Genomic DNA, 57450 nt, shown 5'->3' with positions numbered 1-57450 from the left:
GCGCGAGCTCGAAGTTGCGCCCAAGCTGCTCGCGGAGTTGAGCGGGGAACCGGTCCGGTCGTACGCGCCGCCGTTCGGCGCCTACGACCGGCGGGTGCTCAGCCGGCTCCGGCGTTCCGGCGCGATGCGGGTCTACACGAACGAAGGCGGCGCCGCGTCGAGCGACGGCTGGCTGCAGCCGCGGACCGAAGTCCGGCACGACGTCGATCAAGCGTGGCTCGACGGTGTCCTCGGTGAACGGGACGGCCTGTACCGCCGAGCGGGACGGTTCATGGCGCGGGTCGCCAGGCTTGCCCAGTTTTGACCGATTTTCTTTGCGTGGTGGGAAAACAACACCCCGTCAGCCCTTGAGTCCGATCGTTGACGGCAGCATCCTCCCTTGAGGTAAGGAAGTCTTACTGACCAAGGGGTGCGGTATGCGGAAATTGCTCCTGTTCCCGGTGATGGTGGTGGCCGCAGGACTGGCCCCCGCGGCGACGGCGGCGGCTTCACCGGCTCCGGCTTCTGTCGAGGCGGGTCCGACAGCGCAGCAGTTGCTCGCGAAGACCAACGGCTGCAAACAGATCTCGAACGGCAAATACAAGACCGACAGCGAAACCGGCCGCACCATCTCGGTCTGCGACGCGAACGGCGCCGTGTTCTGGAAGGCCGACATGGACATCGACTGCGATGGCCAGCCGACCGCGCGATGCAACGAGAACACCGACCCGTGGTTCTACCCCGACACCGCGTTCCCGCGCTCCGACGGCAAGGCGCTCATCGCCGACCAGACGCCGTACATCGTCGTGCCGAGCGTCAGCAGCACGTGGAACTTCGGGAACTCCGGCCTCAAGGGCGCCGGCTCGTGCGCGGTGATCTACAACAACAAGGTGCTCTACACCGTCATCGGCGACACCGGCCCGAACGACATCATCGGCGAAGCGTCCTACGCGACCGCGAAGTCGCTGGGCATCAACCCGGACCCGGCGAACGGCGGCGTCGACTCGGGCGTCACCTACATCTGCTTCAAGAACTCGAAGGTGTCGCCGATCGAAGACCACGGAAAGGCGACCTCCGTGGGGGAGGGTCTGGCGGCGAAGTTCGTGCAGAGCAACTGAAGGACTCGTGAGTGATTTGGGTCGTTCTAACGACCCAAATCACTCACGACCCCAGTTATCCACAACCGTCCCCTTTATCCACAGATTCTCTCCATGTTCCCCACGGCACTCCTTCGGCGGCGATCGTCGAAGGGTGCCTATTCACACCCGATGGTCTGAAGAGTCGATCCCGGCCGAACTTCGCCCCAGCTGGCCGGTCCTGCTGCAAGAGCAACACGGAATCGTCAGCAGGGCCCAACTTCGCGCCTACCGGCACACTCCGTCCGACGTGCGGGCCAATATCGACGCCGGCCGATGGCGGATCGTGCTTCCCGGTGTCATCGCCACGTTCACCGGCGAGTTGTCCCGGACCGCGAAACTCCACGCGGCGGTTCTCTACGGAGGTGGCCGCGCGATCCTGAGTCATCGCACCGCGGCGGAAGAATGGAATCTCGTCCCGGTTATCGAGGGGCCGATCGAAATCACGGTCCCCTACACCGGTTCGGCGGTCTCGCAACCACCGATGGTCCTCGTGCATCGCTCGCGCGCCCTGGACTACACGGCTGTCGAAACGCGGCCACCTCGGACGCGGACCACCGACACGATCGTCGACCTGGCCGTCTCCCAGCGGACCCCGAGGGAGGCCACGAACACGATCGTCGACCTGGTCAGCCGGAGCCGGGTGGAGGTTTCCGCGATGGACACCTGCGTCGCACTCCAGCCACCTTTTCGTTACCGGGCAGCCATTCTGCGGGGGCTGTACCTGGTGCGGAACGGGCTGATGTCGGCACTCGAGGTCGAATATCAGGAAGAGGTCGAGAAGGAGCACGGCTTGCCGGCCGGGGACAACCAGACACCGTTCGAAGTCGATGGCAAGACGCTTTGGGAAGACGTGACCTACGACTCTCAAGGAGCTCGGCTGACCGTTCGTCTCGACGGCCGCGCGACCCATGCGATGGCGAGTATCGCGTTCCGTGATCGCCGTCGGGACAACGCCGCCGAGCTGGCAGGCCGTGCCCGGCTCGTCTACGGCTGGCACGACGTCCGGACCTCACCGTGCGCTGTCGCCGCCGAGGTCAGGGAGGTCCTGGTACGCGAGGGCTGGGACCCGGCCGGAGGGCGGGAATCGACGTGTCCTCGGTGCAGACCTCGTGAGTGATTTGGGTCGTTCTAACGACCCAAATCACTCACGAGATTGTTACGCCTCGCGTGTAGCGTTTCGGGGCCTTCGAGCGATGCGTAATTCCCTTGCCGCACAGGCATTCCGCCAAAAGATGGCGAACGGTGGACGCCGGTAACGAACGGCGGGCTTCGGCCGACCAACGGGCAGCGGAAAGCGGCTGGAGGAAATCGTCATGAAGATCAGTGTCTTCGGGCTCGGTTACGTCGGTTGTGTGTCGGCGGCGTGCCTGGCGGGGCGTGGGCACGAGGTCGTCGGGGTGGACGTGAACCCGGTGAAGATCGACCTCATCTCCAGCGGCAAGGCGCCGGTGGTCGAGGAACGTATCGGTGAGCTCACCGCCGAGGTGGTCGCCGCGGGCAGGCTGAGAGCCACCACCGACGTGAGACAGGCGATCGCGGACAGCGATGTCTCCCTGATCTGCGTCGGTACCCCGTCGGCGCCGAACGGCAGCCTGTCGACGGCGTTCCTGGAGCGCGTGGCCGAGCAGATCGGCGAGGCGCTCAAGGACAAGACGAGCAGGCACACCGTCGTCTTCCGCAGCACGATGCTGCCGGGTACCTGTCTGGACCTGCTCGTCCCCATCCTCGAGAAGTCGTCCGGCCTCACCGCCGGTGTCGACTTCGGCGTCGCGGTGAACCCCGAGTTCCTGCGCGAGGGAAGCAGCGTCAAGGACTTCTTCGACCCGCCCAAGACCGTCATCGGCGAGCTCGACCCGGCCAGTGGTGACGTCGTCGCGGCGCTTTACGAGGGGCTTCCCGGCGAGGTCTTCCGGGTCGCGATCCCGGTGGCCGAGATGACGAAGTACGCCGACAACTCCTTCCACGGGCTCAAGATCGGCTTCGCGAACGAGCTGGGCGCGATCTGCCGTGCGCTGGGGCTCGACTCGCACCAGGTGATCGACGTCTTCCTCGCCGATCGCAAGCTCAACATCAGCCCCGCCTACCTCCGCCCCGGGTTCGCCTTCGGCGGCTCGTGCCTCCCCAAGGATCTGCGCGGCCTGGTCTACGCCGCGCATCGCGCGGACGTCGCCGTCCCGATCCTTTCGCATGTGCTGCCCTCCAACGAAGAGCACCTCCAGCGCGCGTTCGACCTCGTCGTGCGCACCGGTAAGCGCAAGGTCGGGCTGTTCGGCCTCTCCTTCAAACCCGGCACCGACGACCTCCGCGAGAGCCCGCTCGTCGAGCTGGCGGAGCGTCTCCTCGGCAAGGGTTACGACCTCCGCATCTACGACGCCAACGTCAGCCTTTCGCGGCTGATGGGCGCGAACCGCGAGTACATCGAGGGCAGGTTGCCGCATCTCGGGCAGCTGCTGGCCGGCTCCATCGGCGAGGTCCTGGACCACGCCGAGGTCTCCCTCATCGGCTGCAACGACCCGGACGTCCTCGCGGCGCTCCCGGCGGGCGGCGGCCACACCATCATCGATCTCGTCCGCGTACCCGATGCCGAAAAGCGCCGGGCTGAAGAGGGATATGTCGGTCTTGCCTGGTAAAGCTCTCATCCTCGTCGAGAACCTTTCCGTCCCCTTCGATCGCCGCGTCTGGCAGGAATGCCAGACGCTTCGCGACGCCGGCTGGGAAGTCCACGTCATCTGTCCACAAGGGACGAAACGGGACACCGAGGCCGAAGTCACCATCGACGGCGTCCACATCCTGCGATACCCGCTGAAGGCCGCCACCGGCGGTCCGGCCGGCTACGTCCAGGAGTACGGATCCGCGCTGTGGCACACGCTCCGGCTGGCCCGCAAGGTCGGCCAGAGCGGAAAGATCGACGTCGTGCACGCCTGCAACCCGCCGGACATGCTGTTCCTGGTCGCGTTGTACCTCAAGCGTCAGGGCGCGAAGTTCATCTTCGACCAGCACGACCTCTGCCCCGAGTTGTACCTCTCTCGCTTCAACCGCGGCGAGGACTTCCTGTACCGCGCGGTCTGCGCGCTGGAGCGCCGCACTTACAAGACCGCGGACGTCGTCATCGCCACCAACGAGAGTTACAAGGAAGTCGCGGTGAAGCGCGGCGGCAAGTCGCCGGACGACGTCTTCGTCGTGCGCAGCGCGCCGGTGGTCGAGCGGTTCCACCAGGTCCCGGCCGAGCCCGGGTTGAAGAAGGGCAAACCGCATCTGCTGGCGTATCTCGGCGTGATGGGTCCGCAGGACGGCGTCGATTACGCCCTGCGCGCGCTCGCGTCGCTGCGTGACGAGGTCGGCCGCACCGACTGGCATGCCGTGTTCATCGGTTCCGGTGATGCTTTCGACGCCATGGTCGCCTTGTCCAAGGAACTCGAGCTGGACGATCAGGTCGAGTTCACCGGCCGGATCTCCGACGAGGATCTCGTGCGGTACCTGTCCGCGGCCGACGTCTGCCTGTCGCCGGACCCGCTGAATCCGCTCAACGACGTGTCGACCATGAACAAGATCATGGAGTACATGGCGATGAGCCGTCCGATCGTCTCCTTCGAGCTGAGGGAGGCACGTGTTTCGGCCGGGGAGGCCGCGCTGTACGCCCCGGCGAACGACGAACCGGAGTTCGCGAAGCTGATCGCGCATCTGCTCGACTCGCCGGAACAGCGGGCCGAGATGGGCGAGCTGGGGCAGGCGCGCGTCGCCGGTCCGCTCTCTTGGGAGAACTCCCAGAAAGCCCTGCTCGCGGCCTATGCGGCCGCGTCCCGTTGATCGACTTCCCGGTCGCGTTTTGAACAAGACTCGGGCAATCCTGTAACCAACACCGCGATCAGTCCGACGGGGTTGGTGTTACGCCATTCGCGGCGGTGCGCACACGCACCGATGGGAGATCCCGGCTTTGACTGACGACACGGTGCGCCTGTCCATGATCGGACAGGTTCTGCGCGGGCGATGGCGGACCTTGCTGGTCCTCGCCGTCCTCGGTGCCCTGGTGGGTGCGGGATCGTCGTTGATCCTTTCGCCGGGTTACCGGACCACGTCCAGCGTCCTGCTCCAGGGGCCGCGCGAGGCGGACGAACTGCTCACCCAGGCCGAGGTGGCGACCAGTTCGGTCGTGCTCGACCGCGCGGCCGCCGTACTCGGCCGGGGCACCGGTCTCGACCTGCGCGACCGGGTTTCCACTTCGGTCGCGCAGGGCAACGTGATCACCATCGCCGCGACCGACGACTCCGCCGAACACGCCCAGCAGGTCGCGGATCAGGTCGCCCAGGAATTCGTGAAGTACTCGACGCAGATCCTCACCAGCTCCGGCGATTCCGCGGTCCAGCTGGCGAACGAGCGTCGCGAGACGCTACGCCAGCAGGTCGCGCAGACGAACCAGCGGATCAGCGAGCTGACCGAGAAGGTCTCCGACGGGACGACGACGGTCGAGACCGTCCAGCTGCGCACCGAACTGGCGGCGCTGCGCTCGTCGATCGAGCAGGCGATGTCCACCCTCAACGCCACCGACGCCGCGAGCGGTCTCGGCAGCATGGTCGTGATGGGTGCGGCGGAACGGCCGACTTCGGCGGCGTCGCCGACGCTGCCGCAGCTCGCCCTCGGCGGCGCGGCGTTGTTCTTCGTGTTCGGCCTTCTCGGTCACCTGTTCGCCGCGCGCACCGACCGGCGGCTGCGGGACGAGGAGGAGATCGGCGCGGCGGTCGGCGGACCCGTGCTGGCCACGGTCGACGTCGTCGACAAGCCGGATCCGGACGCACAGCGAAGCCTGCGGGGCAGGCTTCTCGGCGACGACAAGCCGTGGAACATCCATCGCGTGGACGTCTTCCCCGACGAGATCGACGGGGACGTCCACTACCGCCGGCTGGTGGCGAAGCTGCAGCAGCGGCGGTTGCTGGTGCTGGTGGCCGACGGCGATCACGCCGCGCGGACGGCCGCCGCCGAGATCGCCGAGCTGGCCGACCGGTGGTTCACCGTGGTCACGGTGGCCCCCGGGCGGCCGGTCGTGGAGGACACCGACGCCGACGGGGTACTCGTCGTGCTCGGGATGGGGACGCGTACCGCGTGGGAGCTGGTCGGCATCGCCGAAGCCTGCGCCGACGCCGGGCTCGCCGTGGAAGGGGTGGCGTTGATCCGCCCCGTCCGGCCGACCCGCAGCCGGGCGGCCAAGCCGTCCAAGCCCGCCGAGACCGATCGAGAAGCACTGGCAGGTACATCGTGACGACCGCCGAAAAAGAGAAGACCGAACCGCTCATCGACCTCCAGCGGCTCGTGGTCTCGGTCCGGCGACGTCGTCGCCTGTGGCTGGCGACCGCGCTGGCCGGGTTGATCGTCGGCGGGCTCGTCGCGACGTTCCTGCCTTCGCCGCCGACGGCCGTGGCGAAGATCCTGGTCGTCCACGCGGACGATTCGCCCAGTGACAGCGGCACGCTGATGGAAACCGACGTCGCCGTGGTGCAGACGACGAAGATCGCGGCCGACGCGCTCAAGAAACTGAACAGCACGCAGGCGCCGGAGGAGTTCCTCAAGGACTACACGGCGCTCGGGGTGACGAACAACGTCCTCGAGCTGACGGTCAAGGGCAAGGACGGCGCCGACGCCATCGCCCGTGCGCAGGCGATCTCCGACGCCTTCATCGCCGAGTACGTCGCGCGCACCCAGGCGGCCGCGGCCGCCGAGCAGAAGGCCCTGCTCGACCAGCGCAACCAGGCGCAGACCGAACTCACCACCATCCAGTCCGACATCGTCGCCGAAGAGGCGAAGCGGAACGCCAACCCCGCGCAGCTGGAGCGGCTGTACTCGCGCCGCGCGGAGCTGACGTCGAAGATCTCCGACTACGACGGGCGCGCGCAGGAAGCGGGTATCGGCACGCCCAAGGTCGGCGCGGGCACCCAGGTCATGGACACGCCGAGGATCCTGCCGCGTTCGCTGCTCAAGACCACCGGCACGGCCGCCGGCATCGGCCTGGTGCTGGGCTTGCTGCTCGGGCTCGTGCTGGCCGCCATCAGCAGTGTGGTGAAGGACCGGCCGGTGCTGCGCCGCGAGATCTCGCGGCATCTCGGCGCTTCGGTGATCGCCCAGCTGCCCAGACCGCCGCGGTGGTTGAGGAAGGCTCGCGCGCTCGAACAGCGCAAACGGGTCGCGACGACGTTGATCCGCACGATCCGCAAGGAAGACGGGACGGTCTCGCTGCTCGACCTCGGCGCCCGGACGACGACAGCCGCACTGGCCCTCGACATCGCCGCCGAACTCGGCGAAAAGGGCCCTGTCGCGCTCATCGACGAACTGCCGAAGGCGAACCTGCGTGCGCAGGTGGGCCAGGGCCCGGTCCGTGTGCTGGAGAAGGACGAGCCGGCGGTTCCCGGCGAGCGCCGCATCGGTGTCGGTTCGATCGAGCCGGGGACGGCCTGGACGAACCTCGAACACCTCGGCGCGGAGGCGATCCTCGTCCTGCGTGCCGGGCAGGCGAACACCGAATGGCTGCACACGGTCGCACGTCAGCTGGCCGAGCGGCGGATCCCGATCGTCGGGGTCGTGCTGGTGGACCCGGATCCGCGCGACCACACCGACGGCACTCTGTGGGACGGCCTGCACACCGCGTTGCGTGGCCGGGGCGTGGACGTGGAAGAACGCCGAGAACGCCAGGTCGTCGTGGTCGAACGCGCGCCGGAGCCGGTACGCGCCCCGATGCCCGTCCGGGCTCCGGAGCCGGTACGCCGTCCGCAGCCGAGGCTCGATCGCCAGCCGCATCCGAAGCCGGTCGGTCCGCCCCCGAAGCCGGTGGAGATGTTCCCGGACGACGAGCCCACCGTGCGGCGGCTCGCGGTGGCTCCGCCCGAGAAGCCGGGGCAGCAGAAGTCGGTCGAGCGGGTGCTCGAACCGGCCAAGGACAAGAAGGCCGCCCGGCGTCGTCCGCCGACGCCGTACAAGCGGCCCGAAGAGCACGAGAACAACGCCGATCAGCCGACAAAACGATTCGCGCCTGTTTCACCTGATAACGCCGAAGCCTTGTGAGGGACGGATGGCGGAGCAGAGGCGCAACTCGATGAAGGGACGACACGCGTGAACCCGCCCCGGCCGAAGGCCCCGCTACCGCGGTGGCAGGGCGCCTCTTCAGACATACGGGACGTGAACTGCCGGCCGGCGCCCTGCCGACGTCGGTCGCGGTCGCGGGTTCACTTTTAGAGTAAGGGAGCTCATCAGATGTGCGGCATCGCAGGGGCCTATTTCTGGCCGGACGGGGGACCGCTCACCGATCGGCTCACCAAAACCCTCGCCCACCGCGGACCGGACGGTTCGGGCCGGTACGACCACCGGGCCGGCGAGGGGGAAGTCCACTTAGGACACCGAAGGCTTTCGATCGTCGACCTGACCGAGACCGGCGCGCAGCCGATGGTCAAGGACGGCCTCGCGCTGACCTACAACGGCGAGCTGTACAACGCGCCGGAGCTGCGGAAGGAACTCGAAGCCACGGGTGTGCGGTTCCGGGGGACGTCCGACACCGAGGTCCTGCTGGAAGCCTGGCGCAAGTGGGGCACCGAAGGCCTGCACCGGCTGCGCGGCATGTTCGCGTTCGGTGTCTTCGACGAACGCTCCGGCGAACTGGTCCTGGTCCGGGATCAGCTGGGCATCAAACCGCTGTTCCTGGTGCGCCGGGGCAAGGGGGTCGCGTTCGCGTCGGAGCTGAAGGCGCTGGCCGCGGAACTCGGCGGGTCACTGACCGTCGACGACACCGCCCTCGTCGCTTCCCTGCTCTACTACTGGGTTCCGGACGGGCGCTGTGCGTTCTCCGAGGCCGAGAAGCTGCCGCCGGGCAGCTGGGCGCGGTTCCGGCCCAACGGTGACAGGGAGCGCGGCACCTTCTGGTCGCTGCGTCAGGTCGCCGAGGAAGGCGCCGCCTACGAGGGCGAGTTCGATCTCAACGCCGTCATCGAGGACTCCACGCGCAAGCACCTGATCTCGGACGTGCCGGTCGCGACCTTCCTCTCCGGCGGGCTCGACTCCAGCTACCTGACCGCGCTCGCCGCACGTGAGCAGCCGGGGATCTCCGCGTACACCATCGGTTTCCGCGCCGAGGACGCGAAGTTCGAGGCCATGCCGGACGACCTGATGTACGCGAAGAAGGTCGCCGCGAAGTTCGGTGTCGACCTGCACGAGATCGAGATCGCGCCGCAGGTGCTGGATCTGCTGCCGCGGATGACTTATCACCTCGACGAGCCGATCGGCGATCCGGCGGCGATCAACAGCTACCTGATCTGCACCGCCGCCCGCGAGGCCGGCGTCAAGGTGATGCTTTCGGGCATGGGCGCCGACGAGTTGTTCGCCGGATACCGCAAGCATCTCGCGAACATGATCGCCGTGCAGTACCAACGGGTTCCGGGACTGGTCCGCCGTCCGATCGAGTCCGTTGTGGACAGACTGCCGGTGGCGACGTCGAAGCGCGGATTCCGGTCGGTCCGCTTCGCCAAGCGATTCCTCTCGTTCGCGGAACTGCCGGAGGAGACCGCCTTCCGGCGCAGTTACACGATGTACGACCAGGCGGAGCTCGTCGGACTGCTGAACCCGGACCTCGCGGGCGCCGTCGACGACGTGATCACCGAGCACGCGGACACCTATCACGACAACACGCTGACCGACTTCGTGAACCGCATGTGCCTGGCCGATTCCCGGCTGTTCCTGCCGGGGCTCAACCTCGCCTACACCGACCGGTCCAGTATGGCCGCGTCCACCGAGGTGCGGACGCCGTTCGTCGACATCGAGGTCGTCAAGGCCGCGTTCCGGATCCCCGGCGACAAGAAGATCGTGAAACGCCAAGGGAAGATGGCGTTGAAGGAAGCGGCGTTGTCGATCCTCCCGGCCGAGATCGTGCACCGGCCGAAGGGTCTGTTCAGCGCACCGCTGCGGGCTTGGATGAGCCGCGACCTCGCGCCCCTGGTGCGCGAGGTGACGAACGAAGGCGAATTGGTGAAGGCCGGGTTCCTCCGTCGTGAGGCCCTGCAACGGCTCGTCGACGAAGACGCGTCCGGGCAGCAGGACCGGTCCAAGCACCTCTGGCACATCTTGACCCTCGAGTACTGGTATCGCGGTGCCATTTCGGCCCGAAGCGCTTAGGAGCGACGTGAAGCAGGTAGTGCAGAACTACAAGAGCGGGGAGCTGGCGCTCCTCGACGTCGAAGTCCCCGCGTGCAAACCGGGGGGTGTGCTGGTCCGCACCGCCTATTCGCTGATCTCCACCGGCACCGAGATGATGAAGGTGTCCGAGGCGAGCCTTTCCCTGGTGGGCAAGGCGAAGGCGCGGCCGGACCAGGTCGCGAAGGTGATGCAGAGCGTCGCGACCAACGGGCTCGGCGCCACCTACCGCAAAGCGATGAACAAGCTCGACTCCTACACGCCGCTGGGCTACTCGCTGTGTGGTGTCGTCGAAGAGGTCGGTGCCGGCATCCACGACGTCGCCGTCGGTGACTACGTGGCGTGCGCCGGAAACGAGCACGCGCTGCACGCGGAACTGAACTGGGTGCCCAAGAACCTGTACTCCAAGGTGCCCGACGGCGTCGACCCGCGGCACGCCGCCTTCGGCACGGTCGGTTCGATCGCGATGCAGGGTGTCCGTCAGGGCGAGCCGCAGATCGGCGACATCGCGCTGGTCATCGGGCTCGGCCTGATCGGTCAGCTGGTCGTGCAGCTGCTGGTCGCTTCCGGTGTCCGTGTGGTCGGTGTCGACCCGGACCCGACGCGATGCGCGCTGGCCGAGCAGCTCGGCGCGCTCAAATGCGGCGATCCGGGATCCGGTGTCATCGACACCGCGGTCGCGGAGATCAGCGCCGGCCACGGCGTCGACCAGGTCTACCTCGCGGCGGGTGGCAGCACGAACGAGCCGGTGGAGCTGGCCGCGAAGCTGGCCCGCGACCGCGGCCGGGTGATCGACATCGGCAAATGCTCGCTCAACCTGCCGTGGAACGCGTACTACGAAAAGGAACTCGACGTCCGGTTCTCCCGCTCGTACGGACCCGGCCGCTACGACCCGGAGTACGAACTCGAGGGCCGCGACTACCCGATCGGCCAGGTCCGGTGGACCGAGCGCCGTAACCTCGAATGCGTGGTCGACCTGATGGGCAGCGGCCGTCTCGACGTCGAGCCGCTGATCTCGCACGTCTCGGACTTCTCCGACGCCGTCGAGACGTACCGGAAGCTGAACGAGGGCGAGCTCAAGGCCGTCGCCGTGCTGTTCGAGTACGAGAAGCACGCGGCGGGCGCGGCCGAGCAGGCTGTCACCTCGGTCGCCGTGCCGAAGACCGCCACCGCCCGTGTGGCGCCGAAGCCCGGCGCCGTGCGGATCGGGTTCATCGGCGCGGGCAACTACGCGTCCTCGATGCTGCTGCCGCATTTGGCCGAGATGGAGAACGTCCACCTCACCGAGGTCGTCACCACCTCCGCGCTCTCGGGCGCGAACGCCAAGCGCAAGTTCGGCTTCGCCCGCGCCACCACCGATCTCGACACGATGCTCGGCGACTCGTCGATCGACGCGGTGTTCATCGTGACGCGGCACAGCTCGCACGCCGAGCTGACCCGGCGCGCGCTGCTCGCGGGCAAGGCCGTCTTCGTCGAGAAGCCGTTGGCGCTTTCGGAGAAGGAACTCGAGATCGTGCTCGGTGCGATCGAGGAGTCCGGCAACGACCGGCTGCAGGTCGGCTTCAACCGCCGGTTCGCCCCGCTGCTGAACGAATCGGTCGTCCACTTCGGGCCGAGGATCGGCCCGGCTTCGGTGCGGTACCTGGTCAACGCCGGTCAGCTCGACGCCAACAGCTGGTACAACCAGGCCGACAGCGAGGGTTCGCGCTTCGCGGGTGAGGGCGGGCACTTCATCGACACGGTGAGCTGGTTGCTCGGTTCCGACCCGGTCTCGGTGTACGCCACCGCGACGCCGGGCCACCAGGACCTGCAGATCCTGCTGCGTTACCCGGACGGCTCGACCGCGTCGATCGCCTACACCACCAGCGGTTCGGCGGCGTTCCCGAAGGAGACGATCGACGTCACCGCCGACGGCAAGGTGCTGAAGTTCGACGACTTCGCGCGCGCGTCGGTGTTCGGCCGCAAGAAGTGGGCCAGTTCCCGCATCCCCAAGGGCCGTGACAAGGGCCAGGCCGCCGAGCTCGAAGCTTTCGTCAACGCGCTGAAGACCGGCGTCGCGATGCCGGTCTCGGTCGACTCGCTCGTCTCGACGACGTTGGCCACGCTCGCGGTCAACCGCAGCCTGGAGACCGGTGTGCCGGTGCGGATCAACGCCAAGGAAGGAATCGGCTGATGGATCCGTCCTGGTACCTGCGAAGACTGTCGCGGATGGGGCCCGCCGAGATCGCGGGCCGGGTCACCGACGTCGTGCGCAAACGCCAGTGGCGCGGGGTCGCGGGGGACAAGGCGGCCTGGCTGCCGGACCGCGCCTTCGCGCGCGTCCCCGGTGAAGCCGTCCTCGCCACCGTCTCCAGTGACGCGTTGAAGGACCTGCTGGACAAAGCGGATCGGCTCATGGACGGGCACGCCGAATACTTCGGCGTCGAACGGGACGACCTCGTCGACCCGGACTGGTCGCGCGACCCGAAGACCGGGCGGCGCGCACCGTCCGATGTGTACTCCTTCGACATCCCGTACCGGAGCGAGGAGGCCGTCGGCGACATCAAGCAGATCTGGGAGCCGTCGCGGCATCAGCACCTCACCGTGCTGGCCGCCGCGTACGCCCTGACCGGCGACGACCGGTACGCCGAACGTGTCGCCGCGCACCTGAGGTCCTGGTGGACGGCCAATCCGCCGATGCGCGGGGTGCACTGGGTCAGCGGGATCGAACTCGGCATCCGGCTGCTGTCCTGGGTGTGGGTCCGGCGGCTGCTCGACGGCTGGGCGGAGGCGCCGGCGCTGTTCGAGGACAATCCGGTGGCACTCAACCAGATCTGGCACCATCAGCGCTGGCTGGCCGCGTTCCCCAGCCGGGGTTCGTCGGCCAACAACCACGTGATCGCCGAGGACGCCGGGCAGCTCGCCGCCGCCTGCGCGTTCGACTGGTTCCCGGAATCGGCCCAGTGGCGGGACGCCGCGCTGGCGTCGCTGGACAAGATGCTGGCGCACAACACCTTCGACTCCGGGATCAACCGCGAGCTCGCCACCGAATACCACGGGCTCGTCCTGGAACTCGGGCTCGCGGGTGCGCTGGAGGCGAAGGCCGCCGGCGTCGCCGTTCCCGAGTCGACGTGGCTCGTGCTGCTCCGGATGACCGACGCACTCGCGTCCATTGTGGACAACAGGCTGCGACCGCCGAGACAGGGCGACGCCGACGACGGCTTCGGTCTCATCGTCGACGGCGACGAGACCGGTCGCTGGGCTTCGCTGCTCAACACCGGGGAAGCCCTTTTCGGACGGTTGGACTGGTGGCCCGAGGTCCGGGAGGGCGACGTCCGGACGCCGCTGTTCTCCGCGCTGGCCAAGGACGTCCAGGTCGGTGCCGCGCGTCCGGTGCGACGGCGGGACGACTTCGCCGACGCCGGGACGACCATCCTGCGCGACGGCGACGTCTGGTGCCGCTGCGACGGCGGGCCGCACGGTTTCCTGTCCATCGCCGCGCACGCGCACGCCGACGCGCTCTCGGTCGAGGTCCGGCACGACGGCGTCGACATCCTCGCCGACCCCGGAACCTACTGCTACCACGGGGAACCGAAGTGGCGGTCGTACTTCCGGTCCACGGCCGGGCACAACACGCTCGAACTCGGCGGAACCGACCAGTCCGTCTCGGGTGGCCCGTTCCTGTGGACGAAACACGCGGTCACCAAGGTGATCGCCGCCGGAACGCCGACCCGCTGGAGCGCCGAGCACGACGGGTACGCACCGGCGATCCACCGGCGTTCGGTGGAACTGGACGGCGCTGAGCTGCGGATTCTCGACGAGGTCCGCGGCGGTGAGGCGCGTCCGTGCCGTCTCGCGTTCCACTTCGGGCCTGCCGTGGAGGTCACCGTCACCGGCGGGACCGCGAAGCTGTCCTGGACGGTCGACGGCCAGGAGCGCGGCGCCTCGATGGAGTTGCCCTCCCAGCTCAGGTGGTCGGCGCATCGCGGGGAGAGCACCCCGCCGCTCGGCTGGTACTCGGCCGGATTCGGCCGCCGCGAGCCCGCGTGGACGCTGCTCGGCACCGGCACCGCGTCGACCGAACTGGCCACCGTGCTCACCTTCGACCCTGAGGAACCCACGTTGTGACGGTCCGACCGCACCGCATCCGCCGAGTCGTCCTGCCGGTCCTGCTGGCCGCGACGGTTTTGGCCTCCTGCACCTCCGACCCCGGCGACGAGGCGGGGAAACCACCGGATCCGGCGCAGGCGCCGTCCGGGGCGGTGGCGCAGGTGTGCGACAAGCTGCCGCCGGGTCCGGCGGCGGCACCGGCGGGAGCGGTGACGGTGGATCCGGCGGTGCCGGGTGATCTCGTGGCGAAGACGAGGACGGGCGGACCGGGGACGACGTTCTGGCTGGCCCCGGGCACACACCGGCTCGGCGACGACCGGTTCGACCAGGTCCAGCCGAAGGCGGGCAACGTCTATCTCGGCGCGCCGGGCGCGATCCTCGACGGCCGGAAGATCAACCAGTACGCCTTCTCCGGCAGCGCCGCCGACGTCAAGATCCAGTACCTCACCGTGCGCGGCTTCGTGGCCCCGCGCGACGAAGGCGTGGTCAACCACGATTCGGCCCCGGGCTGGGTCATCGAGCACAACACCGTGCAGGAGAACGACGGCGCCGGCCTCATGGCGGGCGCGCGGCAGCAGGTCCGGGGGAACTGCCTGCGGAACAACGGGCAGTACGGCATGAACGCCTACGAGGGCGAGAACGGCATCACCGGACTCCTCGTCGAGGGCAACGAGATCACCGGGAACAACACCGGTGACTGGGAACGGAAGGTCGACGGCTGCGGCTGCACCGGCGGCGTCAAGTTCTGGTCCGTCGACGGCGCCGACATCCGCGGGAACTGGGTGCACGACAACCGCGGCGTCGGGCTCTGGGCCGACACGAACAACAACGACTTCCTGATCGAGGGCAACCTCGTCGAAGGCAACGACAGCACCGCGATCATGTACGAGACCAGCTACAACGCCGTCATCCGCGGCAACACCGTCCGCCGGAACAACGGGGTGGACGGCAAGAACTACATCGATCGCGGCGACAGCTTCCCGGTCGCGGCGATCTACATCTCCGAATCCGGCGGCGAGCCGAGGGTGAAGGCGCGGACGGACAAGGTCGAGATCGCCGGGAACGTGCTCGAGAACAACTGGAACGGGATCACCCTGTGGGAGAACTCCGACCGGTTCTGCAACAGTCCGGCCAACACGTCGTCCGGGGCCTGCACGCGGCTGGTGCCGTCGCACGAGACCTGCGCACGGCCCGCCATCGCGTCCGGCGCGCTGTACGACGACTGCCGGTGGAAGACGCAGCGCGTCGACATCCACCACAACCGGTTCGTCCTCGACCCCGCCGTCGCGGGCTGCGAGAACACCTGCGCGCGGATGGCCGTCCTGGCGAACTTCGGCACCTACCCGGACTGGTCGCCGTACAAGGGCGAGGTCGTCCAGCAGGCCATCACCTTCGACCAGGGCAACAGGTGGCACGACAACACCTATGCCGGACCATGGAACTTCATCGCCTTCGAACCGAGCCGGAGCCTGGGCATCGGCGAATGGCAGGGCGGCCCGTACAAACAGGACGCCGGATCCACCTACACCCGGCAAGGGGGAGGCTGACATGCGGTACGAAACCGTCCGAAAAGGACGCTTCCCGCATCTTCCGCGCGGGGAGCGTCCCTCACAGTCGCCGGACATGCCGAAGGCGGTCGCGCTCGTCTGGGCGCTGCTGATCCTCAACACGCTCGGCTCCACCGGCGCGACGACCGTCATCCCCATCCCGCGGTCGGTGATCCAGCTGGTCACCATGGGCTCGCTGGTGCTGGCGTTCTGCGTCGCGCTGGTGCTGAACGCACGGCTCCGGATCAGGCCGAGCGCGTACCTGCTGCTGCTCACCGTCCTGGTCGTGCTCAGCCTGATGGCGAGCCTGAACCTCGAAGTCGGCTACGGCGCACTGTTCCGCTGCTTCCGGTTCGGCCTGTTCGTCGCCACCCTCTGGCTCCTGACCCAGTGGTGGGACGGCGGGATCAGGCTCGTCCGGCACCACATCCGCACCTACTCCGTGGTGCTGGTGACGGTGGTGGTCGGGCTGGCGGCGTCACCAGGGATCGCGCTGGCCGAGGAGTACGGCGGCCGCCTCACCGGCACCATCTGGCCGCTCACCCCGCCGCAGGTCGGGCAGTACGCCGCCGTCGTCATCGGGCTCACCGTGCTGCTGTGGCTCGGCGGTGAACTAGACCGGCTGAACGCGCTGATCGTCATCGTCCCGTCGTTCGCGATCCTGCTGCTGACACATACCCGCACGGCGATGCTCGGCCTGATCGCCGGCGTCCTGATCGCCCTGCTCTCGCTGTGGATGTCCAGCGCGCGGGCACGGAAGGTGTTCGCCGTCGTCGGGCTCGCCGGCGCCGTCGTCGCGGTCGCCCTCGGCTCGCTGCTGCAGGCCTGGTTCCTGCGCGGCCAGAGCGAGGAGAACTTCTCCAGCCTCACCGGCCGGGCGAAGGTCTGGGACGCGCTGCTGTCCGACCCGCGCACCCTCGGCGAGTACCTGTTCGGCGTCGGGCTGACCAACAAGTCCTACATCGGCCTGCCCATCGACAACAGCTGGCTCGCGGTCTACCACGAACAGGGCTACGTCGGGATCGCCATCGTCGCGGCCTTCATGCTCGTGCTGATCGTCGTCGCCGCCCTGCGGCCGCCGTCACTGTCCAGGGCTTGCGCGATCTTCCTGATCACCTACTGCATTTCGGCGTCCTACACCGAAGCGGGACTCGGCGACGCGTCGCCGTACCTCCTGCACCTGGCCCTGGCGGCCTCACTGCTGGTGCGGTCGCCGTCCGAAACCGTCGTCGAGAAGAAGTTCATCCCGGCCAAGGAGCCTGCGTGAAGGTCCTCGTGGTCCACAACCGCTACCGGTCCGAACAACCGAGCGGTGAGAACAACGTCGTCGACCAGGAGGTCGCGCTACTCGCGGACGCCGGGCACGACGTCGGCCTGTTCGAACGACGCAGTGACGACATCTCCGCGATGTCGTTGCCGCGCAAGGCCGTCGTCCCGCTCCAGGTTCCGTGGAACCGGGCGGTACGCGCGGACCTCGTCCGGCGGCTGACCGAGGACCGGCCCGACGTCGTCCACATCCACAACACGTTCCCGCTGCTTTCGCCGTCGGTGCTGACGGCGTGCGCCGACGTCGGCGTGCCCGCCGTCGCGACCGTGCACAACTACACGCTGATCTGTCCGCCCGGCACGCTGTACCGCGACGGCCAGGTGTGCACCGACTGCGTCGGCCGGACGCCGGTGCCCGCGGTGCGGCACGGTTGTTACCGCGGTTCGAGCGTCGCGACCGTGCCGATGGCGGCGAGCCTGATGTTCAACCGGCGTCGCTGGTGGTCCGGGGTCTCGCGGTTCTTCTGCATCTCGCGTGCCCAGCGGGAAGTGCTGATCGCCGCCGGGATGCCCGCCGAACGAATGGCGGTGAAGTACAACTTCGTCACCGATCCGGGGATCAGGCGCACCGGCACCGGCGAGCACGTCCTGTTCCTCGGCCGGATCACCGCGGAGAAGGGGATCGGCCTGCTCATGCGGGCCTGGGACCGGCTCGCCGCGACCGGTGGACTGGGGATGCCGCTGGTGATCGCGGGGACCGGTCCGATGCAGGACGAGGTCGCCCGCTGGGCGGAAGGCCGCGACGACGTCCGCTACGAAGGCCTGCGGACCAAGGCGGAATGCGCCGAACTGGTCACCCGCGCGGCCGTCGCGGTGGCGCCGTCCGAATGGCTGGAGACGTTCGGGCTCGTGGTCGTCGAGGCGATGGCCGCCGGCGTGCCGACGATCGCCGCCGCGCACGGCGCCTTCCGCGAACTCGTCGAGGACGGCGTCACCGGGCTGCTGCACGAACCCGGCAACGAGGAGTCGCTCGCGCGGCGGCTGCGGGAGATCGTCGGCGACGTCGAACGGAACCGGGAACTGGGTAAGGCCGCACGACTGGTCTACGAACAGGAATTCACTCCGGAGGTCGGCCTCGATCGGTTGATCTCCGGGTACGAGGGAGCGATCCAGGCCGCGGAGCAGGTGGCCGCGGAGTGAAACCGGGCGTACTGGCGGCACCCCCGGCCCTGCCGCCGGTGCTGCGCCCCACCGCGTTCGTCCTCGCCGTCGCCGGTTTCCTCGGTGCCCTCGTGCTCCTGCTCATGTACGCGGGCACGTCCGAGGCGACCGGGATCGACGCCGTCCTGGTCGACGCGCTCGCCTGGTCCGACGACCCCTGGTGGACCATCGCGGTGGTGATCGACTTCGTCGGCGAGCCTCTCGGCTCGATCGTCGTCATGGTCCTGTTCCTCGGCGCGTGCTTGTACTTCCGGCGCCTGCGGACGGCGATCGCCGGGGTGGTGTCCGTGGTGCTCACGGTCGGCCTGACCAGCGGGCTGAAACCGCTGACCGGCCGGTTCATCCACGGCGAATTCCTGTCCTATCCCAGTGGGCACACCGGATTCGTGACCGCTTTGACGTTCACCGTCGCACTCGGTTTCTTCGGACGGCTGCGAGCCGCGTGGGCTTCGACACTGCTGGTCTTCGTGGTCGTGCTCGCCGGGGCCGCGATGGGCTGGGCGCAGGTAACAATGGGCGCGCATTACCCGACTGACACGCTAGGCGGCTTCGGCGTGGCACTCGCGGTGGTTCCGGTGGCGGCGCTGCTCACGGACAAATGGTCTTCCCGGCGGACTATTCCTTGAACACCGCGCAGCGAAAGGAACGGCTCTCCCATGCCCCTCATCGATCTTGCCAAGAAAGTCGCCGCCCGGGCGGAAGACCTCGGCCAGCGCGCGCTGGCGACGGTCGGCGCCAAACAGTCCGAATCCGCCATCTCGGCCGACTCACAGGGATACTGGAACGAGCCCGGCGAAAAGAGATGGAAGGACAATTCGCATTGGCGGGACGCCGGAACGTTCGACGGTAACGACCTCTGGTCGCAAATCGGGAAACAGCACCTCGACATGTTCGAGGGCGGCGCCCGGCTGGCCGGCTTCGACCGCCCGTGGAACCGCGTCATCGAATGGGGCTGCGGCGGCGGCGCGAACGCCATCCACTTCGCCCCGCGCGCCCAGGAATTCATCGGCGTCGACATCTCCGCCGAAACCCTGGCCGAATGCGGGAAACAGGTCGCGAACGTCTGCCAGACGGACTTCCAGGCCGTCGAGATCGACGTCGCGAATCCCGAGGCGGCGCTTTCGGCCGTGAAGGAACCCTGCGACGTCTACGTGAGCTTCTACGTTTTCGAGCTCATCCCGACGCCCGAGTACGGCGAGCGCCTGCTCCGCATCGCACGGGAGCTGCTCGTCCCCGGCGGGCTCGCGCTGATCCAGGTCAAGTACGACCCCGGCACCTGGCGGACCCGGTCCCGGCGCCGCTCCTACCGTTCGGGCCTCGCCGCGATGACCACCTACCGCGTCGACGCCTTCTGGCAGCTGGCCGAGCGGTGCGGCTTCACACCGAAGGCGATCCAGCTGGTGCCGAAGAACGAGCTGGACGAACGGTACGCGTACTTCTTCCTGCAGAAGGACTGAGCGGGCGGCGGTCGTGAGTGATTTGGGTCGTTCTAACGACACTTGCCACTCACGACCACCGCGCGACGCGGTCAGCAGCCGCCGACCCCGTTGAAGCTGCTGCAAGGGTCCTGCTTGTAGGGAGCCGCCTGCCAGGCCGCCACGTCCAGCGACCGCGAAGCGTCATGCGCCACGAACGACCAATGTCCGAGGTAGGTATTCGAGAACCACTCGTTGTCCTGCCCGAACGTCACCGAGTCGGACACGACGGAACCCCGGTACGGCGACCAGGCCGGATAGGTGCCGAAGTTCGACAGCACCGCCATCCGCCCGCAGAGCCCCGAACAATCCGGAGCGCTCCGGAAGGTGTTGTCGTGAATGTTGACCCGCTGCGTCTTCCACCGGCAATCGTCGTAGGCGGGCTGCTGGGTGATCGCGCCCTCGGAGCAGTCCGAAGGCGAGCGCACGACCCGCGTGCAGGTTCCGGTCGAGGTGTTCGCGGGGCTGTTGCAGAACCGGTCCGCGTTCTCCCACAGCGTCAGGCCGCCCCAGTTGTCCTCGAACACGTTCTCGTAGATCTCGATCATGTCGGTCCGTGCCAGGAGCCGCGGCTCGCCGCCGGACTCGCTCAGGTACACCGCCGCGACCGGGAAGTTGTTGCCCCGTGCGGCGAATTCGCTGCCCATCTTCAGGGTGTTGCGGCGGAAGATGTTGCTGCGGACGATGAGGTTGTAGCTGATCTCGTAGAACAGCGCTTCGGCCTCGTTGTCCTCGATCAGGTTGTCCTCGATGACGAAGTCGTTGTTGTTCGTGTCCGCCCAGAGTCCGGCGCCGTGGTTGTGGTGCACCCAGTTGCCCCGGATGTCCGCGCCGTCGACGGCCCAGAACTTCACCCCGCCACTGCAGCCGCAGCCGGGCTGCTTCTTCTCCCAGTCCTCGGTGTTGTTGCCGGCGATCTCGTTGCCCTCGATGACGAGCCCGGTGATGCCGTTGCCGGAGCGGTAGGCGTTGATCCCGTACTGCCCGTTGTTGCGCAGGCAGTTCCCGAGCACCTCCTGCCGCGGCCCGGCCATCATCGCCGCGCCCCGGTTCTCCTCGATGACGTTGCCCTCGATCACCCAGTGTTCGCCGGAATCGTGGTTCACCACACCTTGATCCTGCGGTGCGGCGAAGCCGCGGATCGTCAGCCCGCGGATCACGACGTCCTTGGCCAGCTGCGTGAACGCCGCCCGGTTGACGTCCCGGCCGTCCAGCACGGCGCCGGGTGCGCCGACGTAGGCGTTGCCGTCCTTCGGGATCACCTGGCTGTAGGGGTCGTCGGCGAGCGTATGCGTCCCGGAGCTGAGCCAGAACGTCGTCCCCGGCGGGTTTTCCGAGGTCTTGACCGAAAGGTGCTCGCCGGGATCGACGACGACGGCGTTGTCCGGCTTCGTGAAGTGCGCCGGCCCGGACGCGCAGACGGCCGGCGCCTCGGCCGCCGTTGCGATGGCGGTGAAGGAGCCGGCCGTCAAAATCACCGACAGCGTGAGCGCTGTCGTTCTTGCCCAAGTCATACGACTCAAGGTAAGTCACCGCGCAGCGCATGGGATGGACACGAACGTGTGCTACTCATGCGTACCTCCTGAAAACCGGCTTCACCGGACGGCCGCCCGTCCACGGCGATGGATCCTGGAGATCGAGCGCCTTCCGGTAGGTCGTGCAGGCCCGCGAGACGACGTCGATCGTCTTGTCGATGTCGGCTTCGGTGAGTCCGGCACTGACTACGAAGGACGGTCCGATCACCCCGCCACCGATCAGTTCCCGCATGAACAGCGTCCGATACGGCTGGGACGGCTCGAACTTCTCGTCCAGGGTGGCGAAGACGAGGTTGCTCGCTTTGCCGCGCACGAGGACGCGGTCCCCGACGCCCGCCCCCGCGGCGACCTCGCGGACTCCGGCGGCGAGCCGGTCGCCCAGCGCGTGCAGCCGTTCGGTGATTCCTTCCTCGACGTAGGTGTCGAAGACGGCGATGGACGCGGCGAGGCAATGCGTCTCGGCGCCGTGCGTGGTCGAGAGCAGGAAGACCCGCTCCCGCTCGTCGCGCAGGCCGCCGAGTTCCATGTACTCCCGCTTGCCGGCCAGCGCCGAGACCGCGAAGCCGTTGCCGAGAGCCTTGCCGAACGTCGAGAGATCCGGCGTGACGCCGTAGAGGCCCTGAGCCCCGGACTCCGACCACCGGAATCCGGTGATCATCTCGTCGAACACCAGCAGGCAGCCGTACCGGTCGCACAGTGCCCGCAGCCCGGCCAGGTAGCCCTCGGGCGGCTCCTGCTGGGTCGCCGCTTCCAGGATCAGGCAGGCGACCTCGTGGTTCCGCAGGATCTCTTCGGTGGCGGCGAGATCGCCGTACGGGAAGGAAATCGTCAGTTCGGTGGTCTCGTCCGGGATCCCGGCGGGCATCGGGGTGGTGCCGATGAACCAGTCGTCGGTGGAGAAGAACGCGTGGTCCCCGCAGATCGCGACGAGCGGGCGTCCGGTCGCGGCCCGGGCCAGGCGGACGGCGGCGGTGGTCGCGTCGGAGCCGTTCTTCGCGAACTTCACCATGTCCGCTGTGGGCACCGCGGCGAGGAACCGTTCCGCCGCTTCGGCTTCGATGATGGACGGCCGGACGAAGTTGGCGCCCTTGGCGATCTCGGTGCGGACGGCCTCCAGGACCCGCGGATGCGCGTGTCCGAGGCTGACCGCGCGAAGCCCCGAGCCGTATTCGATGTACTCGTTGCCGTCGACGTCCCACACGTGGCCGGCGAGGCCGCGGGCCATGACCGGTGAGAGGTCGTCGGGGTACTGGTCCTGGCCTTTGGCGTAGGTGTGCGCACCGCCGGGGATGGCCCGGTGCAGTCTTTCGTTCGCCTGGTCGGAAAGCGGCAAGGGGCGGCTCATCGGGATCACCTCGTGGTCGTCAGTGCGGCGGCTAGAGGAGGAGCGTGGGCGTCGCGTTCGGACACCGCGCTGATCGGGAGCGGCCAGTCGATGGCCAGTTCGGGATCGGCGTAGGAGATCGCGATGTCCTCGGCCGGATCGTGCGGCCGGTCGATGCGGTAGGAGATGTCGGCGGGATCGGTCAGCGCCTGGAAGCCGTGCGCGCAGCCCGCCGGGATGTACAGCGAGATCTGGGTTTCCCCGGAGAGTTCGAACGACTTCACGTTCCGGAAGGTCGGTGAATCCGGGCGGAGGTCCACGATGACGTCGAAGATCGCCCCGGACGAGCAGCGGACCAGTTTGGACTCGCCGTTCCCGCCGCGCAGGTGCATACCGCGCAGGACGCCCTTGCGGGACCGGGAGATGCTGTCCTGCGCGAACCCGCTGGGGTCGATACCCACCGAGGCGACGACTTCGCTGTCGAAGGTGCGGCTGAAGAACCCGCGTTCGTCGGCGAACGGCGTCGGCGTGAAGAGGTAGGCGCCGTCGATTTCGAGGACCGGTTCGGCCTTCATCGGTTCTCCTTCTGCGGCAGGTTGAACAGCTTCTCGTCGAGGACTTCGTTCTGCTTTTCCAGCAGCTTCCGTTTCGCCGCGCTGCGATCGCGCAGGCTCTGCCAGAACTCCTCGGGTTTCGCCTCGAGTTCGGTGAGCTGCCGGATGAGCAGATCGACGTCGACGGCGCGGGCGGACTGGCAGTACTCGGCGAGCCCCATGTCCGCCATGATGCTGTCCATCTTCTGCGAATAGCTGATCGAGATCGTCGGCTTCGCGAGCTTCAGCGAGCACAGGACGTTGTGATAGCGAGTCCCGACGACGGCGCCTAGCGACGCGATTTCCGTGATGAGGTCGCCCAGGGTCGGCAGTTTCGCGGCGGTCACCCGGTTCGGGTCCAGGCCCGGCCGGTACGAGCGCAGATCGGCGAAGATCTCCTCGACGACCGGGTCGTCGATCTCGTCGCCGGTGAGAAGCCGGACTTCGCGGCCTTCGTCGACCAACCAGCGGACGAACCGTTTCATCGCGTCCACATAGGACGAACGGATCTCCTCGGCGTTCCGCCGGTCGTCGTTGCCGCCGTGGTATTCCATGACGCCGACCCCGACGACGTTCGACGGCCGCCCGGCGGGGATCGGCAGTGCGAAGGCCAGGTCGGGGTAGAGGTCGTCCTTCGAGGTGTCGAGGCCCATTTCCGCCCACGCGTCCTTCGACAGCTGATCGCGGAACGACCGGTAGTGCGCGGAGCGGGCGGCGATCCGGTAGAGCCGCCGGGTGGTCCGCTGGCGGATGACGTTCGAGCCGACGTTCAGGAGCGCGACCTTGGTGCCGCCCAGTCTGCCCGCCACCCCGAGCAGGGCCATCGCGTACGGGAAACCCCAGGGGCGCAAGGGAAGGGTGGTTTCGAGGACGCCGGCGCCGGGGACGATCACGACGTCGCACCGCCGGGTCCAGGAAAGGATCTTGAGGGTGTCGGCGACCTTGCCGACGGCTTTCAGGAGGGCCGCGCGGATCCCGGTCGCGTCGCGGTTGCGCGAGTAGTACCAGAGGAGGGATTCCGCCGGGACGCCGTAGCGGGCCTCGACTTGCTCCGGGCCGGAGCAGAGGCATCTCAGCTCCGCGTCCGGGTGATGCTCCCGCACGTAGGCGAGTACGACTTCGAGTGAGCCGTCGTTGCCGATGTTCCCCGCGCCCAGAAGGCCGAAGAAACCGACTTGGGGGTGTCTTCGTTTTCTCGCTCCAGGGCGAGAGGTCACGACGTCCTCCTCTGCCGTCCAGGGACCACGGCGTCGATGTTCATCCTGTCTTCTTCGAGTTCGGGGACGCCGTCTTCGGCGCGGTCCTCGTTCCGGCCGTGGGAGCGGTCGGCCAGCCAGGACGCCAGGTGCCGGTAGCACTCCCGCCGGTCCGCCGAGGAGAGCGGCGCCCGGCGGATACCGCCGACGAACCCGCCGATGTACTCGCCGATCAGCCGCGGCATCGGGTTCCGGATCGGATCGGCGCGCTTCGGGTCGAGGTTCGAACAGCGCTTGCGGATGCTGGGGTTCGCCCGTTCCGCGCGGCCGGGGTGGTCGCGGCGGAAGTACTGCACCTCGGGGACCTGGTGGAACGGGCCGTGGAGGCTCAGTTCGGCGACGTACGTGCGGTCGGCGTGGTGATAGCTGTCGAGCTGCTTGACCCGGCGGAGGACGTCGGTGCGCATGACGCCGTAGAAGTCGTCGCCGCCGGTTTCGAACAGCAGGCTGCGGAACCGGGTGGGCGCGTGCGGGGAGTCCGTGGCCAGCGGGTAGTCCAGCTTGTGGGTCACCGCGCCGTGGTCGTCGATGATGGCCTGCCAGGTGTGCGCGACGATCATCCCCGGCCGCTCGTCGAGCGCCTCGACACACAGTTTCAGCAGGTCACGGCCGTAGAGGTCGTCATGCGACGCCCATTTGAACAGCTCGCCCTTCGCCTCGTCGAGGACCCGGTTGTGGTTCGGGGACGCGCCGACGTTCTTCGGCAGCCGCAGATACCGGATCCGGGAGTCCCGGTTCACGTAGTCGCGGCAGATCTCTTCGGTCCGGTCCGCCGAGGCGTTGTCCGAAATGATGAGCTCGAAGTCCTCGTAGCTCTGGCCGAGGAGGGCGTCGAGCGATTCGGCCAGGTACTCCTCGCCGTTGTAGACGGGCAGCCCGATGCTGAGCCGTGGAACCTGTGTCATGCCGTTCCCACCTCTTCGTCGTTCGTGCGCATCGCGGCCGGCTCCGGCACGGGCGGCCGGTACTCGCGATACGCGACACGGAGCTGGTACCACCACAGTGCGGCGCCCAGCCAGACCGAGAGCATCGAGCCCCACGCGGCACCTTCGGCGCCGTCGATGTAGGCGCCGATGATCCCGAAGATCACGTAGCCCGCGGAGGCGACGAGTTGCGCCCGCAGACTGCGTTTCGCGTTGCCGAGGGCACGCAGCCCGGCGGCCGCGCCCGCGGTGAAGCCCGCCGCGGTGACCGACAGGGTGACCGGCAGGATCAGCGGCTCCGCCGAATCCCAGACCGTGCCCATGATCCAGCGGCCGACGTCGTGCGGGACGAGGATCAGCAGTCCGAGTCCCCACAGCAGCGCGGCACCCGCCTGGCCGCCGCCGAGCAGCACGCAGAAATGCTTGAGCCGGTGCGGGGCGCGGTGCAGGACGCGGGCGCCCTCGGCCACGGTCGTCAGCGACAGCCCCATCAGCAGCGCGAGGAACGGCCCGAGCAGCTGTTCCGCGCCGCGGACCGCGCCGACCGCGCTGATCCCGGCGATCGCGCCGAGGCCGTACGCGCGCAGCTGGGACGAACCGGCGTTGCTGACGTTCTCGATCAGGTACCGCACGCTGAGGTCGCGCTGCTGCTTCAGCCAGCCCGTCATCTCCGAGATCCGCGGCACGATGCCGGTCTGGAACAGGCCGTAGACCGCCGCGACCGCGCCGGCGATGCCCCAGGCCAGGATGAACGCGACCACGGTGCCGATCTGCGCGGCGATGACCAGCGCCGGGATCAGCGCGACACCCCAGACACAGTCGTTGACGAACGCCTTCTTGCCGTCGCCCTTGGCGAACAGCGCGAACCGCCACGCGTCCTGCAGCAGCAGGCCGGGGAGCACGATGCCGAGCGCGATGAACACCTCGCCCAGCGGTTTGACCGCCACGACGCCGACAAGCGCGCTCACCAAGCCGGTCACCAGGCCGACGCCGACCGCGGTCCCGGCCGCGCTGGACACCGCCCGGCGCCAGGTTTCCTCCGGTACCGCGGAGAACCGCACCATCAGCGGGTCGGTGGCCATACCGCGCGAGATGTTGAGCACGACGCCGTAGGTCACCCAGGCGAGGCTGAACATGCCGAAGGCGAACGTGCCGAGCGAACGCGCGACGATCAGGCCGACCGCGAAGTTGGTCAAACTGGAAACGGCCTGGTCGCCGAGGCCCCAGCTGAGCCTGCCCGCCATGGCGCGCACCGCCCCGGAGGCCAGTGTCGCCCGATGTTTGCCGACTGCCACCCGCTTCACTCCTTCAAAAGTCCGGCGCCCTGCAGCGCGTGAGCGGCGGCGACGACGGAGTCGAAGGGGAGCCCGGATCGCTTGGTGACATCGAGGAGGCTGTGTTCCCCGTCGGAAAGGTTGAGCACCCAGAGCATCGCCATCTGGGCTTCCTTGGCGTCGCTGCGCCCACCCAGCGAGTCGTACAGCCCGCGCTTGCCGAGTTGCGGCTCGCCGTACGGGCTTTGGTTGACGTAGCTCCGGTTCCGGTCGAGGACGGAGAACGCCTCGCGCAAGGTCGCCAGGGTGTCCTCCATCGCCTCGGTGGACACGAAATCCAGATCGTCGGCCGAGGTGTGGTACTGCGGATAGCCGGCGTACGGCGTCCTGGTCAGCGAGCCGACGCCGAGGTTGTACCCCGGCGAGCAGAACTGCCGCTCGTCGTAGCCGTAGGGCGAGAAGTCGAGGAGCGTATGCGGCTTTTCGGTCAGGACGAACTCGAGCACCTTGTCGATCTCGGCGTCACCGCGACGGCTTCGCTTGTACGTCAAGGACCCCGGATCGCCCGCGCACGCCAGTACGACCCCGGCCTTGATCTTGCCGGCCCGTTCGGGGTTGCGCGCGAGCCAGGTGATCGCGCCGATCGTGCCCGGCATGAACAGGAACCGGTAGGTGTAGTGCGGCTTTTCGACGGCCAGGCGTTGCGCGAGCGCGGCGGCCACCGCGACCCCGGCGAGGTTGTCGTTCGCCAGCGAAGGATGGCAGATGTGGCAGGAGACGAGCACCTCGTCGGTGACCTCGCCCGGCACCACGTGCTCCGCGTAGGTGAGGTGCCCGTCGTCCAGAGTGGAATCGATGCGCACCTCGTACTCGCCGTCCGGCAAGGCGTCGAGGGTGTCCTGCGCCAGGCAGAAACCCCACGTCGGCGAGTAGTAGCTGGTCCGGTACGGCACCCAGGCGGGCCTGTCCGGCAGCGTGTGGAGATGTCCGCGCAGCTCCTCCAGCGACATCTTTTCCGACACCGGGACGCTGTAGCCGACCACGTGCAGGTTCGACTCCTGGAAGTCGATCACCCGTCGCCCGGACGCGTCCTTCACGTACGCGTCACGGATGTTCCACTCCTGCGGCACGGTCCAGTCCAGCACCTGGGTCCCGGTCGGCACCTCGTGGACGTCGAGCGGGATGTGCTCGCCGAGGATCTCCAGCGTGGCGCGGACGCCGTCGCCGGTGATGCTGCGGCAGAGCGGATACAGGCGCTCGACCAGCTTTCGCAGGTCGGCGCCGGTGTCCAGGGGTTGGTGCGTCATCACCGTCGCCGAAGGGTTTCGTCGATCTCGCCCGCGGCGGTCCGCGAGTTGAGCGTGGCCAGCCGGGTGTAGCGCTGCTTGAAGTCGCGCTCGGTCAGACCGTGCGTCCGGTAGGCGTAGATCAGCTCGAGCGCGCCGTCCTTGACCGACCAGTCGCAGTCGAAGCCCGGGATCGCGTCGCGGAAGCGGGAGAAGTCGACGCGGTAGGACCGCGGGTCGCCCGCGGACTCGCCGGTGATCCGCAGCGTCGCGCTGGGAGCGGCCTCGACGACCTGCTGGGCGATCTCGGCGACGGTCACGTTGTTGCGTTCGGTGCCGATGTTGAACGCCTTGTCGTGGACGGCTTCCTTCGGCGCGTCCAACGCGGCGGTGAAGGCACGCGCGATGTCCTTCGCGTGCACCAGCGGCCGCCACGGTGTCCCGTCCGAAAGGACCAGGATCTCGCCGGAGACGTGGGCGTGCGCGGTGAGGTTGTTGAGCACGATGTCCGAACGCAGCCGTGGCGAGAAGCCGAACGCGGTGGCGTTGCGCATGTAGACCGGGGTGAAGTCGTCGTCGGCGAGCGCGTGGAGGTCGTCCTCGACCCGCACCTTCGACTCGGCGTACGGCGTCACCGGACGCAGCGGCGCGTCCTCGTCGACCAGGCCGTCGCCACCCGAGGCGCCGTAGACCGAACACGTCGAGGCGTAGAGGTACCGCTTGACTCCGGCGTCCTTCGCCAGCTTCGCGAGCTTGACCGAAGCGTGGTGGTTGATGTCGTAGGTCAGCTGCGGCGCCAGCGAACCGAGCGGGTCGTTGGACAGCGCGGCGAGGTGGATCACCGCGTCCACCCCGGAGACATGCTCGGCGGTGACGTCACGGAGGTCGACGTCGTAACCCTTGGGGTCGTCGGGGACGGGGCCCAGTACGCAGGCTTCGAAGAGACCGGAGTCGAGGCCGATCACCTCGTGGCCGGCGGCGGCCAGTACCGGGGCCATCACCGTGCCCAGATAACCCTTGTGCCCGGTCAGCAGCACACGCATGGCTTTCAGCCTTTCGAGGAGAGATCGAGCGTGAGTTTCTTGAGGTCGAAGGCCTCCGCGTAGCGCTGCCCGCATTCGATACCGCGAATGCGGGCGAGGCCGAGGAAGGCTTCCCGGTCGTACCAAGGGCGGTGCCGCTGCGAGGCGTAATGCTCCTGCAGCAGGCGGACCTTCTCCTCGGCACGCTCGGGGGAGAGCGGGACGTACGCCGTCGGCTTGCCGAGGTCGCCGTCCCATTTGGCGATCTCGTACTCCAACTGCAGATGCGTGCGGAACACCGTCGGCACCAGCGTCGCCAGGCCGCGGTGATCCTGGTGCGCGTCCGCCGTACGCGGCGACAGGACGAGGTCCGGGTCGGTGCGGCGACGCAGCTCCTCCAGCCCGTTCTTGGCCTCTTCCCAATGCGAGGGGAACCGGCCGTCGGGCAGTTTGAGAACGGTGACCTCGACGTCGGCACCCGGGCAGAAGGCCGCGAGCGCGGCACGCTCCTCGGCCTCCCGTTCGGTGCCGCCGCCGGACAGGACGAGCGCGTCGACCCGGACACGCGGGTTGTCCGCGCAGATCGTCAGCAGTGTGCCGCCCGCCCCGATGGCGATGTCGTCACAATGCGCGCCGAGCGCGACGATCCGCTGGATCCCGCCGGTACCGAGTCCGATCACGCGATGCTCACCGGTGCGGGCTCGTGCTCCCACAGCGCCCACGGCTTGTTCCCGTGCGCGTAGGCGTCGTCCAGCTGGACGCGTTCCTTGACCGTGTCGGTCGGCTTCCAGAAACCGCGGTACGGGTACGCGAGCAGCCTGCCCTGCTTGGCGAGCTCGCCGCAGCCGTCGGCCACCAGGTCGCCGCCCTCGGGGATATGGTCGAAGACCTCCTGGCGCAGCACGAAATAGCCGCCGTTCTCCCACAGCGGCATCTCGCTCACCGGGGTCAGCGCGCCGATCAGGCCGTCCTCGCCCATCTCCACGCAGTGGAACGACGACTGCGGCGGCACGACCATCATCGAGGCGCCGGCGTCGGTGGCCGAGAAGCGTTCGATCATCTCCGGCAACGGGGCGTCGGTGAGGACGTCGGCGTAGTTCGCGAGGAACATCTCGTCGCCCTCGAGATACGGGCGCACCCGGCGCAGCCGCTCGCCGATGGCCGATTCCAGACCGGTCTGCACGAAGGAGATCGACCAGTCCGCGATATCCGTCGACAGCAGTTCCGCCTTGCCGTTGCGCAGGACGAAATCGTTGGAGGTGGTCTCCTGGTAATTGAGGAAGAACTCCTTGATGTGGTGCGCGCCGTACCCGAGGCACAGGATGAACTCGGTGTGGCCGAAATGCGCGTAGTAGCGCATCACGTGCCAGATCAGGGGTCTGGGGCCGACCATGGCCATCGGCTTGGGCACGTCGGACGCGTCACCGTTGCGCATCCGCATGCCGTAGCCGCCGCAGAACAGGACTACCTTCACGACTTCACCTCGACGATTTCCAGGTGCGGGATGGGAAAGACCAGTTTGCCGCCCCAATCGTCCACAAAGGACAATTGGGCGGTGAGTTCCTTCCGGAGGTTCCACGGAAGGACGAGCACGTAGTCGGGCCTGTCCGCCTCGATGCGTTCCGGCGGGAGGATGGGGATCCGGGTGCCGGGGGTGTACCGGCCGTGCTTGTACGGGTTGCGGTCGACGGTGTACCGCAGGACGTCCGGGCGGATGCCGCAGTGGTTCAGCAGCGTGTTGCCCTTGCCCGGGGCGCCGTAGCCGACGACGGTCTTGCCTTCGAGCGCCGCGTCGGTGAGGAACTTGTTCAGGTCGAGCCGGACCTTGGTGACCCGCTCCGAGAATTCGGTGTAGCCGGACATTTCGTGCAGTCCGGCGGCCTTCTCGGCGTCGAGGACCTCCATCATCCGCTGACTCGGCTCGCCGGCGACGGCGTCCGGGCGCGCCCACAGCCGGATGGACCCGCCGTGGGTGGGGAGGAGCTCGACGTCCACAACGGACAAACCGCCGCGCGAAAGCGCCCGGCGCGCGGATTCCACCGTGTAGTACTGGAAGTGCTCGTGATAGATCGTGTCGTACTGGTTCTCCTGGATCAGCGTCAGGAGATGCTGGACCTCGATGCTGACCCAGCCGTCGTCGGCGACCAGGGCGCGGAGCCCGTGCGTGAAGCCGATGATGTCCGGAATGTGCGCGTAAACGTTGTTCGCCACGACGAGGTCGGCGGGACCGTGTTCCTCGCGGACGTCGCGTCCGGTCTCAGGACTGAGGAAAGCGGTCTTCGTCGGCACCCCGGCGTCACGCGCGGCTTGGCCCACGTTCACCGAAGGTTCCACGCCCAGACAACGGATCTGCTGCGCCACAACGTGTTTGAGCAGATATCCGTCGTTGCTGGCGACCTCGACGACGAACGAGGACTCGTCGAGCCCCAGCCGTCCCACGGCGCCGTCGACGAACGTCTTGGCGTGTTCGACCCAGGAGGCGGAATACGACGAGAAGTACGCGTATTCGGTGAAAGTCTCTTCCGGGGTGATCAGCGGCGGGATCTGGGCGAGCCAGCATTCGGTGCAGACCTGCAGGTGCAGGGGGTAGGTCGGTTCCGGTTCCGCGAGCTGCTCGGCGGTCAGGAATCGCTCGCACGGCGGCGTCGCTCCGAGGTCGACGACGCTGGCGAGATGGGCCGAGCCGCAGAGTCGGCAGGTGGTCATCTAAAGGCTCCTAGGCTCGCGTCACGTATCCCAGACGTCGGCACCTCGGGTCGCCTCGTTACATGCCTTCCAGGCCTCTCACGCTTCCGTCTCACAACCGAAACCAACCGTCTCGGCCATCGGCGCAGACGTCTCGCCCATCCGGGCGCGGGCAATGCCGAACCGCCGGGGAGTGGCGCGTCTCCGGTGCCCCGGGCGTTGCGAAAGCCACTTTCGCAACCTTCAACGTTGCGAAAGTGGCTTTCGCAACGCCGGCCGGCACCCCAGGTGGGTCGTGAGCTGGAGGGACGACCGCGTGTGGTCACCTGAACGCGCCGCGGAGATCCGTGAAGGCCTCCTTCCCTACCTTGAGAGTAGGGAAGGAGGCCTTCACGGAAAGCGGCACCGCCGTCAGGACATCGTCAAGAAACCACCAGCGCGTAGTCCGCGTCGGTCGCCGAGGTCTCCGGGTGCCCGTCGGCGTTCACCTGGGTCGCGACGACCTCCACCGTCCAAGTACCCGCGGCCGGCTTTTCGAGGATCACGTTCTCCACGGTGTCGATGGTGTTCGGCGTCCCGCCCGCGGTCGAGAAGTTGCCCGCACGCAGGCCGTTGTTGCCGTAGTACACCGTCCCGTTCGGCGCGGTGACCTTCAGCGTCAGGTCGTTGACCCGGGTGACCGACGCGCTCGGCGAACCGGCCGGGTCGGTGTAGGCCAGCGTCGCCTTGAACTGCTTGGACCCGTTCACCGCGACCGTGTACTTCTTGGACTGTCCGGTGCCCAGCAGGTCGGTCTCGTTGACCAGGACCGGCAGTTTCCACCCGTTGGCCTTGGCCTGTTCATGCAGGTACCGCACGTTCGCGGTGCCCCAGCCCTGGTGCGTCCGGGTCATGTCGTGCGAGGTGCCGGTGAACGCGAACTGGTCGGCCCCGTTGATCAGCAGTGCCTTCGCGGTCGCGGCGTGCGGGCGGCTCGTGAAGACGTCGCGGCCCTTGCCGGGGGCGCCGTCGAAGACGCCGTCGGCCCACATCTGGAACAGCAGGCCGGCGTTTCCGCAGGTGATCGGGGTCGCGCCGCTCGTACCGCCGAACGACGTCGTGTACGAGGTGTCACTGGACGACGACGTCGTGTCGATCCGGTCGTAGTAGTTCGACAGCTCGGGTTTGATCCGGCCGTCGGCGGCCGGGCCGATGCTGGCGCCGCCGTTCCACTTGTCGTCGGTGCGGCCCAGCGTGTTGTAGTGGTACTGGCCGCCGACCGAAAGCACGTTCTTCGACCACGCCTGGGGTCGCGACTGCTGCGTCCCGGCGTTGCTCTGCGACTGGCAGATCAGCAGGTCGTGATCGAAGACGATCTTGTCGAGCTCGGCCGAAACCGAGTTGTACGCCGTCGTCAGCCCGCCGCCCCAGCTGTTGCTCTGGAACACCGCGCGGTACTTGCCCGCCGGGTCGACGAGTTCCTTGGTGTGGGCGTAGCGGTCGGGCTTGTTGTAGGTCGCGAAGATGCCCTGGGCCTCGGGCAGCAGGCCTCGCTGCGGGGTGCTCACCCCGGACGCGAAGATCTGCCCGTACGTCGACGTGCCGTGGCTGGTGTCGGTCGAGTTCGAACCGTGCAGCACCGTCGGCCGCGCCTTGAACTCCTGGTGGGTGGCGCGCAGGCCGCCGTCCATCACCTCGCCGCGTACGCCCTGGCCGCGGTAGCCGCCGGCGCTTTCGATGTAGTTCGCGCCGCTGCTCTCACGCGCGTTGGCCATATCGGTTTCGGGCGCTGTCACCGCGCCGATCGCGAGCACCTCGGCACCTTGGGCGAGGGCGCCGACCTGGCCGGAGCCGAGGATGGCGACGACGTGCTGCCCGCTCTGCGAGATCGCCTCGACACCGCCGCCGAGCCGGAGGATCCGCTCGGCGACCGCGCGCTGGTCTCGCGCGTCGGGTTCGGCCAGCGTCACCAGATACCGGCCTGTTCCGCTCACCGAGAATGCCGGGCCTTCGACCTTGTCCTCCGGCCGGTATTCACCGACCCAGCGGACGAAATCCAATTTCGCGATCGATTCCCTGTTCTCCGGCTTGAGGCGCACCACGTACGCGAAATCGGGAATGTAGGTCCCGATTCGTACGCCGAGCGACCGCAATTGCCCGCGCTGCCCGTCGGTCAGCGCCGACCTGACCTGGAGCAGGAACGCGCCCTTCCAGTCCTGGCTCGTGGCGACCCGCTGGCTGAGCGGATCGAAGGTCCTGCTGGCCAGACGGATGAATTGCGGGTCTTCCGCGGCGGGGGCGGCGACGGCCGCCCCGCTGGTGAGGAGGAGTGCGCCGACCAAGGGCGCGAGAAAGCGGACAGACTTCGGCCGTGGCATGAAATACCTCCGGGGATCTCTGCAGGGAGAGGCTCTTTCGAAGGTACCCGCCGAAAAGCGTGATGATCAGCCGCTGAACGGCCCAGCCGTTATCCAGGACTGGGGGAAATGGAGCATAAACGGTTAAAAAGAATTCGGCCGATGGTCTTGCTCAGCGCGCGGCGGGAATCTCGTCGATCGCCCCGCTGAACCGCGTCAGGCGCGCGCGTTCCTCTTCGTCGAGCCGCCGCGCCGTGCCTTCGGGCAGGGTGCACGCGACCCAGATGGTCCGGCACCGCGAGTAGACGAATCCCCGGTCGTGCAGCCTGCTGCTGACCACGACGTCGCAGGTCCCGATCCGGCTGATCACCGTCTCGACCTCGACGGGGTTGTCGCGGAACGTCAGCCGCCGCAGGTAGCTGACGTTGTGCTTCGCGATCAGGAAGGCGGGCCCTTTCGCCTGGAAGACCCGTTCGCGGCGCGGGTCCAGGAGCGCGACCTGGGCCTCTTGGAAGTAGTCCAGGAGCCGGGCGTTCCCGACGTGCCCGAGGTGGTCCAGGTCGGTGACACGCAGGCGGTGGCGGTACAGGTGGATCTCGGGGGCGGGACGCGCACTCGTCGTCCCCAGCGGATGTGCGTGCACGAAGTGGATCTTCAACGATCACACGGGGTTCCGGGCGCGCGGCGCAACGGACACCGCGCCGGGTTCACTCCATCAGGGCTTCGGAGAGTTCTCGGATCGCGGTGGTCTCGGCGGTGTGGATGTCCCGGATCAGCGTGCCCATGGTGCTGAAGAGGTCGCCGACCTCGACGTCGGTGAACGGCATTTCCTCGTTGTAGTGCGCGCGCAGCTTCCACATCTCCTCGCCCGCCGCCGCGGCCGCGTCCCGGCCCGCGTCTCCCTCGCGGACGCCGCCTGAAACGGCGCTGACCAGCCCTCGCACCCAGGCGAACTCCGCGTTCGACGCCGGGACGGCGACTTCGGCGAGTTCCGCCCACCGTTCGCTGATCCCGCGCCAGGTCGAGGCCTGTTCGGCCAGTGCCGGGAGGTCGAGCAGCCCGGAGGCCTCGGTGAGCGCGTCGGCGAACAGCCCGCGCAGATGCCCGCCGGCCGGCCCGGCCGGGGTGACGCTCTCCCACACGTTCAGCAGCGCCCCGACGAGCCCGCGCCGTTCCCCGAACGCCCGCGGCCAGCCCTTGGGATCGCGTTCGTCGGTCATCGCCTTCGCCCAGCGGTCCCAGGCGGGCAGCGAGAACGACTTCGACGGCGTCGAAAGGTTCCGCGCGCAGTCCGCGAGCCCGCCTCGTACGGCGGCCCGCCAGTCGGTGACCTCACCGGGCTCGATCGTCGCGAGCAGGTTCTTGTACGAGCCGACCCGGGCTCGTGCGGCGTCGAACGTCTTCCGCTCGACCGTCAGCGGGGCGAGATTCCGGTCGTCGACGAGCACCCGGCCGTCCTCTTCGCCGTACGCGACGACGAAATGCCCGCCACCGCCGGACATCTCCGGCGGCAGATGCCAGTAGCCGAGCGACTCGCGGTCGGGCAGGACGATCACCGGCCGTCCCGCTTCGAGGTCGGTGGTGAGCCGTTTCGCCGCGGCGCGCTTGCCGCCCGTGGTGTGGATGTCCACGACGAGCCCGAGCCTGTCCACTGTGGACTGCAACCACTCCTGCGGATACTGCCAGCGCGCCCGGAACCCGAACACGATCGTCGACATCGACTCGTGCGCGAAGTCCCAGAGGATGTAGCCGGCGCCGATCCCGCCGGACACGGCGAAGACCAGCGCCTCGCTCGGTGTCTTGCCGTCCGGTCCTTCGACGCCGTGATGCGCCAGTACGGCGGCCACCGCCGAGACGTCCGGTTGCAGTCCGCCGCGCGGTTCGTACTCGCTCACCCCGCCCATCATGCCGTTCCGAGGGCGGGGGAGCGAGTGTCGTCAGAGCTTTTCCGCCGCCGGGACGACCTCTTCGGCGAACTTCTCGATCAGGTCGAGCCGCGGTGTGCCGGGCAGGTAGCCGAGGACGGCGTCGACGCCGAGTTCCGCGAACCGCCCGAGATCGTCGAGCAGTTCACCGGTCTTCTCGCCGTTCTCGCCGATGTCGAGCCAGTGCGAAACCGTCTTGGTGATCTCGGCGTAGTCGCGGCCTACGTCTTCACAGTGCTGCTTGAGCACCGCGAGTTTGTGCTCGACCTCGGGTCCGGGCAGCAGGTTGCACAGGTCGCCGTACTCGGCGACGAACCGCAGGGTCTTCTTCTCGCCGCTCCCGCCGATCAGGATCGGCGGACGCGGTTTCGACAACGCCTGCGGCACGTTCAACAGCCGCTCGGCCCGGACGTGCGTGCCCTCGAACGGTCCGTCGCCCTCGCTCCACATCCGATGGACGTAGCGCAACGCGTCCTCTAGGTGCTCGAAACGTTCCTTCATCGACGGGAACCGGATGCCGAGTCCGCGCGACTCCTCTTCGTTCCAGCCCGCGCCGATGCCGAGGATGGCGCGGCCGCCGGAAAGGACGTCGAGCGTCGTGATCGCCTTCGCCAGCAACCCGGGCCGCCGGTAGATCACGCCGGACACCAGGGTGAGCAGTTTGATCCGTTCCGTATGCGCCGCAAGGAATCCGAGTGTCGTGTACGCCTCCAGCATGTCGTGCTCCGGCGGGCCGTAGCGCGAGATCTGAAAGAAATGGTCCATCACCGAGAGGTAGGCGAACCCGGCGTCGTCGGCCGCGCGGGCGACGGCCGCGAGATCGGTGCGTAATCCTGGCGCGCCGTTCGGCCACGTGAGGTCCGGTAGATGCAGGCCCAGTTTCACAGTTTCTCCGCCGCGGGGATGACGTCTCCGCCCATTTTTTCGATCAGGTCGAGATCGGGGAGTCCGGGGATCGAACCGATCGCGACGTCGACGCCGAGTTCGGCCAGCCTGCCCAGCGCGTCGTTGAGTTCGCCGGTCTTCTCACCCTTCGGCCCGATGTCGAAGGTGTGATAAACGGTTTTGGTGATCTCGGCGTAGTCGCGGCCCTCGTTCTCGCAGTGCTGTTTGAGGACGTCGAGTTTGTGTTCGAGTTCGGGGCCGTCGAAGAGATTGCACATGTCGCCGTATTTCGCGACGAAGCGCAGCGTCTTCTTTTCGCCGCCGCCTCCGATCATGATCGGCGGGTGCGGCCGGGAAAGCGCCTGCGGCACGTTGAGCAGCCGCTCGGCCTGGTAGTGCTTGCCGTGGAACGGGCCGTCGTCGTCGCTCCACATCTGCTTGACGTATCGCAGCGTCTCTTCGAGCCGTTCGAACCGTTCGGCGGTGGAGGGGAACGGGAAACCGAGTCCGCGCGACTCCTCTTCGTTCCAGCCCGCGCCGATACCGAGAATGGCGCGGCCGCCGGAAAGGACGTCCAGCGTGGTGACGGCCTTCGCGAGTAGTCCGGGCTCGCGATAATGCACACCGGTGACGACGGTGAGCAGTTTCGCGCGTTCGGTGTGCGCGGCCAGGAAACCGAGCGCGGTGTACGCCTCGATCATGTCGTTCTCGGGCGGGCCGACCACCGAGATCTGGAAGAAGTGGTCCATCAGGGCGAGGGAGTCGAAGCCGGCCTCGTCGGCCTTCCTGGCGACGGCCGCCAGGTCGGCGCCCAGCGCACTGGCACCGTTCGGCCACGTGAGGTCCGGGATCTGCAAACCGAGTTTCATGCTTTCGACGGTATACCCGGAGTTACTCCACGTGAGAAGTCAGAAATCCCTGATCAAGGAAACCCTGCCACGTAAGGGATCCGTCACGTACACGGTTTTGGAGCGCTGGTCGATCGCGACCGCGCCGGGGTTCACACCGAGTGACAGGTCGCCGGTGAGCAGGTTCGTCACGCCGTCGATCCGGGCGACACCGTTGGGGCCTCCGTTGGCGTACACGGTGTTCGTGCCCTGGTGCACGGCGACCGCCGAAGACTCGGAACGCAGCAGCACCGTCGCCTTCTCCTTACGAGCGGCGGGGTCCACAACGGACAGATGGTGGATCGCCGAATTCGCGACGAACACCGTCCCGGACGCACGATGCACGGTGACCCCGGTCGGCGACTTGCCGACCTTGATCCCGTCGGCGAACTTCTCCGCCCCGATGTCGAAGACCTCCAGCGAATCCGTCCTGGTGCTGGTGCAGTACGCGAGTTTGCGGCCGCCGTCGACGGCGATCGAGGACAGTCCCGGCGTGGGCCCGGGGACCAGCTTCAGCAGACGACAGCCGACGCCGTCGATCACGGCGAGCATGCCCGTGGTGCCGCTGACCGCGTAGATCCGGTTCGCCTGCTCGTCGATGTCGATACTCGACGCCCCGGGCCCGGCGGGCAGCACGCTGACGACGTCGTTGGTCGTCCCGTCGAGGACGAGGACGGTCCCGGCGGGCGGGTTGGTGACGAAGACGCGGTTGGTCACGGTGTCCACGGCGAGATCCGCCGGTTCGCCGCCGACCGGGATCACCGCTCCGACGGTCCCGGTCCGCGAGTCGAGCACGATGACGCTGCCGGTGGACGGGTCGGAAAGGTAGGCGAAACCGGTGACGGAATTCACCGCGACCGCCTCCGGGGCGCCCCCGACCTCGATCGGAAGGACCTTCTCGGCTCTGGCCGCCGGCGCGAACGCGACCGCGGAAGCACCGGCCGCGGCCAGCGTGAGCAGGGCTCGGCGGCTCACTTCGGGTCCTCGCACAGGCGCCTCCCCAAGATCGTTCCGGGGTTCGACGATAACCCGGGAAGCGTCCATGCGAAGGAACTTCGCGTCCCCCGATCGCGTTGTTTCCGATGAGTAACCTCCTCTTGCCCCAAAACTCGGAGAAAGAAAGGAGCAGGACGCCGTGCACAAACACCAGAACGGGCTGAAGACCGTCGTCCTGCTCGGCGTGCTGTCCGCGCTCATCGTCGGGATCAGCGGCTTCTTCGGACGGGGTGCGCTGTTCATCGGCCTGGTGGTGGCGCTCGGCGTCAACGCGTACGCCTATTTCAACTCCGACAAGCTGGCGCTGCGTGCCATGCGCGCCCGGCCTGTCTCCGAGGCCGAGCAGCCGGCGATGTACCGGATCGTGCGGGAGCTGGCGACCACCGCGCGTCAGCCGATGCCAAGGCTCTACATCAGCCCCACGCAGGCACCGAACGCCTTCGCGACCGGCCGCAGCCCCCGGCACGCGGCGGTGTGCTGCACCACCGGCATCCTCGACCTGCTCGACGAGCGCGAACTCCGGGCCGTGCTCGGGCACGAACTCTCGCACGTCTACAACCGCGACATCCTCATTTCGTGTGTCGCGGGCGCGCTGGCGAGCGTGATCAGCGTGATCGCCAACATCGCGATGTTCACCAGCGTCTTCGGCGGCGGCAACCGCGAGGACGGCGACAGTCCGCTGGTCGGGCTGCTGCTGGTGCTGATCGGGCCGATCGCGGCCGCCATCGTGAAGCTCGGGGTCAGCCGCTCGCGGGAATACCAGGCCGACGCGTCGGGCGCCGAACTCACCGGCGACCCCCTCGGCCTCGCGTCGGCGCTGCGGAAACTCGACCGAGGAACGCGCACGGCGCCGCTCGTCCCGGAACCGAAACTCGTGTCGCAGGCGCACCTGATGATCGCGAACCCGTTCCGGCCGGGCGAAGGCCTCTCGAAGCTCTTCTCGACCCACCCACCGATGGAAGAGCGCATCCGCCGCCTCGAAGACATGGCCCGTCGCCCCTTCTGACCCCCGGCGACAGATCGCGATTAGCCCGCTGAACGCAGGTGGTGCCACGTGCGCCCGGATCGCGATTAGCCCGCTAAACGCAGGTCGGGCGCATCGCGTTCAGAGGACTGAATGCGGGGCGTCCCAGCTCGTGGGAGGGGGAATCGAGGGGTGGGCGGGGGAGTTCCCCCGGCATGGGTTCCGCACAGCAGTTGCACCTCGGGGTCGCGCTCGACGGGGCCGGGCAGCACCCGGCCGCCTGGCGGGTTTCGGCGGTCCGGCCTGCCGCCTTGTTCACCGCCGGCCACTACCTAGCCCACGCGAAGCTCGCCGAAGCGGCTTCGCTCGACTTCGTCACCCTCGATGACACCCTCGGGCTTCAGCCCGGCGGCGAGGAGGTCGTCCGCGGCCGCCTCGACGCGCTGCTGACGTTCGCCGCGATAGCACCGGTGACCAGCGGAATCGGTCTGATCCCGACGGTCACCACCACGCACACCGAGCCCTTCCACGTCTCGACGTCCGTCGCGTCGCTCGACTTCGCGAGCCGAGGCCGCGCCGGTGTCCTCGCGGTGCCGTCCCGCACCGAGGCCGAGGTCGCGCACTTCGGCAGGCGCACACTGCCGTCCGAGGTGGACGCCGAAGCGGAGAACGCCGAGGTCGTCGACGTCATCGCGCGTCTCTGGGACAGCTGGGAGGACGGCGCGATCATCCGCGACGAGCCGTCGGGGCGGTTCATCGACCGCGACAAGCTCCACTACGTCGACTTCGAGGGCCGCTTCTTCAGCGTCAAGGGACCTTCGATCACGCCGCGCCCGCCGCAGGGCCATCCGGTCGTCGCGGTCTACGGCGACTCGCCGTACGCGCACGGCGCCGACGTCGTTCTCGTCGACGAGGTCCGCGGCGCCCGCGAGCGCTTCCCGGACGCCAAGCTCCTGGCCGGTCTGTCGATCGTCCTGGCCGAGACCGAGCAAGCGGCCATCGATCGCCGTCGCGCACTAGAGGCCTACGCGCCCTTCCAGCCTGGCGGTCTCACTTTCACCGGCACCCCCGCCGACCTCGCCGCCGAACTGCCCCGCCTCGCCGACGCGGGTGGTCTCGACGGTTTCCACATCAGGCCCGCCGTCCTGCCCGACGACCTGGAGCTCTTCGCCACCGAGACCGTCCCCGCGCTCCAGGCCGCGGGTGCGTTCCGGACCGGCTACACCGGCACCACCCTGCGCGACCACCTCGGTCTCGGGGTCGCCGCCAACCAGTACGCGGAGGCGTGACAGATGCCCAAGCAGGTCAAACTCGCCGCACATTTCCCCGGCGTCAACAACACGACCGTGTGGAGCGATCCGCGCTCAGGTAGTCAAATCGACTTTTCGTCCTTCGAGCACCTCGCGCGCACCGCGGAACGGGGCAAGTTCGACTTCCTGTTCCTCGCCGAAGGCCTCCGCCTGCGCGAACACGCGGGCCAGATCCTCGATTCCGACGTCGTCGGGCGGCCGAACACGACCACCGTCCTGGCCGCGCTGTCCGCGGTCACCACCCGGCTCGGGCTGGCCGGGACGCTGTCTTCGACGTTCAACGAGCCGTACGAGGTCGCCAGGCAGGTCGCGAGCATCGACCACCTCTCCGGCGGCCGCGCCGCGTGGAACGTCGTCACCTCACCCGACGCCTGGACCGGCCAGAACTTCCGGCGCGGCGGCTTCCTCAACCGCGAGGACCGCTACCGCCGCGCCGAGGAATTCCTCGCCACCGTGCGGGAACTCTGGGACAGCTGGGCACCCGGCGCGCTGGTGGGGGACAAGGAGAACGGCGTCTTCGCCCGCGGAATCGACCGATTCGTCCACAGTGGACCACAGTTCGACATCCGCGGTGAGTTCACGGTTCCGAGGACGCCGCAGGGGCAGCCGATCGTCATCCAGGCCGGGGATTCCGACGAGGGCAGGGAATTCGCCGCGAAGACCGCCGACGTCATCTTCAGCCGTCACGGTTCGTTGGAGAGCGGCAAGGAATTCTTCGCCGACGTCAAACGACGGCTCCCCGCGTACGGCCGCGAGCCCGGTGAGTTGCTGATCATGCCCGCCGCGACGTTCGTCCTCGGCGACACCGAGGAGGACGCGCACGAATACGCGCGCGAGATCCGCTACCAGCAGGTGCGCCCGGCGACCGCGATCCAGTTCCTCGAACAGGTGTGGAGCCGCGACCTGTCCGACTACGACGCGGACGGCCCGCTTCCCGAGATCGATCCGGACCCCGACGCCGAACCGCTCACGTGGGGCCGCGTCCGGCACGAGAAGGATCCGCTGGCCGTGGCCGCGAAATGGCGGGCGATCGCGGAGGAGAAGAAGCTCTCGATCCGCGAACTGGTCATCGAGGTCACCGCACGCCAGCAGTTCGTCGGGACCGCCCGCCAGGTCGCCGAATCGGTCAACGAATACGTCCAGGGCGACGCGGCCGACGGGTTCGTGCTGGTGCCGCATCTGACCCCGGGCGGGCTGGACGCGTTCGTCGACGACGTCGTCCCGCACCTGCGGGAACTGGGCGTCTTCCGGACCGACTACACCGGAGACACCCTGCGGGAACACCTGTTCAGCCGGTAGCGCCCTGGGTCCGGGCGACGTTCATCAGGTACTCGCCGTAGCCGGACTTCGCCAGCTTCGCGCCCAGCGCGAAGCACTGGTCGGCGTCGATGAAGCCCATCCGCAGCGCGACCTCTTCGAGGCAGGCGATGCGGACGCCCGTCCGGTGTTCGAGAACCTGCACGAACTGGCCGGCTTCGAGCAGCGAGTCGTGCGTGCCGGTGTCGAGCCAGGCGAACCCGCGGCCGAGGTCGACCAGGGTCGCACGGTCCTGCTCCAGGTAGGCGAGGTTGACGTCCGTGATCTCGAGTTCTCCTCGCGGCGAGGGCTTGAGGTCGCGGGCGATTTCGAGGACCTGGTTGTCGTAGAAGTAGAGGCCGGTGATCGCCTTGTTCGACTTCGGCTTTTCCGGCTTCTCTTCGATGGAGACGAGCCTGCCGTCGGCGTCGATCTCGCCGACGCCGTAGCGCTGCGGATCCTTGACCGGGTAGCCGAACAGCACGCAGCCGTCGAGCGAGTCCACGGCGGCGCGCAGCCTGCTGGAGAAGCCCTGGCCGTAGAAGATGTTGTCGCCGAGCACCAGCGCGACGTCGTCGTCGCCGACGAAGTCCGCGCCGATGACGAACGCCTCGGCCAGCCCGTTGGGGGCGGCCTGCTCGGCGTAGCTGAAGCTGAGCCCGAACTGGCTGCCGTCACCGAGCAGCTTCTTGAAGCTCGGCAGGTCGGCGGGGGTGGAAATGATCAGGATCTCGCGGATCCCGGCGAACATCAGCACCGAGATCGGGTAGTAGATCATCGGTTTGTCGTAGACCGGCAGTAGCTGTTTCGATATCGCCTGGGTGATGGGATGCAGGCGCGTCCCGCTGCCCCCCGCCAGCACGATGCCCTTCATCCACTGCTCCCGCTTCGTAGCCGTTTCGGTCAACGACTCACACTACCGGGTGGCTCAGAAGGCGGGGCCCTTCGCGAAATACGCCTTGCAGCCGAGGTTGTATTCGGTGGAGATCTGCAACACATTCTTGCCGCCGTCGACCGGCAGCAGCGTGGAACTGTAGTTCGGGCAGAAGTTGTTGTGAATGCCGACGATATGCACCGGCGCGGGTAGTTCGTACCAGTTCCCGGCGCCGAAATTGTCGTTGGCGAGCAGGACCCGGCCGTTCTTGTCCTGCGGGACGCCCGCGGCGTTGGTGTAGATCTGCCCGACCATCACCAGCCGCACGCCGTTCGGGCCGCCGGGGAACAACGTGATCGTCTGGGCGTGCTGGAAGTAGTTGCCGCTGGCGGTGTTCACCCGGGTGCCCGGGTCGAGCGGGTCGCCCCAGTTGGCGCCGTCGGAGGAGATCTTGAAGTACGGGTCGCAGTAGCGGTTGCCGAAGTTGCAGATCTCGTAGGCCAGGTAGAACCGGCCGTCCGGGAGGCGGCGGATGATCGGCATACCCGGACGCACCCGATGGGGCGGGATGGCCATCGTGCGCTGCTTGGTGCCCCAGTGCACGCCGTCGGTGGACGCGACCCGGTTCATCACCTGCGCGAACTGCGGCGCTTCGGTCTCGTCGGCGTAGTGCAGCCACAGCGTGCCGCCCGCGTCGACGACGAACTCGGGCTCCCAGATGCCGTCGTGGTTGTGCGACCGGGCGGCCTCGGACAGGAAGGACCAACTGTGGCCCGCGTCGCGGCTGTACCAGATCTTGATGCCGATCCGCCGCTGCGGACCGGCGTCCTGGCGGTAGCTCGCGGCCCACAACAGCGTGCCCGCGCGGAGCCTGCCGACGCGCTGCGGCAGCTCGTACAGCGTCCCGCAGCACATGCCGATGCGGCCGTCGCGGTCACGGACCTCGCCGATCTTGTGGAAGCTCTGGCCCTCGTCGGTGCTCTCCATGATCGGCGTGAACTTGCCGCTGGCGTCTTCGCTGGTCAGGGACGCGAGAATGCGCCCGCGCCCGACCGGGGAGTGCTCCAGACGGATGAGCCGCGCGTACGAGCCGTAACCGGGTACGAGCTGCTGCCGCTCGGCGGCCTGAGCCGAGGTGAGCTGTGACGCGATCACGGTGAGTGACAGTGTCAGGGCGAGTACGGAGCTGAAACGGCGCTTCATCGGGACCTTCCTCGTACGCGACCGCCGGATTACACCACGGGCATTTGTCCATTTCGGACTCCCGCGAAGGCGTTGCGGCAGAAACCCACGGCCGGGTGGCCCGAATCGCTCGGCCGGGTGGCCCGGTAACGCTGGGCGATCGGTCCGCGAAAGGTCCATGACTGCTTCAACTGGGGGGATGAACGTGATCAGGCGCTTCTGCGCGGCCTCGGCCGCCGTGCTGCTGACCGCGGGCCTGATGGCCTGCTCGCCGCCGGCGAACACGGGCCGCGTCGTGCCCCGAGCCGCTTCGGAGGGACTGCGCTCTTCCTCCGGCGCCCCCACACCCACGCCGCCGACGTCCACCACCGCCACCACCACGGCGCCGCCCGGCCCGCAGCCGGCGGAGACCCACTCGGGCAAGGGGAACGCGACGGTCCCCATGTCCTGGCCCCGGCGCCTCGGGTTCGTGACGTTCGACTGTCCCCAGTGTTCGGGACACGTCGCGGTCAACACCGAGAACGAGCTGATCGTCAACGACATCGGTCCGTACAAGGGCACGCAGTGGATCAACGACATGCCCGACGACCAGGCGAAGACGTTCACGATCAAGGCCAACGCCGCCTGGAAGCTGACCATCACCGACGAAAGCGCCCTGCCCGTGCTGCAGCCGGGTAAACCCCTCGCGGGCAAACGCGACACGGTGGTCTCCGTGCCCGAGGGCGTCTCCTCGGTCGCCGTCACCACCAAGGGCAACGGGAACACCGCGGTCTGGGTGCACAGCGGTGACTACTCGGACCTGCCGGTGAACCAGCTCGGCGACTACAAGGGCAGCGTTCCGGTACCAGGCCCGGCGTACGTGTCGCTGGAAGGCGACGGCACCTGGACGATCACCGCGTCCTAGGTATGACGAAGGCCACCTTCGAGACTTCCGAAGGTGGCCTTTCGCGTGCTGCCGTCAGCGGTAGTTCGTGAACTGCAGCGCGATCTCGAAGTCCTTGCCCTTCAGCAAGGCGATCACGTCCTGCAGCTGGTCCTTCTTCTTGCCGGACACCCGCAGCTGGTCGCCCTGGATCTGCGCCTGGACGCCCTTGGGGCCTTCGTCCCGGATGAACTTGGCGATCTGCTTCGCCTTGTCCGAGGCGATCCCCTGCAGGATCTTGCCGCCCACCTTGTAGATCTTGCCGGACAACGCCGGCTCGTCCGCCTCGAAGGCCTTCAGGGAGATGCCGCGCTTGATCAGCTTCTCCTTGAACACCTCGACCGCCGCCAGCGCCCGCTCCTCGGTCTCCGACTCGATCGCGATCGCCTCCTCGCCGGACCAGTCGATCTTGGTCCCGGTACCCCGGAAGTCGAACCGCGTACCGAGTTCCTTGCTGGCCTGGTTCAGGGCGTTGTCCACCTCCTGGCGATCGACCTTGCTCACCACGTCGAAAGAGGGATCCGCCACGTGTTCTCACACCTCGTACTCGCTTGTCAGGAGCCTCCACCCTAGTCCTGCGTAACCCGGTTGACCGGGCCGCCACGGCGTTGGGTATTCTTTCGTCTCGACCGGGCTTGCCCGGCCACGGCGAGTTGCCCGAGCGGCCAAAGGGATCTGACTGTAAATCAGACGGCTACGCCTTCGGGGGTTCGAATCCCTCACTCGCCACACAGATCGGCCCCCTGACCTGCGAATACAGGTCAGGGGGCCGATCTTGTTCCGGGTGGACGGCGCGGCCCGTCCTAGCAGGGGCGCACGGAGAGGGCGAGGATGTCGACCCAGCCCGCTTCCTGATCGTTGTCGCCGGTCAGCCAGTACCCTTTTTCCTGATGGCGAACGGTGATCCACTTGCCTGCCGCCAGCGGCCGGAGCGGGTACTGAGTGCTCGGCGTGGCGTACACCGTGGTGTCGTATTTCGCCACGGCGGAGCAGCCTTGCACGGTGGAGGTCCCCGCCGTCTCCGACGCGGACGCCGTCCCGATACCGGCCATCGCGAACGCCACAGCGGCGGAAGCCACCACGCCGCGCATCACCTTGCCCATGTTCGTGTCCTTCCCGGCCCGACGCGGCAAAGTCCCACGTCGAAGCACGATTCCCCAGTATGAAGCCCGGAAATCCGGGCTCTGGCGGGAGCGTAACCCTCCCCTGAGCCGGGCTGATATCCGAAAAACGAAGGCGGCTTTTGGCTATTCGGCGGGGTTAGGAGGCGGTTCGATAGCGCAGCAGCACGATGCCCGAGGCGAACGTCCGGTTCTCCACGAGCCGCAGCTTCGGAACCCCGGTCGCCCCGTCGAACAACCGCCGGCCTTCCCCGACCACGACGGGATAGACGAACAGCCGGTACTCGTCCACAAGGCCGGCCGCGACGAGCGCCCGCACCAGAGTGATGCTGCCGGTGGTCACGATGTCCTTGCCCTCGGCGGCCTTCAGTGTTTCGATTTCCGACCGCGGATCCCCGGACAGGACCGTGGAGTTCTCCCACTCCGGCTCCGTCAGTGTGCCGGAGACCACGTACTTGCTCACGGAGTTCAGATAGGCCGAGATGCCCGTCGTGTCATCGGTCTGCTTCGGCCAGTAGCCGCGCATGTCCTCGAAGCTGGTGCGGCCGAGCAGCAGCGCGTCGGCCGCGTTTCGCTGCTCTTCGAGCGCGGCGAGGACGTCGGACATGTCGACGTCCGGATCGCCGCCGCCCGGGCTGAACCAGTCGCCCGCGAGTTCGATCACGCCGTCGATCGTGCTGTTCTCCGTGACGATCAGCTCCCGCATGCGCCCGACCGTACCGCTGACCTCCGACAAGAACGCTCCTCTACGTGGCGCCGTGAACCGCGCGCCTCGCCGGGTACCAGGTCTCACCCACGGGTTCGCCCGCCATGTTCCAGCTCCACGACACCGCAGGCGTGACGCGCGCGTAGACGCCGGGACCGACCATTCCCACTCGCTCGATCGGATCGGCGGCCTCGCCGTAGACCCGGATTCCGCGCGCGATGAACGGCTCGAACGAGACCATGTCGTCGATGACCAGGGCGACTTTCCGTTGCCCTGCTTGGATGTTCTGAAACTTTCGGGTCGCCAGCACCGACGCGCCCCCACCGCCGACCCAGAAGTGCGTCCCGTCGAATTCGAACGACACGGGGACGACGTCCGGCTGCTCGCCGTCGGCGGCCAGGGTCGCGAAGCGGGCCAGGGGTTGTGAGCGCAGGTACGCGATCTCTTCGTCGCTGAAAGACATCTAGGATGCTCCTCGATCAAAGGGGGACGACATGTTCGCGATTCAGCCGTGGCATCTGATCATCCTGCTCCTGGCGGTCGTATTCATCGCCGCCGCGATCGTCGCGGCGGTCATGGCCTCGAAGAAACGCTGACTCACGCCCGGATCGCGTAGTCGCCGAAGGCCGGTTCGAGCAGTTCGAAAGCCCGCTTGGCCGCCTTCGTCAGCGCTGCCGCGATCTCGTCGTTGCTCTCGCCGGCATACGACCGCCGGAGGACGTCGCGGAACAGGACCCGGTCGATCGCGTTGAGTTCGGCGGCCGCCATGACGGGGGTGACGTCGTCCGCGTCGGCGCCGGTTTCGGTCGCGAGGAGCCTGGCGAGCGCCTCCTCGCGCAGTTCGTGCAGCTCGCGCAGCCGCGCGATGAGCGTCGGGCTCTCCATCACCATTTTCGCGAAGACCGGCCCGGTGAAGCCGATCACGGGCGAGTGCTCCGCCAGCGCGTCCAGGAAGGTACGCCGTAGCGCGGCCAGCGCCGACTCACCCGTCTTCCTGGAGCCGACCGCGTCCGCGAGCCCGTTCGTGAACTCTTCGTGCTGGTCCAGGGCCAGATCCTCTTTGCGCGCGAAGTAGTTGGTGACGGTCTTCTTCGCCACCCTCGCGGCCGCGGCGATCTCGGCGATCGTCGTCTCTTCGAAGCCCTTCTCGATGAAGAGGAGCGTCGCCTGGTCGGAGATCAGCTGCCGCGTCTCCTGCTTCTTGAGCTCCCGGAGGCCCACATCCGTGCTGGTCATGGACGAAGTTTACCACCGTCGTAAAAATATCCTTGACGCCTGGTAGTTCGAGTGTAAACTTACGTCCGTACTACCGACTGAGAGAGAAGAGGCTCCTTGCCCGCTCGAATCCCCCAAGGCAACGAAGGCACCAACCGCGCCCAGGTCCGCCGGAACGACCGCCGCCATCAGCTGCCGTTCCCCGGCCGCTCGACGCCGGTGCGTCGCTCGATCGGCGTCCCGCGTCGCCGGTCGTACTGACCGATCAGCTCGTCCGAAACCTCAAAGCCGACCGAAGGGGATCGCCCATGAACGTCCTTGCCTCCACCGTCTCGCTGACCGTCGACGACGTCGCCGCTTCCAGCCGCTTCTTCACCGAGCACTTCGGGTTCACCGAGCAGATGGCCGCGGAGGGTTTCGTCTCCCTCGGGCACGAAACCGCGAAGGTGGCCATCGTGCTGCTTCAGGCGGGAATCGAGGTCTTGCCGGAGAACCTGCGGCAGCAGCGTGCGTCCGGCGTGATCGTGGCTTTCACGGTCGAGAATCTCGAAGCCGAGGAGAAGCGCTTGCGCGAAGAAGGTGTCGAGATCACGTTGCCGCTGCGGGAAGAGCCGTGGGGAGAACGCCTCTTCATGGTCACTGACCCGAACGGCGTGCCCGTGGAACTCGTGGAATGGGTGCAGCAGTAAGGAAGCGCGAAAGCGGGGCTCAGTCCACACTGGACTGAGCCCTGCTTTTCCTTGTCCGGTCTACTTCATGGTGGCGAGCTGGATCAGGTTGCCGCAGGTGTCGTCGAAGACGGCGGTGACCACCGGCCCCAGGTCGACGGCGTCCTGGGTGAACTCGACGCCCAGTCCCTTGAGTCGCTCGACCTCGGCGTACACGTCGTCGACGGCGAACTGGGTGAACGGGATACCGTCGCTGACCAGCGCTTTCTTGAACGGACCCGCTGCCGGGTGGCCGTCCGGCTCCAGCAGCAGTTCGACGCCGTCGGGGTTGGCGGGGGAGACCACGGTGAGCCAGCGAGCGTCGCCTGTGGGCACATCGTGCTTCTTCTGGAACCCCAGCTTTTCGGTATAGAAGGCGAGCGCCTTGGCCTGATCGTCGACGAAGACGCTGGTGATGTTGATGCGGATCACGGATTCGGTTCCTCTCGGTCGATGGGCCACCGCTCGACGATCGAGCGCAGCGGGCTCGTGTCGATGTGGTGGAACTTGTAGCGGCCCTGCCGCCGGGTATGCACCAGGCCCGCCTGCTCCAGCACCGCCAGATGCTGCGAGATGGCCTGACGTGAAGAAGCCAAGCCGTGTTTCATGGTCAGCCGGCCGCAGATCTCGAACAGGGTCTGACCGTCCTTTTCGGTCAGTTCGTCGAGAATGGTGCGTCGCGTCGCGTCGCCGATGGCCTTGAACAGGTCAACGTCCACACCCCAGTTATAGGCAAGTCGTCACTTGCCTGTCAAGCCTGGGGTCAGGAGCCCAGGTAGCGCAGGATCGCCAGCACGCGACGGCTGTACCCGGCGGTATTGGCCAGCCCGAGCTTGTCGAAGATCGCGTTCACGTGCTTCTCGACGGCGCTCTGCGACACGTACAGCGACTCGGCGATCCCGGCGTTCGTGTGGCCCTGCGCCATCTTCTCCAGCACTTCGCGTTCGCGGGCGGTCAGTTTCGCGAGCGGATCGGTGTGCGTGGTCCGGGCGAGCAGCCGCCGGACCACCTCCGGATCGAACGCCGCCCCGCCCGCGGCGACCCGGTCCAGCGCGTCCAGGAATTCGCCCACCTGGGCGACCCGGTCCTTCAGGAGATAGCCGACGCGTTCGCCGTCGCCGGTGATCAGTTCGGCGGCGTACCGCTTCTCGACGTACTGCGAGAGCACCAGCACCCCGATCTCCGGCCAGCGGCTCCGGATTTCGAGCGCCGCGCGAAGGCCCTCGTCGGTGTGCGTCGGCGGCATGCGGACGTCGGTGACGATCACGTCCGGCTGATACGCCGCCGTCGTCGAGAGGAGTGCTTCACCGTCGCCGACCGACGCGACCACGTCGTGGCCTTCTTCGATCAGCAGCCGGACCAGGCCTTCCCGCAGCAGGGTCGAGTCCTCGGCGAGGATCACTCGCACGGCAGCACCGCCGTCACCACGGTCGGGCCGCCGATCGGACTGTCCACAGTGAACTCCCCGTCCGCCGCCGCGACGCGCCTCGCGAGGCCGGAAAGGCCGCCCCCGGACTCCTTCGCCCCGCCGACGCCGTCATCGGTGATCCGCACCCGCACCCTGTCCCCGTCCCGCTCGGCCTCGATGTCGATCCGCGTCGCCGCGGCGTGCTTGATCGTATTGGTGACCGATTCCGACGCCACGAAGTAGACGACGGTCTCGATCGCCGCGGTCGGGCGTTCCGGCAGGTCGACACGCAGGTGGACCGGCACGTCGGAGCGCTCCGCGAGCGCCTCCAGCGCGGGGTGCAGACCGTCGGTGTCCAGTGCGATCGGGTACACCCTCCAGGAAACCTCCCGCAGGTCGTTCAGCGCGCGTTGGGATTCCTCATGCGCCTGCCGAAGCAGATCCGACGCGTGGTCCGGATCGCCGGTGCGCCGCGCCCGGCCGAGCAGCATGCCGAGCGCGACGAGTCGCTGCTGGACGCCGTCGTGGAGGTCCCGTTCGATCCGGCGGCGTTCGTCGTTGACCGCCTCGACCACCTCGGCGCGGCTGGTCGCGAGTTCGGAGACCCGGCGGCGTAGCTGTTCCTGCTTACTGGGGCCGAAAAAGCGTCGCGCCAGCCTGCGTTCCAACGCGGCTATACCGATGAGTCCTTGCAAGGAAAGGAAAATCAGCAGGGCGCCGAAGAGGCCGGTGGTGACGAAGTCGTACCAGTTCGCGGGGGCCTCGCCGCCGGGCGACCGGCCGTCGAGGAGTTGGTAGATGACGACGGCGCCGGATCCGGCGCCGAAGAGGATCAAGAGGAAGATGCCGGCGCCGAGCAGGCCGACGATCGCGCGCGCGACGAGGTAGGCCATCGCACGGCGTCCCGTGTAATCCGTCGCGTTCTCGGCGCCCAGGTACTTCTCCAGCCGTCGTCGCTCCACTTCGGACAGAACGCGGGCACCGGCGAAGACGGGCGGCCTCAGTGCGGGGACGGCGAGCGCGGCGCCACCGAGGAGGACGTAGAAGAACTCCGCGAACGCGGTCGCGGAGCCGATCGCCAGGCCCAGCGTGCCGCGGAGCATCTTGCGCAGGTGGGGGCGCAGGGCGGCCGGAACAGGCATAACGCCAGGTTAGCGGGCGATCCGGAGGCCGGTACTGCGGTTTTCCGCAGTGATCTGTGCCGCTTCACCGCAGGGTGTGGAACTCGGGCAATTCGTACGTTCGTTGGCACCAGTAGACGACCATGAAAGGCCGCCATGAACCTCCTCCTCGCCGACGCCGCCAACGATCAGATGAGCGGCCTCGCCGGCTGGGCAGTGTCCCTGATGGATTCCCTGGGAGGGCCGGGGGCCGCGATCATCGTCGGTCTGGACAACCTGTTCCCGCCGATCCCCAGCGAACTGGTGCTGCCGCTCGCCGGGTTCTCCGCCAGTCAGGGGACGTTCACCCTGGTGGAAGCGCTGGTGTGGACGACCTTCGGTTCGGTCGCCGGCGCGATCATCGTGTACTACCTCGGCATGCTCCTCGGCCGTGACCGCACCCGCCGCTGGATGGCGAAGATCCCGCTGGTCAAGACCTCCGACTTCGACAAGACCGAGGCCTGGTTCCAGAAACACGGCGCCAAGGCGGTGTTCCTCGGCCGGATGGTGCCGATCTTCCGCAGTCTCATCTCGCTGCCCGCGGGGATCGAGCGGATGCCGTTCTGGCGGTTCCTGACCCTGACGACGGTGGGCAGCCTGATCTGGAACACCGTGTTCGTCCTGGCCGGCTACGGGCTGGGGGAGAGCTGGCACGTGGTCGAGAAGTACGCCGGGTTCTTCCAGTACTTCGTGATCGCCGCCGTCGTGCTCGCGCTGGCCCTCTTCGTCGTCAACCGCCTTCGGGAAAAGTCCCGCACCAACGCCTGACGAACGTCCGTGAAGGCCTCCTTCCCTACCTTGAGAGTAGGGAAGGAGGCCTTTACGGCAGGTCAGGAGCGGAAGGGGCCGGTCACCTCGTAGGTGATCCCGCCCGAGGAGGAGCCGGAAGTGCCGCGCTGCGACGAGAAGTAGAGCCGGTTCCCGGCCGGGGTGAACGCGGGCCCGCAGATCTCCGAGGAGCTCTGACCGGTGATCCGCAGGAACGGCGCCACGATGTCGTTCGGCGTGATGATGCAGATCTCCATGTTCCCGCCGTCTTCGGCGACGAACAGGTCGCCCGAAGACGTTCCGGTGACGTTGTCGACGCCGGTCAGCGGCGCCGAACCGGGGCTGACCAGCGAGTCGTCGTAGGCCAGCTCGTAGGTGTTGTTCGCCAGGTTGAGCTGCCAGACACGGTTGTCGCCCTTGGTGGTGAACCACGCGGTGTCGTTGGCGTAGTGCAGGCCTTCGCCGCCGGTGAAGCGTTTCGCGCCGGACACCTGGTTGCGGGTGGCGGTGGGCGAGCCGTCCGGGTCGGGCACGTTCGCCCAGGTGAAGCTGCCCGACGTCGCCGAGCCCGCCTTCAACACCTGCAGCGTTCCGGCGGAGAGGTCGCCCCAGGTCGTCGGGATGAAGCGGTAGAAGCAGCCGTCCGTGACGTCTTCGGTCAGGTAGACGACCTTCCGCACGGGGTCGGCCGCGGCGGCCTCGTGCTTGAACTTCCCCATCGCGGGCCGCTGCACCGCCGCCGACGCGGGACCGTTCGGCTGGCACTCGTAGACGAAACCGAGGTCGATCTCCTCACAGGAAAGCCAAGTGCCCCAAGGGGTCTTTCCGCCCGCACAGTTCTGCCGGGTGTTGGCGAGAATGCGGTGGGCACCGGTGATGTTCCCGCTCGCGTCGAATTTGACCGCGCTCGCGCCACCGCCCGGCGTGATCTCGGAGTTCGACACGTAGATCCAGCCGCTGCCGTCGGCGAAGACCGCGCCGCCGTCGGGTGCGCTGTGCCAGGTGTAGCCGGTGCCCGCGACCTGCTGGCCGGAGCGTGCGATGACGCGGCTGGTGAATCCCGCCGGCAGCTGGATCCCGTTGGCGTCGGCCGCCTGGAGTGCGCCGTACGGGCTGGGGCCGTTCTGCGCGGGCGCGGCCAAAGCCGCCCCCGAAAGCCGGTTGCCGAACGCCGTGACACCGGCGCCGACCACGGCCGCGCGCAGGAAATTCCGTCGCTTCACTCATGCCTCCAAGACATCCGCTGATGTGGTGGTGCGGGAAGGAGCGGATCGGAGGTTACGGGTGAAAGTGAGCTTGTAGGTGAATTCCCGACATACTTCGGCGGCGAACCGCGATGCGGTCCGCCGCCGAAGCCCACGCGCTAGGCCGCTTGGGCGACCGGAGCCGTCGCCGGGGCCAACGCGAGGTCCAGCACGTCACGGACGTTCGCCACGGCGTGGACGTCCAGCTCGGCCAGCACCTCGGCCGGGACGTCGTCGAGATCCGGCTCGTTGCGCTGCGGGATGATCACCGTCTTCATCCCCGCCCGGTGCGCGGCCAGCAGCTTCTGCTTGACCCCGCCGATCGGCAGCACGCGTCCGGTCAGCGACACCTCACCGGTCATCGCGACGTCCGACTTCACGACCCGTCCCGAAAGCAGGGACGCCAGCGCCGTCGTCATCGTGATGCCCGCGCTCGGCCCGTCCTTGGGCACCGCGCCCGCCGGGACGTGCACGTGGATACCGCGGTCCTTCAGGTCACCGACCGGCAGTTCCAGCTCGGCACCGTGCGAACGAAGGTAGGACAGCGCGATCTGCACCGACTCCTTCATCACGTCACCCAGCTGACCGGTCAGCGCCAGCCCGGTCGAGCCGGACTCCGGATCCGCCAGCGACGCCTCGATGTAGAGGACGTCACCCCCGGCGCCGGTCACCGCCAGCCCGGTCGCGACACCGGGCGTCGAGGTGCGCTGCGTCGACGCGGGCAGCGAAGACTCCGGCAGGTGCCGCGGGCGGCCGAGGTAGGTCTCGAGCCCGTCGGCGTCGATGGTCAGCGGCAGCTCGACCTCGTCGAGCGCGACCTTCGTCGCCACCTTCCGCAGCACCTTCGCGATGGTCCGGTTCGCGTTGCGCACCCCGGCCTCCCGCGTGTACTCGGCGGCGATGCGGCTGAACGCGTCGTCGGTCAGGACGACGTCCTCCTTGGCGAGGCCGGCGCGGTCCAGCTCGCGGGGGAGCAGGTGGTCGCGGGCGATGGTGACCTTCTCGTGCTCGGTGTAGCCGTCGAGGGTGACCAGCTCCATCCGGTCCAGCAGCGGGCCGGGGATGGTTTCGAGCGCGTTCGCCGTCGCGAGGAACACGACGTCGGACAGGTCCAGCTCGACCTCGAGGTAGTGGTCGCGGAAGGTGTGGTTCTGCTCCGGGTCCAGCACCTCCAGCAGCGCCGCCGTCGGGTCGCCGCGGTAGTCGGCGCCGACCTTGTCGATCTCGTCGAGCAGCACGACCGGGTTCATCGAGCCCGCTTCCTTGATGGCGCGGACTATCCGGCCGGGCAGCGCGCCGACGTAGGTGCGGCGGTGACCGCGGATCTCGGCCTCGTCGCGGATACCGCCGAGCGCGACCCGGACGAACTTGCGGCCCATCGCCTTCGCCACGGACTCGCCGAGCGACGTCTTCCCGACCCCGGGAGGACCGGCGAGCGCGAGCACAGCACCCGAACGGCGTCCGCCGACCGGCCCGAGCCCGGATTCCGCGCGACGCTTGCGGACGGCCAAGTACTCGATGATGCGTTCCTTCACGTCGTCGAGACCGGCGTGATCGGTGTCGAGGATGTCGCGTGCGGCGGCGATGTCGTGGACGTCGGTGGTGCGCTCGTTCCACGGAAGTTCGAGCACGGTGTCCAGCCACGTGCGGATCCAGCCGCCCTCGGGGGACTGGTCGGAGGCGCGCTCCAGTTTGTCCACTTCGGACAGTGCGGCCTTCTTGACGGCGTCGGGCAGTTCGGCCGCCTCGACGCGGGCACGGTAGTCGTCGTCGGCCGCGGTGCCGTCGAGTTCGCCCAGCTCCTTGCGGATCGCTTCGAGCTGGCGGCGCAGCAGGAACTCCTTCTGCTGCTTCTCCATCCCCTCCTGGACGTCCTTGCGGATGGTGTCGGTGACCTCGAGTTCGGCGAGCTGTTCGCGGCTCCATTCGAGGGCCTTTTCGAGGCGGGCCGAAACGTCGAGCGCGGTGAGCAGTTCGAGTTTCTGCTCGGTGCTCAGGTACGACGAGTTGCCGGCGAGGTCGGCGAGCGCGGACGGATCCTCGACCTCCTGGACGGCGTCGATCATCTGCCAGCCACCGCGCTGCTGGAGGATCGCGAGGACGACGCTCTTGTACTCGGACGCGAGCTTCGCGGAGTTGTCGTCGGTGGTCTCGGTGGCGACCTCGGCGTGCACCCAGCGGGCGGCGCCGGGGCCGTCGGCGATGCGGCCGACGACGGCGCGGCGGGTACCGCGCAGCAGCACCGCGGTCTTGCCGCCCGGAACGCGGCCGATGCGCTCGACCGTCGCGATGGTGCCGAGTTCGGCGTATTCGCCGTGGACGCGGGGGACGATCAGCACTTCGGCCTTGGCGGCGGCGCTGGACCGGATCCCCGGGAAGGAAGCCTGAGCGGGCGTGTTGGCCTGGGCGGACTCCACCGCGGCCCGCGTCTCCGTGTCGCCGAGATCGAGCGGGACGATCATGCCCGGCAGCACGACGTCGTCATCGAGCGGGAGAACGGGCAGGAGGCGGTTGTCGGTCATCTGTGCACTCCTCGGTTAGTTGAGTCTGACTAGCTCAACTCTCCGATCGACCCGTTTGTTTCCTTTCGTTGTTCGCCGTCAGCGATCACCCCACCCCTCCGACCTCCCGCCTCAGCGCATGACGTTTAGCCCGCGAAACGCAGGTGCTGCAGCCCAGAGGTCGGATGTCTCGGGTGTCTCTGAGTGTCGCGAAGGCCCCCTTTGGGGCGGTGAACGTCCCAAAGGGGGCCTTCAGGGCATCCGGGCGCCACCGCTCCGATCTCTGCCCGGTCCAGGGCCCCGGCGCGTGACGATTAGCCCGCTAAACGCAGGTGCGCGCGGCCAGAGGTCGGACCTCAGGGGTGGACGGCCACCCCGCACCAGGCGAAGGGCCGGGCGCCTTCCTCGTCGCGCCGGAGTTCCCGCACCGGCCGCCAGTCGGGCAGGTGGACGATGCCGGGCTCCAGGAGCGGCCAGTCCCCGAAGAGGGGTTCGAACTCTTCGCGGTCCCGCATCCACACGGGGTTGCTCGTCTTCCGGTACTGCTCCACCATCCAGCGGAGCCCGTCGGCGTCCTTGCCGGTCTGCCCGCCGAAGCTCATGTGCGAGAGCCCCAGCCAGCTGCCCGGCGCGAGCGCGTTCCGATAGGTCGCGACCAGCGCCGGCGGATCGTCCTGCGGTCCGGCGAAGTGCAGGACGGCCATCAGCATCAGGCACACCGGCTGGTCGAAGTCGATCAGCCGCCGCGTCTCCGGATGCCGCAGGATGTCCTTCGGTCGCCGCATGTCCGCCTGGACGATCCCCGCCCAGTCCGTCGCCTCGTGCCGTTCGAGGATCAGCTCCGCGTGCGCCACCGCGACGGGCTCGTAGTCGACGTACACGACCTTCGCCTCATCGCCGGGCTCCAGTTCCTCCTGGACGATCTCGTGCACGTTCCCGGCTGTCGGGACACCGGAACCCAGATCGACGAACTGCCGGATCCCCGCGTCCAGCGCCGCGCGGACGACGCGGTTCATGAACTCGCGGTTGTGCTGCGCGCCGGGTTTGACCCACCGCCACTGCTGTTCCATCTTGCGGGCGAACTCGCGGTCGACGGCCCAGTTGTGGGTGCCGCCGAGATACCAGTCGTAGATCCTCGCCGCGGACGGCTTTTCGGTGTCGACCCCGGTGGGCGCCACCGGAGCCGCGTCGTCGTCCCTGGTCACAGAAAACCCCCTGATCCTCGAAGATCAGCCTAGCGGGATCAGGGCACCGCGGGTCGCCGCTG

At 68.0% G+C, this 57450-nt stretch carries 54 protein-coding genes and 1 tRNA gene (2 of these 55 running past the window's edge); 23 read left to right on the top strand and 32 right to left on the bottom strand.

Features of this window, described 5'->3' with window-relative positions:
• The 15 genes from H5J31_RS08260 to H5J31_RS08190 form a co-directional block, all read left to right on the top strand.
• Positions 1-304, top strand: the final stretch of a protein-coding gene (locus tag H5J31_RS08260; RefSeq protein ID WP_181771870.1) for a polysaccharide deacetylase family protein. Its footprint begins 353 nt before the window's first position; the window shows 304 of its 657 coding nt (coding positions 354-657); its start codon lies off the left edge, out of view; its stop codon occupies positions 302-304.
• Between the two features lie 112 nt (positions 305-416).
• Positions 417-1097: a glycoside hydrolase family 75 protein gene (locus H5J31_RS08255; protein ID WP_181771869.1), complete on the top strand. Its 681-nt coding sequence runs from the start codon at positions 417-419 to the stop codon at positions 1095-1097.
• 133 nt (positions 1098-1230) lie between these two features.
• Positions 1231-2235 carry a hypothetical protein gene (locus tag H5J31_RS08250; RefSeq protein ID WP_181771868.1) on the top strand — a complete coding sequence of 335 codons (1005 nt, stop codon included), beginning with the start codon at positions 1231-1233 and terminating at the stop codon, positions 2233-2235.
• Between the two features lie 196 nt (positions 2236-2431).
• A complete protein-coding gene (locus tag H5J31_RS08245; protein ID WP_181771867.1) occupies positions 2432-3748 on the top strand; it encodes a nucleotide sugar dehydrogenase in 1317 nt (438 codons plus the stop codon).
• Positions 3729-4925, top strand: a complete 1197-nt coding sequence (locus tag H5J31_RS08240) for a glycosyltransferase family 4 protein (RefSeq protein ID WP_181771866.1) — start codon at positions 3729-3731, stop codon at positions 4923-4925. The genes H5J31_RS08245 and H5J31_RS08240 overlap by 20 nt, the downstream gene beginning before the upstream one ends.
• Positions 4926-5079: 154 nt before the next feature.
• Positions 5080-6372 (top strand): GumC domain-containing protein, encoded by a 1293-nt coding sequence (locus H5J31_RS08235; RefSeq protein ID WP_181771865.1) that lies wholly within the window; start codon positions 5080-5082, stop codon positions 6370-6372.
• Entirely contained in the window at positions 6369-8165 is a 1797-nt protein-coding gene (locus tag H5J31_RS08230; RefSeq protein ID WP_181771864.1) for a Wzz/FepE/Etk N-terminal domain-containing protein, read from the top strand. Before H5J31_RS08235 ends, H5J31_RS08230 begins: the two co-directional genes overlap by 4 nt.
• A gap of 189 nt (positions 8166-8354) precedes the next feature.
• Positions 8355-10262: an asparagine synthase (glutamine-hydrolyzing) gene (gene asnB, locus H5J31_RS08225; protein ID WP_181771863.1), complete on the top strand. Its 1908-nt coding sequence runs from the start codon at positions 8355-8357 to the stop codon at positions 10260-10262.
• A 7-nt stretch (positions 10263-10269) separates the two neighbouring features.
• Positions 10270-12453, top strand: coding sequence for a bi-domain-containing oxidoreductase (locus H5J31_RS08220; protein WP_181771862.1), 2184 nt, complete (start codon positions 10270-10272; stop codon positions 12451-12453).
• Positions 12453-14387 carry a heparinase II/III family protein gene (locus H5J31_RS08215; RefSeq protein WP_181771861.1) on the top strand — a complete coding sequence of 645 codons (1935 nt, stop codon included), beginning with the start codon at positions 12453-12455 and terminating at the stop codon, positions 14385-14387. The genes H5J31_RS08220 and H5J31_RS08215 overlap by 1 nt, the downstream gene beginning before the upstream one ends.
• Complete coding sequence (locus H5J31_RS08210) at positions 14384-15916, top strand: right-handed parallel beta-helix repeat-containing protein (protein WP_181771860.1); 1533 nt, start codon at positions 14384-14386, stop codon at positions 15914-15916. Before H5J31_RS08215 ends, H5J31_RS08210 begins: the two co-directional genes overlap by 4 nt.
• 76 nt (positions 15917-15992) lie before the next feature.
• On the top strand, positions 15993-17183 hold the full coding sequence (locus H5J31_RS08205; RefSeq protein ID WP_181771903.1) for an O-antigen ligase family protein: 1191 nt from the start codon (positions 15993-15995) through the stop codon (positions 17181-17183).
• On the top strand, positions 17180-18382 hold the full coding sequence (locus tag H5J31_RS08200; RefSeq protein WP_181771859.1) for a glycosyltransferase family 4 protein: 1203 nt from the start codon (positions 17180-17182) through the stop codon (positions 18380-18382). Before H5J31_RS08205 ends, H5J31_RS08200 begins: the two co-directional genes overlap by 4 nt.
• On the top strand, positions 18379-19029 hold the full coding sequence (locus H5J31_RS08195; RefSeq protein ID WP_181771858.1) for a phosphatase PAP2 family protein: 651 nt from the start codon (positions 18379-18381) through the stop codon (positions 19027-19029). Before H5J31_RS08200 ends, H5J31_RS08195 begins: the two co-directional genes overlap by 4 nt.
• A 30-nt stretch (positions 19030-19059) precedes the next feature.
• Positions 19060-19860 (top strand): class I SAM-dependent methyltransferase, encoded by an 801-nt coding sequence (locus H5J31_RS08190; RefSeq protein ID WP_181771857.1) that lies wholly within the window; start codon positions 19060-19062, stop codon positions 19858-19860.
• A gap of 71 nt (positions 19861-19931) precedes the next feature.
• Here the strand turns inward: H5J31_RS08190 and H5J31_RS08185 are convergent, their stop codons facing one another.
• The 17 genes from H5J31_RS08185 to H5J31_RS08105 form a co-directional block, all read right to left on the bottom strand.
• On the bottom strand, positions 19932-21392 hold the full coding sequence (locus tag H5J31_RS08185) for a right-handed parallel beta-helix repeat-containing protein (protein ID WP_181771856.1): 1461 nt from the start codon (positions 21390-21392) through the stop codon (positions 19932-19934).
• Positions 21393-21447: 55 nt separating this feature from the next.
• Positions 21448-22758 (bottom strand): glutamate-1-semialdehyde 2,1-aminomutase, encoded by a 1311-nt coding sequence (locus H5J31_RS08180; protein ID WP_181771855.1) that lies wholly within the window; start codon positions 22756-22758, stop codon positions 21448-21450.
• 5 nt (positions 22759-22763) lie between these two features.
• On the bottom strand, positions 22764-23312 hold the full coding sequence (locus H5J31_RS08175; protein ID WP_181771854.1) for a dTDP-4-dehydrorhamnose 3,5-epimerase family protein: 549 nt from the start codon (positions 23310-23312) through the stop codon (positions 22764-22766).
• Positions 23309-24547 carry a polysaccharide pyruvyl transferase family protein gene (locus H5J31_RS08170; RefSeq protein ID WP_181771853.1) on the bottom strand — a complete coding sequence of 413 codons (1239 nt, stop codon included), beginning with the start codon at positions 24545-24547 and terminating at the stop codon, positions 23309-23311. The genes H5J31_RS08175 and H5J31_RS08170 overlap by 4 nt, the downstream gene beginning before the upstream one ends.
• Complete coding sequence (locus H5J31_RS08165; RefSeq protein WP_181771852.1) at positions 24544-25491, bottom strand: glycosyltransferase family 2 protein; 948 nt, start codon at positions 25489-25491, stop codon at positions 24544-24546. Before H5J31_RS08165 ends, H5J31_RS08170 begins: the two co-directional genes overlap by 4 nt.
• Positions 25488-26753, bottom strand: coding sequence for an MATE family efflux transporter (locus H5J31_RS08160; RefSeq protein WP_181771902.1), 1266 nt, complete (start codon positions 26751-26753; stop codon positions 25488-25490). The genes H5J31_RS08165 and H5J31_RS08160 overlap by 4 nt, the downstream gene beginning before the upstream one ends.
• Positions 26754-26809: 56 nt before the next feature.
• Entirely contained in the window at positions 26810-28090 is a 1281-nt protein-coding gene (locus tag H5J31_RS08155) for a DUF4910 domain-containing protein (protein WP_181771851.1), read from the bottom strand.
• On the bottom strand, positions 28090-29112 hold the full coding sequence (locus H5J31_RS08150; RefSeq protein ID WP_181771850.1) for an NAD-dependent epimerase/dehydratase family protein: 1023 nt from the start codon (positions 29110-29112) through the stop codon (positions 28090-28092). Before H5J31_RS08150 ends, H5J31_RS08155 begins: the two co-directional genes overlap by 1 nt.
• A 5-nt stretch (positions 29113-29117) precedes the next feature.
• A complete protein-coding gene (locus tag H5J31_RS08145) occupies positions 29118-29771 on the bottom strand; it encodes a PIG-L deacetylase family protein (RefSeq protein WP_181771849.1) in 654 nt (217 codons plus the stop codon).
• Complete coding sequence (locus tag H5J31_RS08140) at positions 29768-30565, bottom strand: glycosyltransferase family protein (RefSeq protein ID WP_181771848.1); 798 nt, start codon at positions 30563-30565, stop codon at positions 29768-29770. Before H5J31_RS08140 ends, H5J31_RS08145 begins: the two co-directional genes overlap by 4 nt.
• Positions 30562-31797: a class I SAM-dependent methyltransferase gene (locus H5J31_RS08135; RefSeq protein WP_181771847.1), complete on the bottom strand. Its 1236-nt coding sequence runs from the start codon at positions 31795-31797 to the stop codon at positions 30562-30564. Before H5J31_RS08135 ends, H5J31_RS08140 begins: the two co-directional genes overlap by 4 nt.
• Positions 31798-32198: 401 nt before the next feature.
• Positions 32199-34133, bottom strand: a complete 1935-nt coding sequence (locus H5J31_RS08130; protein WP_181771846.1) for a S8 family serine peptidase — start codon at positions 34131-34133, stop codon at positions 32199-32201.
• A gap of 151 nt (positions 34134-34284) precedes the next feature.
• Positions 34285-34770, bottom strand: coding sequence for an acyl-CoA thioesterase (locus H5J31_RS08125; RefSeq protein WP_181771845.1), 486 nt, complete (start codon positions 34768-34770; stop codon positions 34285-34287).
• 49 nt (positions 34771-34819) lie between these two features.
• Positions 34820-36016 (bottom strand): BtrH N-terminal domain-containing protein, encoded by a 1197-nt coding sequence (locus tag H5J31_RS08120; RefSeq protein WP_207897680.1) that lies wholly within the window; start codon positions 36014-36016, stop codon positions 34820-34822.
• Between the two features lie 33 nt (positions 36017-36049).
• Positions 36050-36922: an LLM class F420-dependent oxidoreductase gene (locus H5J31_RS08115; RefSeq protein ID WP_181771843.1), complete on the bottom strand. Its 873-nt coding sequence runs from the start codon at positions 36920-36922 to the stop codon at positions 36050-36052.
• Complete coding sequence (locus H5J31_RS08110; RefSeq protein WP_181771842.1) at positions 36919-37791, bottom strand: LLM class F420-dependent oxidoreductase; 873 nt, start codon at positions 37789-37791, stop codon at positions 36919-36921. The genes H5J31_RS08115 and H5J31_RS08110 overlap by 4 nt, the downstream gene beginning before the upstream one ends.
• Positions 37792-37830: 39 nt before the next feature.
• Complete coding sequence (locus H5J31_RS08105; protein WP_181771841.1) at positions 37831-38799, bottom strand: YncE family protein; 969 nt, start codon at positions 38797-38799, stop codon at positions 37831-37833.
• Positions 38800-38944: 145 nt separating this feature from the next.
• Between H5J31_RS08105 and htpX the strand changes: the two genes are divergently transcribed.
• From htpX to H5J31_RS08090, 3 genes are all read left to right on the top strand, one after another.
• Positions 38945-39811 (top strand): zinc metalloprotease HtpX, encoded by an 867-nt coding sequence (gene htpX / locus H5J31_RS08100; protein WP_181771840.1) that lies wholly within the window; start codon positions 38945-38947, stop codon positions 39809-39811.
• A 173-nt stretch (positions 39812-39984) separates the two neighbouring features.
• Positions 39985-41058, top strand: a complete 1074-nt coding sequence (locus tag H5J31_RS08095) for an LLM class flavin-dependent oxidoreductase (RefSeq protein ID WP_181771839.1) — start codon at positions 39985-39987, stop codon at positions 41056-41058.
• Between the two features lie 3 nt (positions 41059-41061).
• The gene (locus H5J31_RS08090; protein WP_181771838.1) at positions 41062-42378 is read left to right on the top strand and encodes an NtaA/DmoA family FMN-dependent monooxygenase; all 1317 of its coding nucleotides are present in this window, start codon (positions 41062-41064) and stop codon (positions 42376-42378) included.
• Here H5J31_RS08090 and rfbA read toward each other — a convergent pair.
• Both rfbA and H5J31_RS08080 read right to left on the bottom strand, forming a co-directional pair.
• A complete protein-coding gene (rfbA, locus tag H5J31_RS08085; RefSeq protein WP_181771901.1) occupies positions 42368-43249 on the bottom strand; it encodes a glucose-1-phosphate thymidylyltransferase RfbA in 882 nt (293 codons plus the stop codon). The genes H5J31_RS08090 and rfbA overlap by 11 nt on opposite strands.
• Positions 43250-43303: 54 nt before the next feature.
• Positions 43304-44452, bottom strand: a complete 1149-nt coding sequence (locus H5J31_RS08080) for a sialidase family protein (RefSeq protein WP_181771837.1) — start codon at positions 44450-44452, stop codon at positions 43304-43306.
• 178 nt (positions 44453-44630) lie between these two features.
• Here H5J31_RS08080 and H5J31_RS08075 point away from each other — a divergent pair, with 178 nt between their 5' ends.
• Positions 44631-45335 carry a hypothetical protein gene (locus H5J31_RS08075; RefSeq protein ID WP_207897678.1) on the top strand — a complete coding sequence of 235 codons (705 nt, stop codon included), beginning with the start codon at positions 44631-44633 and terminating at the stop codon, positions 45333-45335.
• A gap of 54 nt (positions 45336-45389) precedes the next feature.
• Here the strand turns inward: H5J31_RS08075 and H5J31_RS08070 are convergent, their stop codons facing one another.
• Positions 45390-45881, bottom strand: coding sequence for a YajQ family cyclic di-GMP-binding protein (locus H5J31_RS08070; RefSeq protein WP_005152002.1), 492 nt, complete (start codon positions 45879-45881; stop codon positions 45390-45392).
• Positions 45882-46000: 119 nt separating this feature from the next.
• On the opposite strand from H5J31_RS08070, the gene H5J31_RS08065 reads away from it, so the two are divergent.
• A tRNA-Tyr gene (locus H5J31_RS08065) sits at positions 46001-46082 on the top strand.
• Positions 46083-46156: 74 nt separating this feature from the next.
• Here H5J31_RS08065 and H5J31_RS08060 read toward each other — a convergent pair.
• From H5J31_RS08060 to H5J31_RS08045, 4 genes are all read right to left on the bottom strand, one after another.
• Positions 46157-46456 carry a hypothetical protein gene (locus H5J31_RS08060; protein ID WP_181771836.1) on the bottom strand — a complete coding sequence of 100 codons (300 nt, stop codon included), beginning with the start codon at positions 46454-46456 and terminating at the stop codon, positions 46157-46159.
• Positions 46457-46613: 157 nt separating this feature from the next.
• A complete protein-coding gene (locus H5J31_RS08055; protein WP_181771835.1) occupies positions 46614-47180 on the bottom strand; it encodes a dihydrofolate reductase family protein in 567 nt (188 codons plus the stop codon).
• 40 nt (positions 47181-47220) lie between these two features.
• Positions 47221-47643, bottom strand: a complete 423-nt coding sequence (locus H5J31_RS08050) for a PPOX class F420-dependent oxidoreductase (RefSeq protein WP_181771834.1) — start codon at positions 47641-47643, stop codon at positions 47221-47223.
• 134 nt (positions 47644-47777) lie between these two features.
• Positions 47778-48416 (bottom strand): TetR/AcrR family transcriptional regulator, encoded by a 639-nt coding sequence (locus H5J31_RS08045; RefSeq protein WP_181771833.1) that lies wholly within the window; start codon positions 48414-48416, stop codon positions 47778-47780.
• Positions 48417-48512: 96 nt separating this feature from the next.
• Between H5J31_RS08045 and H5J31_RS08040 the strand changes: the two genes are divergently transcribed.
• Together H5J31_RS08040 and H5J31_RS08035 are read left to right on the top strand one after the other, a co-directional pair.
• Positions 48513-48656 (top strand): hypothetical protein, encoded by a 144-nt coding sequence (locus tag H5J31_RS08040; RefSeq protein WP_181771832.1) that lies wholly within the window; start codon positions 48513-48515, stop codon positions 48654-48656.
• Between the two features lie 47 nt (positions 48657-48703).
• Positions 48704-49084 carry a VOC family protein gene (locus H5J31_RS08035; protein ID WP_181771831.1) on the top strand — a complete coding sequence of 127 codons (381 nt, stop codon included), beginning with the start codon at positions 48704-48706 and terminating at the stop codon, positions 49082-49084.
• A 60-nt stretch (positions 49085-49144) separates the two neighbouring features.
• On the opposite strand, the gene H5J31_RS08030 is transcribed toward H5J31_RS08035, so the two are convergent.
• The 4 genes from H5J31_RS08030 to H5J31_RS08015 are packed head-to-tail and all read right to left on the bottom strand — an operon-like array spanning position 49145 to position 51652.
• Positions 49145-49534: a VOC family protein gene (locus H5J31_RS08030; protein WP_328701418.1), complete on the bottom strand. Its 390-nt coding sequence runs from the start codon at positions 49532-49534 to the stop codon at positions 49145-49147.
• Positions 49531-49821 (bottom strand): ArsR/SmtB family transcription factor, encoded by a 291-nt coding sequence (locus H5J31_RS08025; RefSeq protein WP_181771830.1) that lies wholly within the window; start codon positions 49819-49821, stop codon positions 49531-49533. The genes H5J31_RS08030 and H5J31_RS08025 overlap by 4 nt, the downstream gene beginning before the upstream one ends.
• Before the next feature lie 44 nt (positions 49822-49865).
• Complete coding sequence (locus H5J31_RS08020) at positions 49866-50510, bottom strand: response regulator (protein WP_181771829.1); 645 nt, start codon at positions 50508-50510, stop codon at positions 49866-49868.
• A complete protein-coding gene (locus tag H5J31_RS08015; RefSeq protein ID WP_181771828.1) occupies positions 50501-51652 on the bottom strand; it encodes a sensor histidine kinase in 1152 nt (383 codons plus the stop codon). Before H5J31_RS08015 ends, H5J31_RS08020 begins: the two co-directional genes overlap by 10 nt.
• A 135-nt stretch (positions 51653-51787) precedes the next feature.
• Here H5J31_RS08015 and H5J31_RS08010 point away from each other — a divergent pair, with 135 nt between their 5' ends.
• The gene (locus H5J31_RS08010; protein ID WP_181771827.1) at positions 51788-52438 is read left to right on the top strand and encodes a DedA family protein; all 651 of its coding nucleotides are present in this window, start codon (positions 51788-51790) and stop codon (positions 52436-52438) included.
• A 62-nt stretch (positions 52439-52500) separates the two neighbouring features.
• Here the strand turns inward: H5J31_RS08010 and H5J31_RS08005 are convergent, their stop codons facing one another.
• The 4 genes from H5J31_RS08005 to H5J31_RS07990 all read right to left on the bottom strand — a co-directional run.
• A complete protein-coding gene (locus H5J31_RS08005) occupies positions 52501-53661 on the bottom strand; it encodes an alkaline phosphatase PhoX (protein WP_181771826.1) in 1161 nt (386 codons plus the stop codon).
• A gap of 140 nt (positions 53662-53801) precedes the next feature.
• Positions 53802-56204, bottom strand: coding sequence for an endopeptidase La (gene lon, locus H5J31_RS08000; RefSeq protein WP_181771825.1), 2403 nt, complete (start codon positions 56202-56204; stop codon positions 53802-53804).
• 335 nt (positions 56205-56539) lie between these two features.
• Positions 56540-57388, bottom strand: a complete 849-nt coding sequence (locus H5J31_RS07995; RefSeq protein WP_181771824.1) for an SAM-dependent methyltransferase — start codon at positions 57386-57388, stop codon at positions 56540-56542.
• Between the two features lie 38 nt (positions 57389-57426).
• Positions 57427-57450 carry the final stretch of a GNAT family N-acetyltransferase gene (locus H5J31_RS07990; RefSeq protein ID WP_181771823.1) on the bottom strand. Its footprint extends 915 nt past the window's final position, so the window shows 24 of its 939 coding nt (coding positions 916-939); its start codon lies beyond the right edge, outside the window; the stop codon is at positions 57427-57429.

The organism is Amycolatopsis pittospori, from assembly GCF_013870525.1.
Taxonomy (GTDB): domain Bacteria; phylum Actinomycetota; class Actinomycetes; order Mycobacteriales; family Pseudonocardiaceae; genus Amycolatopsis; species Amycolatopsis pittospori.
This window is presented reverse-complemented; position numbering and strand designations above follow the sequence as displayed.

Excerpts from the sequence above, each read along its gene's own strand:
- H5J31_RS08255 (WP_181771869.1), top strand. The coding sequence starts at position 417 with ATGCGGAAATTGCTCCTGTTCCCGGTGATGGTGGTGGCCGCAGGACTG.
- H5J31_RS08245 (WP_181771867.1), top strand. The coding sequence starts at position 2,432 with ATGAAGATCAGTGTCTTCGGGCTCGGTTACGTCGGTTGTGTGTCGGCG.
- H5J31_RS08240 (WP_181771866.1), top strand. The coding sequence starts at position 3,729 with ATGTCGGTCTTGCCTGGTAAAGCTCTCATCCTCGTCGAGAACCTTTCC.
- H5J31_RS08235 (WP_181771865.1), top strand. The coding sequence starts at position 5,080 with ATGATCGGACAGGTTCTGCGCGGGCGATGGCGGACCTTGCTGGTCCTC.
- asnB (WP_181771863.1), top strand. The coding sequence starts at position 8,355 with ATGTGCGGCATCGCAGGGGCCTATTTCTGGCCGGACGGGGGACCGCTC.
- H5J31_RS08215 (WP_181771861.1), top strand. The coding sequence starts at position 12,453 with ATGGATCCGTCCTGGTACCTGCGAAGACTGTCGCGGATGGGGCCCGCC.
- H5J31_RS08205 (WP_181771903.1), top strand. The coding sequence starts at position 15,993 with ATGCCGAAGGCGGTCGCGCTCGTCTGGGCGCTGCTGATCCTCAACACG.
- H5J31_RS08190 (WP_181771857.1), top strand. The coding sequence starts at position 19,060 with ATGCCCCTCATCGATCTTGCCAAGAAAGTCGCCGCCCGGGCGGAAGAC.
- H5J31_RS08185 (WP_181771856.1), bottom strand. The coding sequence starts at position 21,392 with ATGACTTGGGCAAGAACGACAGCGCTCACGCTGTCGGTGATTTTGACG.
- H5J31_RS08180 (WP_181771855.1), bottom strand. The coding sequence starts at position 22,758 with ATGAGCCGCCCCTTGCCGCTTTCCGACCAGGCGAACGAAAGACTGCAC.
- H5J31_RS08175 (WP_181771854.1), bottom strand. The coding sequence starts at position 23,312 with ATGAAGGCCGAACCGGTCCTCGAAATCGACGGCGCCTACCTCTTCACG.
- H5J31_RS08165 (WP_181771852.1), bottom strand. The coding sequence starts at position 25,491 with ATGACACAGGTTCCACGGCTCAGCATCGGGCTGCCCGTCTACAACGGC.
- H5J31_RS08160 (WP_181771902.1), bottom strand. The coding sequence starts at position 26,753 with ATGGCGGGCAGGCTCAGCTGGGGCCTCGGCGACCAGGCCGTTTCCAGT.
- H5J31_RS08155 (WP_181771851.1), bottom strand. The coding sequence starts at position 28,090 with ATGACGCACCAACCCCTGGACACCGGCGCCGACCTGCGAAAGCTGGTC.
- H5J31_RS08150 (WP_181771850.1), bottom strand. The coding sequence starts at position 29,112 with ATGCGTGTGCTGCTGACCGGGCACAAGGGTTATCTGGGCACGGTGATG.
- H5J31_RS08135 (WP_181771847.1), bottom strand. The coding sequence starts at position 31,797 with ATGACCACCTGCCGACTCTGCGGCTCGGCCCATCTCGCCAGCGTCGTC.
- H5J31_RS08130 (WP_181771846.1), bottom strand. The coding sequence starts at position 34,133 with ATGCCACGGCCGAAGTCTGTCCGCTTTCTCGCGCCCTTGGTCGGCGCA.
- H5J31_RS08120 (WP_207897680.1), bottom strand. The coding sequence starts at position 36,016 with ATGGGCGGGGTGAGCGAGTACGAACCGCGCGGCGGACTGCAACCGGAC.
- H5J31_RS08110 (WP_181771842.1), bottom strand. The coding sequence starts at position 37,791 with ATGAAACTCGGTTTGCAGATCCCGGACCTCACGTGGCCGAACGGTGCC.
- H5J31_RS08095 (WP_181771839.1), top strand. The coding sequence starts at position 39,985 with ATGGGTTCCGCACAGCAGTTGCACCTCGGGGTCGCGCTCGACGGGGCC.
- H5J31_RS08090 (WP_181771838.1), top strand. The coding sequence starts at position 41,062 with ATGCCCAAGCAGGTCAAACTCGCCGCACATTTCCCCGGCGTCAACAAC.
- rfbA (WP_181771901.1), bottom strand. The coding sequence starts at position 43,249 with ATGAAGGGCATCGTGCTGGCGGGGGGCAGCGGGACGCGCCTGCATCCC.
- H5J31_RS08080 (WP_181771837.1), bottom strand. The coding sequence starts at position 44,452 with ATGAAGCGCCGTTTCAGCTCCGTACTCGCCCTGACACTGTCACTCACC.
- H5J31_RS08075 (WP_207897678.1), top strand. The coding sequence starts at position 44,631 with ATGAACGTGATCAGGCGCTTCTGCGCGGCCTCGGCCGCCGTGCTGCTG.
- H5J31_RS08060 (WP_181771836.1), bottom strand. The coding sequence starts at position 46,456 with ATGGGCAAGGTGATGCGCGGCGTGGTGGCTTCCGCCGCTGTGGCGTTC.
- H5J31_RS08055 (WP_181771835.1), bottom strand. The coding sequence starts at position 47,180 with ATGCGGGAGCTGATCGTCACGGAGAACAGCACGATCGACGGCGTGATC.
- H5J31_RS08050 (WP_181771834.1), bottom strand. The coding sequence starts at position 47,643 with ATGTCTTTCAGCGACGAAGAGATCGCGTACCTGCGCTCACAACCCCTG.
- H5J31_RS08045 (WP_181771833.1), bottom strand. The coding sequence starts at position 48,416 with ATGACCAGCACGGATGTGGGCCTCCGGGAGCTCAAGAAGCAGGAGACG.
- H5J31_RS08035 (WP_181771831.1), top strand. The coding sequence starts at position 48,704 with ATGAACGTCCTTGCCTCCACCGTCTCGCTGACCGTCGACGACGTCGCC.
- H5J31_RS08015 (WP_181771828.1), bottom strand. The coding sequence starts at position 51,652 with ATGCCTGTTCCGGCCGCCCTGCGCCCCCACCTGCGCAAGATGCTCCGC.
- H5J31_RS08010 (WP_181771827.1), top strand. The coding sequence starts at position 51,788 with ATGAACCTCCTCCTCGCCGACGCCGCCAACGATCAGATGAGCGGCCTC.
- lon (WP_181771825.1), bottom strand. The coding sequence starts at position 56,204 with ATGACCGACAACCGCCTCCTGCCCGTTCTCCCGCTCGATGACGACGTC.